The sequence below is a fragment of the Polynucleobacter sp. MWH-Braz-FAM2G genome (assembly GCF_018687635.1).
Taxonomy (GTDB): Bacteria; Pseudomonadota; Gammaproteobacteria; order Burkholderiales; family Burkholderiaceae; genus Polynucleobacter.
Map to the genome: position 1 here is coordinate 1261424 of NZ_CP061300.1, position 57671 is coordinate 1319094.

Annotated in this window: 40 protein-coding genes, 2 tRNA genes and 1 pseudogene (1 of these 43 cut by a window edge); 17 read left to right on the forward strand and 26 right to left on the reverse strand. The window is 44.5% G+C overall.

The window, feature by feature from the left end:
* The 8 genes and pseudogenes from FD973_RS06545 to FD973_RS06580 form a co-directional block, all read right to left on the reverse strand.
* A pseudogene (locus FD973_RS06545) lies at positions 1-1606 on the reverse strand (hypothetical protein); the annotation flags it as partial.
* Positions 1607-1768: 162 nt separating this feature from the next.
* Complete coding sequence (locus FD973_RS06550; RefSeq protein WP_215322533.1) at positions 1769-3538, reverse strand: FecR domain-containing protein; 1770 nt, start codon at positions 3536-3538, stop codon at positions 1769-1771.
* On the reverse strand, positions 3538-4776 hold the full coding sequence (locus FD973_RS06555; protein ID WP_215322534.1) for a tetratricopeptide repeat protein: 1239 nt from the start codon (positions 4774-4776) through the stop codon (positions 3538-3540). Before FD973_RS06555 ends, FD973_RS06550 begins: the two co-directional genes overlap by 1 nt.
* Before the next feature lie 145 nt (positions 4777-4921).
* The gene (locus FD973_RS06560) at positions 4922-5836 is read right to left on the reverse strand and encodes a hypothetical protein (RefSeq protein ID WP_215322535.1); all 915 of its coding nucleotides are present in this window, start codon (positions 5834-5836) and stop codon (positions 4922-4924) included.
* 11 nt (positions 5837-5847) lie between these two features.
* Positions 5848-7566: a helix-turn-helix transcriptional regulator gene (locus tag FD973_RS06565; protein WP_215322536.1), complete on the reverse strand. Its 1719-nt coding sequence runs from the start codon at positions 7564-7566 to the stop codon at positions 5848-5850.
* 48 nt (positions 7567-7614) lie between these two features.
* Entirely contained in the window at positions 7615-8820 is a 1206-nt protein-coding gene (locus FD973_RS06570) for an HlyD family efflux transporter periplasmic adaptor subunit (protein WP_215322537.1), read from the reverse strand.
* A gap of 38 nt (positions 8821-8858) precedes the next feature.
* Complete coding sequence (locus FD973_RS06575; protein ID WP_215322538.1) at positions 8859-13163, reverse strand: peptidase domain-containing ABC transporter; 4305 nt, start codon at positions 13161-13163, stop codon at positions 8859-8861.
* Positions 13164-13190: 27 nt separating this feature from the next.
* A complete protein-coding gene (locus FD973_RS06580; protein WP_215322539.1) occupies positions 13191-14954 on the reverse strand; it encodes a TolC family protein in 1764 nt (587 codons plus the stop codon).
* 341 nt (positions 14955-15295) lie between these two features.
* On the opposite strand from FD973_RS06580, the gene FD973_RS06585 reads away from it, so the two are divergent.
* Positions 15296-16924, forward strand: a complete 1629-nt coding sequence (locus tag FD973_RS06585; protein WP_215322540.1) for an HD domain-containing phosphohydrolase — start codon at positions 15296-15298, stop codon at positions 16922-16924.
* Between the two features lie 55 nt (positions 16925-16979).
* On the opposite strand, the gene FD973_RS06590 is transcribed toward FD973_RS06585, so the two are convergent.
* Together FD973_RS06590 and FD973_RS06595 are read right to left on the reverse strand one after the other, a co-directional pair.
* Complete coding sequence (locus FD973_RS06590) at positions 16980-18572, reverse strand: adenylate/guanylate cyclase domain-containing protein (protein WP_215322541.1); 1593 nt, start codon at positions 18570-18572, stop codon at positions 16980-16982.
* Between the two features lie 155 nt (positions 18573-18727).
* Complete coding sequence (locus FD973_RS06595) at positions 18728-21706, reverse strand: GGDEF domain-containing phosphodiesterase (protein WP_215322542.1); 2979 nt, start codon at positions 21704-21706, stop codon at positions 18728-18730.
* A 153-nt stretch (positions 21707-21859) separates the two neighbouring features.
* Between FD973_RS06595 and nadA the strand changes: the two genes are divergently transcribed.
* Together nadA and nadC are read left to right on the forward strand one after the other, a co-directional pair.
* Positions 21860-22987, forward strand: coding sequence for a quinolinate synthase NadA (gene nadA / locus FD973_RS06600; protein ID WP_215322543.1), 1128 nt, complete (start codon positions 21860-21862; stop codon positions 22985-22987).
* A 28-nt stretch (positions 22988-23015) separates the two neighbouring features.
* Positions 23016-23873 carry a carboxylating nicotinate-nucleotide diphosphorylase gene (nadC, locus tag FD973_RS06605; protein ID WP_215322544.1) on the forward strand — a complete coding sequence of 286 codons (858 nt, stop codon included), beginning with the start codon at positions 23016-23018 and terminating at the stop codon, positions 23871-23873.
* Positions 23874-23893: 20 nt separating this feature from the next.
* Here the strand turns inward: nadC and nadB are convergent, their stop codons facing one another.
* The 5 genes from nadB to FD973_RS06630 all read right to left on the reverse strand — a co-directional run bounded on the left by nadB (position 23894) and on the right by FD973_RS06630 (position 33022).
* Positions 23894-25549, reverse strand: a complete 1656-nt coding sequence (gene nadB, locus FD973_RS06610) for an L-aspartate oxidase (RefSeq protein WP_215322545.1) — start codon at positions 25547-25549, stop codon at positions 23894-23896.
* Positions 25550-25651: 102 nt separating this feature from the next.
* Entirely contained in the window at positions 25652-28546 is a 2895-nt protein-coding gene (fdhF, locus tag FD973_RS06615) for a formate dehydrogenase subunit alpha (protein ID WP_215322546.1), read from the reverse strand.
* Between the two features lie 33 nt (positions 28547-28579).
* A complete protein-coding gene (locus FD973_RS06620; protein WP_215322547.1) occupies positions 28580-30382 on the reverse strand; it encodes an NAD(P)H-dependent oxidoreductase subunit E in 1803 nt (600 codons plus the stop codon).
* Between the two features lie 153 nt (positions 30383-30535).
* Positions 30536-30760 carry a hypothetical protein gene (locus tag FD973_RS06625; protein ID WP_215322548.1) on the reverse strand — a complete coding sequence of 75 codons (225 nt, stop codon included), beginning with the start codon at positions 30758-30760 and terminating at the stop codon, positions 30536-30538.
* Positions 30761-30769: 9 nt separating this feature from the next.
* The gene (locus FD973_RS06630; RefSeq protein ID WP_251368734.1) at positions 30770-33022 is read right to left on the reverse strand and encodes a DUF748 domain-containing protein; all 2253 of its coding nucleotides are present in this window, start codon (positions 33020-33022) and stop codon (positions 30770-30772) included.
* A 339-nt stretch (positions 33023-33361) separates the two neighbouring features.
* Here FD973_RS06630 and FD973_RS06635 point away from each other — a divergent pair, with 339 nt between their 5' ends.
* Positions 33362-33568 (forward strand): hypothetical protein, encoded by a 207-nt coding sequence (locus FD973_RS06635; protein ID WP_215322550.1) that lies wholly within the window; start codon positions 33362-33364, stop codon positions 33566-33568.
* 41 nt (positions 33569-33609) lie between these two features.
* The gene (locus tag FD973_RS06640) at positions 33610-34350 is read left to right on the forward strand and encodes a M23 family metallopeptidase (protein ID WP_215322551.1); all 741 of its coding nucleotides are present in this window, start codon (positions 33610-33612) and stop codon (positions 34348-34350) included.
* A 13-nt stretch (positions 34351-34363) separates the two neighbouring features.
* Here FD973_RS06640 and FD973_RS06645 read toward each other — a convergent pair whose 3' ends face one another.
* On the reverse strand, positions 34364-35914 hold the full coding sequence (locus tag FD973_RS06645) for an MORN repeat-containing protein (protein ID WP_215322552.1): 1551 nt from the start codon (positions 35912-35914) through the stop codon (positions 34364-34366).
* A 261-nt stretch (positions 35915-36175) separates the two neighbouring features.
* Here FD973_RS06645 and FD973_RS06650 point away from each other — a divergent pair, with 261 nt between their 5' ends.
* Entirely contained in the window at positions 36176-37120 is a 945-nt protein-coding gene (locus tag FD973_RS06650) for a glycosyltransferase family 2 protein (protein ID WP_215322553.1), read from the forward strand.
* A 2-nt stretch (positions 37121-37122) separates the two neighbouring features.
* Positions 37123-37836: a bifunctional 2-polyprenyl-6-hydroxyphenol methylase/3-demethylubiquinol 3-O-methyltransferase UbiG gene (locus FD973_RS06655; RefSeq protein ID WP_215322554.1), complete on the forward strand. Its 714-nt coding sequence runs from the start codon at positions 37123-37125 to the stop codon at positions 37834-37836.
* Positions 37837-37959: 123 nt separating this feature from the next.
* On the opposite strand, the gene FD973_RS06660 is transcribed toward FD973_RS06655, so the two are convergent.
* The gene (locus FD973_RS06660) at positions 37960-38325 is read right to left on the reverse strand and encodes a hypothetical protein (RefSeq protein WP_215322555.1); all 366 of its coding nucleotides are present in this window, start codon (positions 38323-38325) and stop codon (positions 37960-37962) included.
* Between the two features lie 23 nt (positions 38326-38348).
* Here FD973_RS06660 and FD973_RS06665 point away from each other — a divergent pair, with 23 nt between their 5' ends.
* Complete coding sequence (locus FD973_RS06665; protein WP_215322556.1) at positions 38349-38945, forward strand: hypothetical protein; 597 nt, start codon at positions 38349-38351, stop codon at positions 38943-38945.
* A gap of 62 nt (positions 38946-39007) precedes the next feature.
* On the opposite strand, the gene FD973_RS06670 is transcribed toward FD973_RS06665, so the two are convergent.
* The 4 genes from FD973_RS06670 to acs form a co-directional block, all read right to left on the reverse strand.
* Positions 39008-39310 carry a YciI family protein gene (locus FD973_RS06670; RefSeq protein ID WP_215322557.1) on the reverse strand — a complete coding sequence of 101 codons (303 nt, stop codon included), beginning with the start codon at positions 39308-39310 and terminating at the stop codon, positions 39008-39010.
* Between the two features lie 91 nt (positions 39311-39401).
* Positions 39402-42002 (reverse strand): EAL domain-containing protein, encoded by a 2601-nt coding sequence (locus tag FD973_RS06675; RefSeq protein ID WP_215322558.1) that lies wholly within the window; start codon positions 42000-42002, stop codon positions 39402-39404.
* A gap of 180 nt (positions 42003-42182) precedes the next feature.
* Positions 42183-42273 (reverse strand) — tRNA-Ser (locus FD973_RS06680).
* A 57-nt stretch (positions 42274-42330) separates the two neighbouring features.
* Positions 42331-44304, reverse strand: a complete 1974-nt coding sequence (gene acs / locus FD973_RS06685; RefSeq protein ID WP_215322559.1) for an acetate--CoA ligase — start codon at positions 44302-44304, stop codon at positions 42331-42333.
* A 187-nt stretch (positions 44305-44491) separates the two neighbouring features.
* Between acs and FD973_RS06690 the strand changes: the two genes are divergently transcribed.
* The 5 genes from FD973_RS06690 to FD973_RS06710 are packed head-to-tail and all read left to right on the forward strand — an operon-like array spanning position 44492 to position 48643.
* Complete coding sequence (locus tag FD973_RS06690; protein WP_215322560.1) at positions 44492-46015, forward strand: fumarate hydratase; 1524 nt, start codon at positions 44492-44494, stop codon at positions 46013-46015.
* A 25-nt stretch (positions 46016-46040) separates the two neighbouring features.
* Entirely contained in the window at positions 46041-46847 is an 807-nt protein-coding gene (gene murI, locus FD973_RS06695; RefSeq protein WP_215322561.1) for a glutamate racemase, read from the forward strand.
* Positions 46844-47530: an energy transducer TonB gene (locus FD973_RS06700; protein ID WP_215322562.1), complete on the forward strand. Its 687-nt coding sequence runs from the start codon at positions 46844-46846 to the stop codon at positions 47528-47530. The genes murI and FD973_RS06700 overlap by 4 nt, the downstream gene beginning before the upstream one ends.
* A 5-nt stretch (positions 47531-47535) precedes the next feature.
* The gene (locus tag FD973_RS06705) at positions 47536-48228 is read left to right on the forward strand and encodes a MotA/TolQ/ExbB proton channel family protein (RefSeq protein WP_215322563.1); all 693 of its coding nucleotides are present in this window, start codon (positions 47536-47538) and stop codon (positions 48226-48228) included.
* 1 nt (position 48229) lies between these two features.
* Entirely contained in the window at positions 48230-48643 is a 414-nt protein-coding gene (locus FD973_RS06710) for a biopolymer transporter ExbD (protein WP_215322564.1), read from the forward strand.
* Between the two features lie 16 nt (positions 48644-48659).
* Here FD973_RS06710 and FD973_RS06715 read toward each other — a convergent pair whose 3' ends face one another.
* The 4 genes from FD973_RS06715 to FD973_RS06730 form a co-directional block, all read right to left on the reverse strand.
* Entirely contained in the window at positions 48660-49133 is a 474-nt protein-coding gene (locus tag FD973_RS06715) for a hypothetical protein (protein WP_251368735.1), read from the reverse strand.
* Between the two features lie 12 nt (positions 49134-49145).
* Positions 49146-51380: a bifunctional diguanylate cyclase/phosphodiesterase gene (locus FD973_RS06720; protein ID WP_215322565.1), complete on the reverse strand. Its 2235-nt coding sequence runs from the start codon at positions 51378-51380 to the stop codon at positions 49146-49148.
* Positions 51381-51393: 13 nt separating this feature from the next.
* The gene (locus FD973_RS06725) at positions 51394-52506 is read right to left on the reverse strand and encodes an FIST signal transduction protein (protein ID WP_215322566.1); all 1113 of its coding nucleotides are present in this window, start codon (positions 52504-52506) and stop codon (positions 51394-51396) included.
* A gap of 99 nt (positions 52507-52605) precedes the next feature.
* Positions 52606-52694, reverse strand: a tRNA-Leu gene (locus FD973_RS06730).
* A 135-nt stretch (positions 52695-52829) separates the two neighbouring features.
* On the opposite strand from FD973_RS06730, the gene FD973_RS06735 reads away from it, so the two are divergent.
* The 4 genes from FD973_RS06735 (at position 52830) to purU (ending at position 57077) form a co-directional block, all read left to right on the forward strand.
* Entirely contained in the window at positions 52830-55289 is a 2460-nt protein-coding gene (locus FD973_RS06735) for a penicillin acylase family protein (RefSeq protein ID WP_215322567.1), read from the forward strand.
* Between the two features lie 91 nt (positions 55290-55380).
* The gene (locus FD973_RS06740; protein ID WP_215322568.1) at positions 55381-55785 is read left to right on the forward strand and encodes a surface-adhesin E family protein; all 405 of its coding nucleotides are present in this window, start codon (positions 55381-55383) and stop codon (positions 55783-55785) included.
* On the forward strand, positions 55763-56146 hold the full coding sequence (locus tag FD973_RS06745) for a hypothetical protein (protein ID WP_215322569.1): 384 nt from the start codon (positions 55763-55765) through the stop codon (positions 56144-56146). Before FD973_RS06740 ends, FD973_RS06745 begins: the two co-directional genes overlap by 23 nt.
* Before the next feature lie 76 nt (positions 56147-56222).
* Positions 56223-57077, forward strand: a complete 855-nt coding sequence (gene purU, locus FD973_RS06750) for a formyltetrahydrofolate deformylase (protein WP_215322570.1) — start codon at positions 56223-56225, stop codon at positions 57075-57077.
* Positions 57078-57095: 18 nt separating this feature from the next.
* Here purU and soxA read toward each other — a convergent pair whose 3' ends face one another.
* Positions 57096-57671, reverse strand: partial view of a sulfur oxidation c-type cytochrome SoxA gene (gene soxA, locus FD973_RS06755; RefSeq protein WP_215322571.1) — the 3' portion only. It continues 93 nt past the right edge of the window; only the last 576 of its 669 coding nucleotides appear in the window; its start codon lies beyond the right edge, outside the window; the stop codon is at positions 57096-57098.

Consider the following 57671-nt stretch of genomic DNA (forward strand, 5'->3'; position numbering starts at 1 on the left):
CCACGCGTGCGTCAACGTGCAAGGTATAAGTGAGACTACCCTCATCATCTACCTTACCGCTGCCAGTGTGCAAGCTATCACTAGAGATGCTCACAAACACACGGTCATCTTCTACGGTGAAGGTGTCACTAATTGCGCCACCACCATTACCGATGCCGATAGTGTAATCCGCACCAACTTCAGTGCCAGGATGGCCAGCAATCAATGAGGCAAAGCTCGTACCATTGCTGTCGGTAGCTGTACCAATATCTTCAACAGTGATGATAAATTTCTTGCCATGGGCTTCATCGGCAGAGACAGTAAAGCTTGGTGACTCGCTATTTAATGCGACATACTTAAAGGTGTCAGTGCTTGCATCAGTACCATCAATATGCACACGAACTTTGGCGTATTCATTTGAACCAATCGTTGCGTCCACGCGTGCGTCAACGTGCAAGGTATAAGTGAGACTACCCTCATCATCTACCTTACCGCTGCCAGTGTGCAAGCTATCACTAGAGATGCTCACAAACACACGGTCATCTTCTACGGTGAAGGTGTCAGGGTTGCTTGTAGTGTTACCGCCAAATAAATGGTTTAGTTGTGGGCCAGTACCAGTGTAATTGTCTGGATTATCGAGTCCTGATGGAGGTGTTCCAGCATTCAGTGTATACAGCTGTGTGCTATCAACATACACAGAGAATTGATGTCCATGCAACTCATCTGTTGGAATGGTAATTGTTGTACTTGGATTTGTTACCTGAACAAATTGATAGGTAGTTGTGTTTGTAGTCTGATCAACAATCACAACACGCGCATATGAATTTGGCTCTAGTAAAGTTCCGCCAGTATCAATTTTTAATGTGTAAGTTAAATTTGCTTCATCATCAACTTTGCCGCCTTGATGACCATTTACTACGCCATCTGGATTCAATGTGACGGTGATGCTATGTAACTCTGGAATACCGGATGTAATTTCATTGGGATTAACAGGTGAACCAGGAGGCACATCTGGGTTGGTAGGATCAGTTGGATCTAGTGGCACCTTAGTATTATTTGGCGCAGGATTTGTGCCAGCAGGAGGGGTTGGCGAACCACCCTCACCGCCATTACCTTGACCTCCATTTGCACCTTGAGCACCTTCGCCGCCTTGAACACCAGGTTGACCACCATTAGGACCACCAGGTCTAGTTGCTCCCGTTTGACCACCAGTATTGCCACCTCTATTTCCGCCACCAGGGGGAGGATTCACAGCATCGGCAGATTGTTGTGTAGCAGTTTCTGCGCCGCCATTAGCACCATTGTTACTTCCACCGTCGTTTCTAATGGTGCCATTGATATTGGAATTGGAGCCAGGACCCGCACCATTGACACCAGCGCCATCAAGACCTGAGTCTTGCCCTGCGCTGGTGTAATTGGGGCGAGCGTCATTCGTTCCTGTTCCCGCGTTATACAAACTTGGACCATCAGGAGCTGGCGTACTTTGTGGCGTGACGTTGGAATTTGAACCGGCAGTTTGCGGGCCAACGCCTTCAGACCCTTGCGGCTGTTGCTGCAAGGAGGTCATATTATCTAGATGCTGAGCATCCTCAGCATGTTGTTGTACGTTGGTATTTGCGTCAGCCATGGCGGTCTCTCTCTTAATCAAGAATGGGGTACAAAACCCCTGTTTACGCCACTACTCTATGCTCTACTCAATTTACCTACAATTGGAAAATAGGTTATATAACCTTAGTTATAAGTATAGCAATTTTATATAGCTTAGATGCAGTTTCAGGCTTGGATGTGACTATCGCTTGAAGACTGCTACACCCTGCACTACATTACCGCTAGAGCTGAAGTTATAAGAAAGCCCCGCAGCCTGGGCCACAGGTGAATTTCCATAGAAAACCACTTGGCCGGTACCGTTACAAGCTGAGGTACATACTGGGTTAGAACCGCTAGTCTTAATAGCAGTTACGTTAACGTTATTGCTAGCAGCAGAAGCACTCAAACCACCCGAAATGCCCATATTTAGGAAGGCATAACCAGAGGGCTGATTGGTATAGAGATTCATATTGCCGGTAATTTGATTGCTCGCAAAATTAGCCGTTAAATTGCCACCCGTAACCGCCCAAACAGCACCCGGTACCGAAGAAACATAAGTTGGAGTGGTTGCACCAACCAATGAGAAGTTCAGAGTTACTGGACCCAAGTTTTGCAATAAGTTAGGATTGGTCCGTTCACCCACGATGAAATGAAATCCATTATCAGCAGGCATCGCAATTAAATTGCCACTGTTGTAGTCAGCAACGATCACATTGCCGTTTGCCCAACGACCCCAAGAAACAACTCCAGCTAGATTTCCTCCATCCAATTGCTGGGCTGTTCCAATTGAAAAAAGCACCGGTACCGAGGTACCGACCACTGTATAGCCTGGCGGTAAATTAATTTGAGTGACATAAGTATTAATGCCGCTACCAGCCACGTTAATTTGATTCAATCCCGTAGCAGGCAAGGTAGTAGGCGGATTGGAATCAGTAGAAACATTATGCGGCGGCAAGCCATCAATTGTCTGAATGGGTCCAGTAGGCCAAGTTTCAGCCTTCTGCAAATAGTATGAATAAGTTGCAGGAATTGGCGCCTTACCATCCCCTTCGGGTTTGTTATAGAGCTGGGATTCATATGGAGCAAAAGGCGATATTCCAGTTGCTAGGTACGGAGATGGATTCACAACCACACCCATCATCATTGGCAAGGGTGAACTGGGTGTGGAAACTTGCTCATCCGCTCCTTTGGCTGGCGGACTTACTGCTACTGCCAAAGCTGGGATATCGGTTGCATTACCTCTGCCTTTAGGCTTGGCGCTCTTTTGTCCAGCTAAGGGGTCAGGCAAGAAGTTGGGTGGTTGGGATAAACGCTTCGCTTGAGAATTATCATCCGCCACATAAGCGTATTGATCCACCCCCAAAGACTCAGTACCCGCTTTGTTCTTGATGGTAATTTGACCTTCAAACACGCCAGCATACAAACCATCTTTTACTGGAGTCTTGTCTAAATTTAAGCAATTACCATCACAATAATTGAGGTTGTATCCAGTACCACGAATACCCACCGTTGCCACAACTGCGTTGACTTGGAGGTTATCTTTATTCTCACGACCAATAGAACCAGTCACCGCACGCACACCGCCTTTTACTAGGCTGAGATTGGCTTTTTCTGATCCGTCAGACTTGCCGTTGAATTTGTATTCATTGATCTTAAATTCAGTTTGTGCGCGCAAGGCAATCACTGCTGCATCACTCATCCGAATTTGCGCATTACTGGCGACACCGGTAATCACAGAATCGCCCGCTTGCACTGCCGTACCTTTTGGCGCAGGAATCATCTGTCCGCCACGATTAATCTTGACATCACCAATCGACATCAAGAGCCTTCCCGCTTCGGCATTCGCTTGAGCGTAAGCCTCAGGTGAAATTGAGGTCAACAATAAAGTGATTGCTACTGCAATCACTTTTACAGTGGTAGAGAAGCGAGAGAAGAATGGGTGCATAAACGATTGACCCCGTAGATACCGCATCAGTTCGAACTCCAATCGTAGCGTAGTTTTAACGCGCCTGTCCATTGCTGATATGAATATAGGGGTAAATTAGAGCTATTGTTGTAATAAGTGGCTTCTAAACGTGCGCTCAACTCTTTAGTAAGCTTATATTGCAGAACGCCATTACCCGAGAGAAGGTTATCGCTGCGACCTTGTTGATAAACAATATCCGGCGCCTGGTAGTTACTACGCGCATAACCAACACCTAGCGTCACGCCCCATTTATCTGTTGGCACCACACTCAACTGTAAAGTTCCCCCACCGATATGACGTGCAAGGTCGGGTCGATTAGAGGTATTAATTTGACTTGCATAGTTGGCACCAACATCGACCACTGGTTTCCAACGTGTTGTTGGAAACGCTTTGCGGTAACCGACCGTTCCTACATTGAGTGTCGAGTCATAAGCACTATATTGACTAGAGTAATTCATGCGCGTACTGCCGCCACCCAACATAATGGATTGCGTTTCAGTTAATTGACGCACGTATTCAGCACCGCCACCGCCAGTATTTGGTACAGGAACTTGGTCCAACTTTGCCAAACTTCCAAAAGCAACAACCTTATACAAGTTTGGGCCATCAGCATACTTCACACCAGTTGTCGCATTAGTGACATCTAAGTTATATCCGCTAATTTGAGAATAGCGTTGCTGACTAGAATTGACGCTAACAAAAGCGCTCACATTGGTATACAGAGGAACCACTGCATTAGCACCAACGCTGCCATATGAGAATACTGAGTGTTGAGGTAGTGCCGTAGGAGACAGGAACACGGGACCCCAATACGGCAAAATAATGTTGTTAATTGCTGCGGCGGTATTGACGTTGCTGTTATAACCAGCACCCAGCTCTATATAAGCACCATACACTGGCTTATAACGTCCTTCTTTTTCTTTGATGGCATCTAGGTAAGTATTGACAGTTGCAACTACACCAGCAGGTGGCTGACGTTTTTTAACTTCTTCAAATTCTTCTTTTGCTCGTTGATATTCACCGAGAGCAAAGTAGGCACGAGCAAGCTCTAGACGCACTAGATCATTATTAGGGTCAACTAACAATACACGCTCTAGCGAAAGCACACCAAGAGAGATTCTGCCAGAATCGACAGCAGCAACTCCATAGTAATAATCAAATAAGGTATCGCCCATTAATTCTGGATGCTGATTACCCAGCTCATAGGCCTCTTTTGCTTTTCCCTTTTCAATTAATACCTTCATCTCATCTGGTATGGCTGCCAGAGATAAATTCGCTCCTACTGAAAATAATACGCAGCAGCTTATCTGCAATATGTTGCGCAGATTCTGACTACGAGATCTTTTCTGAAGAAGGTGAAAAATGTTTAGCACGAGATGAGAAAGTGAATTAATTTAAATAAGGATCTTTTAATACTTTTTTATAACATTGTATAAATTCGGTGTGTCGCTGATCAAACTCGGCACAACGGGATGCTACCTTTAAAGTGCGACGATGTAATTCATCTTTATCCATATGATATGGGCCTTTGATGTCTTCATATAATTGAGCGCGTTTCGTCAAATAATTGGAATCAAATCCACTTAAGCCATATAAAACAATTTCTTGACTACTCAAACGGTAAACACCCTTGTATTGATGCGCTTGCATTGCCTGAAATAAATCTGGAGGCATGCCCATCTCGGCAAAATAAGCCGCTAAAGAACTTTCAAAGTTTTCCAAGAGACGTTTAGCCGATGGATTGGAGTTCACATCCACTTCTTTGAGTATCTTGGCATTATTGTCGCTTACAGTAATGCGACCACGATGAATACCAATCGTATAAGCAGGTGCAGCACGCACTACCCCACTAGCCAATACTAAGATGCAAGCACTGGCACACTGTCCAGTAACAAAAGTATGGGCATTGGCTTTACGTAATAAACGCCCCATCTCCATGGCAGCCATACCATCGCCACCAGCAGAATCTAATAAAACTATCAATCCTGCTGGAATAGGATCGCCCTTCACCTTGGGTAATGCTTGCTTTAGAGAGGCTAAGGTGTTTTTAGAGATAGGGCCCTGAATACCAATCACTACAGCCCGATCGCCATTGTCATCTACTAAAGGTGCAGATTGATTAACGGATTCTGCTTTAGTTGCATCAACAGAAGACTTGTTATTTTCAGCATCTAATACGATTGCATAGGGGAAAGTATCGCTTTCTCCTAATGGTAGATGTTTTGCATTTGCGTTGAAATTACAAAATAAGACCAAGCAAGCAGTCACTGCCAAATATGTAGCAAATTGATTGGAGTGTTTCATGAAAGACGCACTCATGCTTTAGCAACCTCTAAAGGCATTGCTTCTAAATGACGAATAGCATCAATAGTGGAAACATCTCTAAAGTCAAATCCACCATTAACACCAGGAACTATCAAACCAAAACTCGTTAGCTCATGAATTGCAGATTGAGCTTTGTGATGGGAGTCGCATTCCTGCGTAATAGATTCCGCAAGAGAGATCTCAGGATTATTGACAGCCTTTGTCAAAATATTTCGCGCAGAATCTGAAAGACTGTCCAACATAACTTGAAAGTCGAGCTGAATACCTTCAGGAAATACCGCACTCTCTGGTTGCGTCATCGTAAATGTACGAGAGAAAGGTTGTTCCGTTGGTCGTGAACCCAATAGACGCGCACAGGTTTGACGATTTCCGGTCTGCGGTAAATTTGCGGCGACGATAATAATCGGCCTAGCAGCAAGTAAATCAATGCCAGCATCGCCTAGAAGCATTTTGAAGGAATCTAAAGTTTTGAGTCCATAGAGCTCAACCATCAAGGGCGCTGTTTGGGCGATTTGACTCAATAAGCCAGCGATTCTCTCACCCGCGGTGTTATAGATCTTTTTCTCTTCTAAACCAAGCGCATCAAAAAAGACTTCAATTTGCGTAGAGTAACTAGCCAGCAGACGATCGCGACGATGATTATTTGGCGCTCTTAAACGCAGTAGCTGTATACCTCTTGCATGCGCAAAGTTCCCCATTGCGTCCATCAAGGAACTAGCTGCTAATGGAGGCCATGACTCCACGGACAACCATTGCGCAACGCCTTCTTGAACGCTATCGCAAATTCTGCTCATGAATGGCAAGCCACCCCATTGCAAACTGCTATCCACTAAGGCCGCTTTACTCGGACCAATCGCACAAATCTCACCCACATTACGCAGCTCAATGGTTTTGCCACCATCACGGGTACGAATGTCTAGCCAAGGTAAAGAATGAGGAGAAAGCTTTTTCGTCAAGAAATCAGAAAGAGGGCGGCGCAAAATCTTGGAGTGCTGAGCTAGCAGCATCGCTTTGCGATAAGCATCGGCAGCATAGAGATTTTCTATACCCTCTTCTACCAATTCAGGATGAGAGGCCACTCCAATACCTAAATCAACTTTGCCTGAAAGTGAAGCAAGATTTTTCGCTACATAACGTGCCATCCACTCTGACATGTATTGAGCAAAATAAGCCGCTCTATCACTATCATCTAAATGGGCTCTAGGATGACCAAACCAAGCAACCAAACTTCCATCGGGAGAGATGGAAAGTCGACCATCCAAGCTATCGAGCAAACTCTCTGCTTGCTTTTGTAAATCCACTAAAAAATGATTTCTGACAGCAATCGAGTCAAAACTACTGGCGGAAGCGACAAAGTCTGGCAACGCCAAACTCACGGCGGAGATTAGCCGCCACTGATATCGTTCTGCTTTTTTGGCGCTGGACCCGCCCTTGGTTGTAGGACTTTTATGCGAGACATGATCCGCATGTCGACTATTGCCATTGCTAGTCTTCAGCAACTGTTCTGCAACCACCGCTGCTTTTGCACGACTCACAACACCCAGTTTTTTAAACAAAACAAATAAGTGTTGTTTTACTGTCCCCTGTTCTATAGAAAGATCAGCGGCAATCTCCTTATTACTCTTACCCTCCGCCAACAGCCCCAATATTTGCTGTTGTCGATCTGATAAAGAAAGGCTTTTATCAGGGCTAGTTTTTAGTGTGGCCATGATCAATCTACAGAGTAGTCATCAGGAGATGAAAACTTCTGCATCGTTCTAGCGTTCCCGCATACCTTGTTTGAACGCAACGAAGATTGGGCGCAACAAGTATCTCAATACAGATTGATGATCTGTCACGATATCAGCCTGAACTGTCATACCAGGCTCAATTGTCTTATCTTCGCTATTACCTACAAAGGTTTGAGGCAGACTGATGATGACTTTGAAGTATGGCTGTTGCTTTTCATCTAAAGTGCTATATGAAGACACCATCGACACAGTGCCGTTAATCGTGCCATAGCGCATAAAGTCAAAAGTACCGATCTTGAGTCTAGCAGCTTGACCCTTCTTCACGAAACCAATATCAGTAGGTGCAACCCTCACCTCAGCATGCATCTTGCCATCCAAAGGCACTACATTCATTAAGGTAGCGCCTGGAGGAACTACGCCACCAACTGTACGGAATTTCAGATCTTGTACAACGCCATCGACTGGAGATAAGACATCTACACGGTCTAAACGATCGCGTAATTTAGTCAACTGTTCTTCGGTTTGCGCTAATTCTGATGTGGAATTATTTAAATCATCCATATTGGTACGACGGTAGCGCAATAGTTCTGCCTGAGCTTGAGTTAAGCTACGTTGAGCGTCTAAAGCAGCCACACGGGTTGCCAACTTTTCTTTTGCCAAATCGCTACGAATCGCACTCACTTCACCCAATATCTTAATTTCATTTTGCAACTGGGTGATTTGATCTTTAGAGGTCTTTAAGGTGAACTCCTGCTCTTTCACCATATCACCATACTCTTCTGGGATTTTTGAAAAATCTGCTGGGCGATCGCTTAATAGAGCGCGCAAACGCTCTACCCTTGCATATAAACTCCAATACTTAGCCGCTAAGGTTTGGTATTCAGCGCCAGCTTCTGTCGAGTTGAGGCGCATCAATACCTGACCTTCGGTAACTGTCTGGCCATCCACCACATCAATGGTGGCAATTCTTCCGCCATCCACATGCTGAATAATCTTCACCGCCTGAATCGGCATGATCTGACCAGGCGCTACCGCAACGACATCTAAAGTGGCAAACAACGACCATAGAAAGAAAATGCCAATTGCGTAGCAAACCAATTTCACTGTGGTGCGCATGTAAGCAGGAGGAGCGGCCTCCTCGAGCAATATTGCTTTCGCAACATAGTTGTCAGTGCGCCCGCCCAAAGTTAACTTTGCTTTGTCTTCAGGATTGGTATCTGGTTGCGTACTCATAAGATTAACTCTTTTGTTAATAATTAATTAAGACTGCATTAAGCAGCGGTTGGCTGTTTCAACAGAACATCAGGAGGTCCTGCTGCTCTGAGGTAGCCTTTATCTAAAACCAATAAGGTATCGGCCAAACGAATATGACTTGGACGATGACTAATAAACAGAACAGTTGCTTTACCCTTGAGCGCTTGTAAAGCTTCCATAAATTTCTGATCGCCGTAATCATCAAGACCTGCGCCAGGCTCATCGAACAACATGATCGGGGCACGAGTCAAATACGCGCGCGCCAATGAAAGTTTTTGTTTCAAGCTAGAAGGCAGTTCATTGGTGTTATCGCCAACTCGGTATTCAATGCCTTTTGGCAATGCTAAGATTTGATCGATGGCGCCAGCCATTTCTAAAGCTTGATAAACCTCATCATCCGTAGCATCTGGTCTCGCCAATCGAAGGTTTTGAGCAATTGTTGCGCGGAACAATTGAGTATCCTGCGGAGCATAACCAACAATACGGCGCAACTCTAACGGGTCAAGCTGACGAATATCGACGTTATCAATCAAGATAGAACCAGCTTGTGGCTGATACATGCCTAAGATGAGCTTAAGCAAAGTAGATTTACCACCGCCATTCGGTCCACTAATAGCCACCAAATCGCCAGGATTAATGCGGAACTCCACACCAATTAATGCTGGATCGACATTCATGGAATAACGGAAAGATACGCGTGCAAAGTCAATGCGCCCTTCGAGGCCGCGTGAAACTAAAGAAGTATTGGTTTCTTGACGCTCGCCCTGAATCTTCATCAGACTATCGATTTGACGTGTGGCATTGCGTACACGCTCAATACGAGTCATATTGGTGAAGATGGTTTGAATTGGATTCAACACTCTCCACATTAAGAGCATAGAGGCAATCAAGGCACCGGATGAAACAACCTGCATGATGACTGCTGGAACTGTCGCTGAAATAATTAGCAATGCAGAAGCCATCATCACGAAGTAAGAAATCGCCACAAGAAGCGAAGATAACTGCTCAGCCTTGTACGAGGCCATGGTTGCGTTGGCAGAGATTTCACGGAAACGCTCAAGCCACAAACCTTGTGCGCCACACTCATGAATGATGCGCATCTTGCCAATCATCTCCACCATGAATTCGTTACGCTTGGTAATAGCTCGGCCTACTGCAGCTACGCGATCATGGGTTTGACCAGCAAAAATCCAGTACAAGAGTGCGTACACCGCCAACATCACTACAAAAATAATCAATGAAATTGGATTAATGATGGACAACACTATCAACAGCACGAGAGTTGCTGGTGACTCCAAGAGCGTAGAAGCCAATGGTCCAGTAAACATATCGCGAATAGCTTCAAAACTTTGTAAGCGCGCTGTTTGCGAACCTACGGACGCGCGCTCGGTATATGCAGGTGACATCTTGAGTACTTGCTGCAAGATAGTGGCACCGAACAAATACTCAATACGGCCTGCAATATAAGCCAAGATATTGGCGCGATGCTTCATAAAGTAGTAGCCAGCACCCAAAGCAATTGCAGCACCGATCGCTAGGTAAAGCAGCGTAGCCTTAGCGCCAGCTGGAATAACATGGGTATACACAATTGACAGGAATATTGGTCCTGACATCATGACCAAACCAGACACCAATGCAGAGAGTGTCGCCTGACCAATCAATGGCATAAAACGTCTTAAGACACGACCTACCCAAGAACGCTGATCAGCGAGGTCAATTTCAGCCAAGTCATAGAAATAGGCTTTACCACGCATATCGAGTCTTGGCTCAAGCTTACCTTCGCTATCTTGAGTTACGCCTACACGCATTTGATTACCGATTCTTCCCATTACTACAAAAGCAGGAATGTCTTCATCTGGCACAAATAAGCATGGCAATGAACGTGGCTCCAATGAACCCAAGTCGCATTCCACTTCTTTGGTGACGTATCCCAACTGAGAGAATGCGTTATGAAAACCTGTTAAATCCAAACTGTCTGCGTAGTAAGGCAATGCTTCTGCAACCTCGCGCGATGTACCACGCGCATTCATCAATCTCAACAATAAAGAAAGGCAACCTGATAAATCAGTCTGCACTTTGAAATTACTTGCAACGGTTTCGTTTGTCTTTTTCCAGCGGTCTTTATCCAGATAACTTGATTTGTAAGGAGACGTGAAGTACTCCTCTTTAGATACTGGGTGATAGCTTGCTGGCAAGGCTTGGGAAGAGGTCATTCCCGCAACCGGTGTTGGAGCGGAGCTTGCTTCACGAATCGAACTAACCTTACCAGGCTCAACATCTAATAAATTGCCTTCGTGCAAGAACATCGTCCGATTTGCCAAGCGCAGGAAAGAAGGCCTTTGGGACACTATCACCAATGTAACCTTGCCTCGAATAGCCTCTAAGAACTTTAAGAAGACTGCATCACCCTCTGAGTCCATAACAGAGGTTGCATCGTCAAACAAAATAATATTTGGTTGATTAGACAGAGCTCGCACAATCGCAATACGCTGGCGATAACCAGGAGGCAGTGAATCAGCAGCCATATCACCTACTATCGAATCCCAGCCACGTGGCATCTTCGATACAAAGTCACCAAGGCCTAATGTTTTTGCAGTGCTTAATGCCCGCTCCACTCTCGCTGGATCAAATACGCTAACGTTATCTAACAAAGAGCCTTCGAACATCACTGCTTTTTGCGGCAGATAAGCTACCTTTTCAGTAATGTCATTGACGTCGATGTCCATAATCGATTGAGCATCAATTGATACAACGCCAGATGTCGGCGTCAGAATGCCTGCCATCAACTGCAATAAGGTACTGCGCCCAGAACCACTTTCACCTTTAATAGCGAGGCATTCGCCTGGCGCTACCTCGAATGAGAGATCTGTGAATAAATTCGTTTTGAGTCCAGGAAAACGATAGGACACATTCTCAAACTTGAGGCTAGCAGGTTGAAGCGGGCGATCAACGACAGTTGGCACTAAATCATATGAGCGTGGTTGTACTTCTAAACCAGGCTGCTTCAGAATATCCGCAAGGTTATCTCTTAGAACTTCGTCCTGCTGATACTTCGCCCACATTCCACCAAGTCTTTGTAATGGTGCGAGAGAACGCATCCCAAGCAAAATACAAGCCGCTAGTTCACCATTGGTGAGATGTCCTGTGATAACCAACCAGGCACCAAGCGCCACCACCAACATATTCATGAGTGGTGAAAAAATATTACCGATGCCAGATGACATGTCCAGGGCATAAGTCACCTTTGACATGATGCGCGCGCACCCTTCTTGTAAACGCTCATAGCGACGCAACATCAATGACTCCATCGTCATCGATTTCAGTGTATGGACATTACCAAGCGTCTCACTTAAGAAGTTAGCGCGACGAAGATCTGCCTGTTTTTGCTCTTTAATCAACTCAGGATCTTGGCGACCATTTCTCCAAGTGATAAAAATAAATACGCTGTAGCCCGCCAACAATAAAAGACCAACCCAAGGGCTTAAGATGAAAACAATTAGCACATACAGCAAGGTGAATGGTAGATCCATTAACTGCTGAAAGGTTTGTCCAGAGTAGTGGTACTTCAAAGTAGAAACGGATTTAAAGCCGTCCATTACCGTACCGGTACCTTTGCGCTCAAATTCATTTATAGGCTCTGCCAGAGTTCTTTCAGCAACAGCCATTAATGCGCGATGTTCAAAGCGAGCAGAAATCCAAGCGGTCGTGAATGAGCGTAGCGCACGAACAATGGATTCGAGTGCAACGGCAAGACCAACTGCAACGGCAACAATTCCTAGAGTATCCAGAGATTGATGGGGCAAGATTCGGTCATACAACTGCAACATCAACAACGGGAATGCCAAAGCTAATAAATTGATCACAATGCTGGCTGCAATAACAGTTGTGCGCTCACCATCAAAAGGTGAAAGCAGTCCAACCGAACGCTGGGCATCAGACGGATTGCGAATTTGCTTCAAGCGATCAATCAGATTGCGTATATCTTCTGAAAAAGCACTCCACTCTTTTTCGGAAACGCTCTTTAAATGCTTGTACTGTGAAACTATCAATGGCACCCAGTACTGAGGCTTTAATCTTGATAACCAAATTTTGGACTGCTCTTTAGCAATCCCCACAGCATCAGTTGAATGCCCTTTAATTTCAGCCCTTGATCCCCATACTTTGCCGTGCAAATGGAGAAGGTCATTTTTAACTACTTGGTAAAGTGCATTTCCTGCACGCAAAAGCAGCTCGTACACATAACCTAATGCAAACAATAGTTGGCCAAAGATCTGACCAATCTTTTGATATCCATTTTTTAGGGATTGAATCAATTTATTCATAACTCAAGAAGCCTTTTCAATTCCGCTCTAGGGTTTTTGTTGCATGATTGGTAAAGGCATCGCCTGCGGCGCATTTGGTGCAGTGTCGCCAGAATTCGCAGCCGGCACTTTTGGAAGCGGTCTTAAATCAAAATCCACCTCAGGTGATTGCAATGGCTTTTGATTGAGTGATGGTCCAACTCCACCTTTAGCACCCTTCTTCTCATAAGCAGGCTGACCAGCAGCGTTTACACCCACGGCCGTTTTTGTGTTAAATGCAGAATCTGCTTTTTCCTGTACCTCAGCCCAACGAGCATCAGCCTTAGGCAAACGTCCGCCACCCAAGCAAGGATCATTATCAAGAGCAGTACCACCACCAATTGCCTTAAATAGATCTACAGAGGCGCGCAATTGATCGTTACGAGAAGCAATTGCAGAATCTTCGGCCGCTAGAACAGTACGTTGAATTTCATAGAGTTGAACATAATCCATGCCGCCTCGCTCAACCACTTTGGCACTCATCTCAGCAAGACGTTGAGCGCGTACTCGCGAATCATTTAATGCTTCATATTGCTTAGCAGTTAAATTAACTCCAGACAGACTGTCTTCCACATCACGCAAAGATGAGAGCACTGCATTGGCATATGCTTCAAGTAACTCCACGTTCTTTGCACTAGCCACCTGAATCTCGGCACGTCTTCTACCACCATCAAACACGTTTTGTAACAAGTTTGCAGTGATGTTGTAGAACAAACTTTGTGGCATCGTCAGTTGAGATAACAAGAACGAACCATAACCAGCACCACCTGTCAGAGCAAAGGTTGGCAATAAATTGGCTCGTGCCGCATATAGATCAGCCTTAGCAGCCTCCAAGGCGGCCTCTGCCCTTCTTACATCGGGACGACGGCAGAGTAAATCAGACGGTAGGCCAGGAGAAACTACTGGCACCTTAATTTTCTCGACAGAGCGAGTTTGCAATTTCAAGGTGGAAGGCGTTCTACCAACCAATGCTGCCAAACGATTGAAGGCCCGCTCCCTTTGTAACTTCAGAGCTGTAACAGCCGCATCTGTATTGGTTTGCAAGATCAACTGCTGGGATAAATCAATAATCGTGGCATCACCACGATCAACACGTTTTTGCAAACCTTTGCCAACGGTTCTAATGGCTTCTAAGTTACGCTCACCGACAGCAATACGTTCATCCAAAGAAACTACTAGGAAATAAGTGGTGGCTGTGTCACCGACCAAACTGAGCGCAACCGCTTGACGGTTGTATTCGCTTGCAAGCGCTTGCGAGAAAGCAGACTGGGTATTAAATCCTTTTTTACCCCACAGATCGACTTCGTAATTTGCTAAAAATCCCACTTGCCATACTGGCTGGCTACTCCACTGAGAGGTAGATGCTGCATATCCAGGCCCGAGACCAGGCGCCTGAATTCGGTATGAGGGTCCAAAATCAATTGTTGGTGATTCGGCCGCTTTAACGACATCAGCCTGTGCTCGAGTTTGAGCAACCCGCGCAACCGCAACGCGCAAGTCATAGTTATTTGTAAGAGCAGTGTCAATTAAGCCATTGAGCTCTTCGCTTTCAAAATCTTGCCACCAGAGTTCTTTAGGGCGTGGTAACTGCTGTTCAACGGGGGCACGGAACGCGTCCGGCATCCAGCGAACATATTCGGGACCGTCAGGCGCATCTCCCTCCTTAATAATCGGAGTGGTACACCCTGCAAAAACCAAAGCAGCACAGGCTACTGCGAGAGGTAAACGGGCAAAACGCAAACGAGGCAAAACACGGCAGCTAGGTCGAGTCACAGCTTAACTTTGGTTATATATAAAAAAATGTAAAAAATAAGATTAAATTTTGTAAATAAAATCAATATGCATTATGAATCAAGGCTCTAGCTTATTAGCTGTGAAACCTGATAAATACGTTTCATATTATGAAATATGTTGCTTTTTTGCACTAAATTTAGCGTTTTTCCCAATGAAACAGGGTCTTTTTACTAAGACATAAATGAAATGATCCAACTTCATGAAATTAAGCAAAATTTTTACACTTGTTCATAATGAGTAAGAAATCAAAATATTAATATTTACTAAGCTGAAAATACCTGTAATTCAAACTCTGACTGTTGCAAAAAACTATTAAAAACATGACTGAACATATTGATAAAAAACTGATGTCGCATCTGCTGCAAATTGGCGCCTCCCTCAGCAGCGAGAAAGATATTGATCAGCTTTTAGAAAATATTTTGCAATCCGCAATGGATATCACTCACGCTGACGGCGGTTCGGTTTATAGCGTGACAGAAGAAAAAACACTGAAGTTTGAAATTTTGCACACAAAAAGTAAAGGCGCTCATCTTGGCGGCAAAAGTGCGATACCAGCAAACCTCCCTCCTCTAGCGCTATTTAAAGAAGATGGTAGCCCTGAGTTATCTCGTGTAGTTTGCTCCGCAGTTCACAAAGACCGCACGATTAATATTGCTGACGCCTACGACTCAACTGAGTTTGATTTTTCAGGAACTAAAAAGTTTGACAGCGCCAATCAGTACCGCTCGCAATCTTTCCTCACCATTCCCATGAAAAATCATGAGTCAGAAATCATTGGTGTAATGCAACTCATTAATGCCACCGATCCTCAGACTGGCAAGATCATTCCTTTTTCTGAAACCAATCAAGAAATCGTTGAAGCCTTAGCCTCGCAAGCCGCAGTAGCGCTCACCAATCGACTCTTGATGAACCGACTAGAAGAATTATTCGAGTCATTCATAAGCCTAATTAACCACGCAATTGACGATAAATCTCCATACACCAGCGGTCACTGTAATCGCGTTCCTGAGCTAACCATGATGCTGGCGGATGCGGTAAATCGTTGCAAAGCTGGACCTCTCGCAGACTTTAATATGACCGAAGCGGATCGCAAGGAACTCAAAATTGCTGGTCTATTGCACGACTGCGGAAAAATTACTACACCGGTTCACGTAGTAGATAAAGCAACCAAGCTTGAAAAAATATTTGACCGTATTGCCCTCGTTAAAACTAGGGCAGGTCAAGTTCTTCAAAACTTTGATCTTGAAGCGGCCAAAGGCAATCTCTCTACTGAACAAGCTACCGAGAAAAAAGCGCAATTGCTGGATGACTTTGCATTTTTAGAACGTTGTAATGTTGGTGGCGAATTCATGAAAGACGGCGATATTGAAAGAGTCAAAAATATTGCAGCACTTTATCAATGGCGTGATTTAGAGGGAAATGTCTTGCCCCTCCTAAATGAGGAAGAGATTAAAAACTTAACGATTCGCGCTGGCACCTTAAATGACGAAGAACGGCAAATCATTAATCACCATATTGATTTGACCATTAGCATGTTGGAGCAGTTGCCATGGCCAAAACACTTGAAGAATGTGACTGAATATGCCGGTGGTCACCATGAAAAAATGGATGGCAAAGGATATCCAAAGGGACTTACTAGAGAACAAATGTCGGTACCCGCGAGATGTATGGGTATTGCCGACATCTTTGAAGCTCTCACTGCGCATGATCGCCCATACAAAAAAGGCAAGACACTGAGCGAATCTCTAGAAATTTTGGGCAAAATGAAACTGGGTGCCCACGTAGATCCAGACCTCTTTGACGTGTTTATCTGGGAAAAGGTCTATGAAGAATATGCGAATAAATTTTTAGATCCCAAGCAAGTCGATGAAGTGGATGTGAGCAAAATTCCAGGTTACAACCCGCCACCTGAAAACTATCAGCAAGCCAAGAAATTAAATTCTTTATAAATGCCTTGCTGAAGTGCTCGCTTGAGTGCTTGCTTGAGAGCGTATTTGAAATTGATTAATACTGTCTGCTAGCGGTCACTCTACGAATCTCTGTCACCGCCAATTGCGCGATATCGCGCAATTTATCGAGCTTCCCGTCGTTGAGATCCACTAAAGATTCAACTTGGGCATAAGAAGATAGTACAAAGCGATCGCCATTCTCAACACTATGGTGCATGACACCAAACTCGATGCGACTGCGTTCATCACTCGTTAGGCGTGAAACTAAATTTTTAGTCGCCCAAATGCTGCCATGGCGCGCAAAATCACTTAATCTTGAAGCGCGATTGATTGTGTCACCCAATACGGCAAATTCCACATGGTTTGCAGACTGGAAGCTGCCAAGCCACTCCTGACCTTCATGCAGGCCAATGTTCAGTTGCAATTCAGTTAACCAATTTTTACGTAATTGCCAATCGGCACTAATTTTTCGCATCGCCTGTCGAAGTTCATCAGCACAAGCGATTGCATTAAATAAATAGTTGGATTCGGGCTGAGGGAAGAAGTAGTAAACCACTCCATCACCAGCGTGCTTTCCATGAGTGCCCGTGTACTTACGCAGTATCGGACTCATGGTCGACCAAATCTGGTTAATCAACTCAAAATATTCATCAGGTGGCAATTCGGAGCAAATACGTACCGAGTTTTGTAGATCCGCAACGAGAACAGCTAATGGCGTCATCACTGGCAGACGCTTGCTGAGCAGACCTTGAATCACTTGATCACGTTTGCCCAAGAAAGCGAGCAGATCATCTTCTCGATGATCGGATGCCGTATGAATAACTAGAATCCCCTCGCGGAAATACACTGCGTACACTCTGTACAGCATTGGCAGGCCGTTTGGCCCAGTACGAATGAGATCCAACTCAGTAATAGCAGATGAAGGTTGCTGCTCCTGCGCCTTTGTCTGAAACTTCAAATCTACAAACAAGTCCAACAAATCAGGATCTGCCGCCATCACCACTTTGGTGAGCGATTCTTTCCCCATCCTTGCGCTTGCTAAATGCAAATGCAAATTCGCTAACGCACGCTGATCATTGAGACTCAGTTTAGATTCGGGGCGTGAAAACAATTCAAAGAGATTTCTCTCTGAACTTTGCGCAGGAGGCGTTGTAAAACAAAATAATTCAGTGCGCGCAGCTTCATTCAACCAGGTAAGCTCAAGGTTGTAATTAAGCATGTAAGCTGGCTGCTCTAAGCGATCCAAAGAAAGCATCATTCCTTGGCTAGACTGCATCGCATGTTTCTTTGGAGATACAGAAGTAGCTTTACGAGATTCAGGCGCTTTCGCCGAGGCAAATTGAACCGATTCAAGCTCATGAGCCAGCTCCGAGTCATAACTCATATCACTCACGCCTAAGAGCGCATCGGTAGAAGCTAGCTCTTGGGCAATTAAATTCATGGAGAGGCCTTTGGCCTTTAACGCTTGGACAGTCTGAATGCGATCAACCGCATCATCAGGAAAGTACCCCAATAAACGAGCCGCCCCTGCTGTATCACCAGCATGAGACTGAACATTTGGCTTAGGCAGTATGCCAAGCTGTATGTAGTTATTGAGGGTTGCTCTGGAGATGCCGGTTTGTTCCAGCAACTCCTTACTTGAAATCATTTAGTCAGGTGTCCAATCGTTTTTCAATTCCCAAACCAAAAAAACAGAGGCCGGGGGATCATTTATACAGCTATACAAATGATTTAGACACGTAAATCTACAAAAACAATCTGATTTGTTGCAATTGGACAACAATTTAGACAGCTGTTTAGGACTTAACTACTAGAAATCTCCAACAGCTTCATAAAGTCTTCCTCAGGAACTGGACGGCTAAACAAATATCCCTGCCCTAAGATGCATCCAACATTCAACAATGCTTGACGCTGCTCTTCAGTTTCAACACCCTCAGCAATGGTGTGCAAGCCAAGACCAGAACCCATGGTGACCATAGCCCGTACCAAGGCTTCATCGGACTTGCTGTGTGTAATTTGCCGAGTAAAGGAGAAATCGATCTTCAAATAATTGAAATTGAAGTTTCTCAATGCTGAGAGCGAGGAATAACCTGTTCCAAAGTCATCAATAGCGAACTTAAAGCCCGCCTTATGCAACAGGGCAATCTTCTGAGCCACACGAGCGTTCTGATTCATCATCGTATGCTCAGTCACTTCAAGAATAATCTGACTGCTAGATAAACCTCGCTCTTGCAGGTAATCAATCCAATCGAGCGCGGAATGTTTATTCGAGTTGAATTGACTGCCAGAAACGTTAATGCCAATACTGATGTCCTTGCTATTACTTGGCAAGTCCTGCAAAAATTGACAGACCTGTTTAAATACCCAATCACCAATCTCAATAATTAGACCCGAGTCTTCTGCAACTTCTATAAAGTTCACAGGCAAACTCAATTGACCGTTTTCTTTCTTCCAACGCAATAACGCCTCGGCGTGCAAAATTTTTCCTGAGGCTAAATCTACGATCGGTTGGTAATGCAAGTAGAACTGATTATTTTTGAGAGCATTTCTAAGCTCAGAAATCACTCGCATTTTTTGATCGGCAACTTCTTGCAAGGATTGAGTGAAGTAATGAAACCCATTTCTTCCCTGCGTCTTCACGGCATACATGGCCTGGTCAGCCTTCATTAACAGGCCTTTAGTGCTCGTTGCATCTTGCGGATAGAAGGCAATGCCTAGAGAAGCAGTGATGTGGAAAACCTTACCATCTATTTCAATGGGTTCAGCCAGTCGATCAGTAATACCCATAAGGACTTTATCTAAGTTCCTAGGATGCTCAAGATCATTCAAAATAATGGTGAACTCATCTCCACCAATACGTGCCACAGTATCCGATTCTCTTAATTCCGCTTTAAAGCGTTCTGATACCTTTCTTAAAATTTCGTCTCCAACATCGTGACCTGAGGTGTCATTAATATCTTTAAACCGATCAAGATCAACGAAGAGTAAGGCAAAATTATTTTTACTGCGATCTGCACGCTTAATAGACTCATCTACTCGGTCTAAAAATAAACGTCGGTTTGGAAGTCCCGTAAGAGCATCGTAATTGGCTTGACGCGTAATGATTTCGCGATATTTTTTCTGATCCGACACTTGAGAAATAAGGCCAACTCGTTGGCGAATATTTCCCCTGTCATCCAATGCAGAAAATAGCGATAAGAAGCCTAAGTAATTCGTACCATCACTACATTTAATGCCGACCTGCCCCTCCCAATGACCCACAGAGTCTAATGCGGGTAATAAATCAGAATAGGTGCTGGCATTATCAGCCTTTACAAGTAAGGACTGTAAATTAAGGCCGGCTATTTGATTTTTACTATAGCCAGTTAAACCTGTAAAAACGTCATTCACAAGCACTATTTCATTCTGGGGATTGGTGATGAAAACCGCCTCTCCAATGGCCTGATAAACAGAAGAAGTAATTTTTAATAGGTCTTCGTTTTTCTTTCTATCGGTTAAATCAATTCCGTAAATTGCAAACTTATCCCCTGCACTTACTGAGCCCCAGCTAATATATTTTTTTTCTCCATTTTTGCAAACAATCCAGGATTCAACAGGAACCATGGGAGTGTGCAAATGCCTTGCCTCATGAACGCGCTCGTCCCATATGCGCTCAATTTCTTGTCGATATGCCACATTGGGATAAGCGAGACTCCACCAATCATCACTTTTCTGTAAATCACTAGCGGTATAGCCGGTTAAATGCGTATATGCATCATTAACTAAACCCATTGATCGCTTATCCACATCCAAAATTGCCATGGATACTGGAATGCGCTCAACAATTTCTTTAAATCGTCCTTCAGCCTTTACTAAATCTAGATTTTTAGCCTGATTATTTTCAATCAGCAAACTAATCATTAGACTTAAAAAGCCTATCAAACTCAAAAATACCCAAATGCTGATTGGGGCTGGGTCATTCATCATGCTGTGATTGAAAAAGCCATGACCATCATAAGCGCCTAAGATGGACTGAATGACTGTCAAGGCCAATACCAACATGGCTCCATGACGTCCATATCGCAAAGCAGCAATCAACAATATGGGGAGAATTAAATACCCTCGATTTTCAAAGTTCAAAGCTTCAAATTGAGTATTTAGCCAACCAAAAAGAACGCCCTGCCCAAACAAAAACACCAAACCAAAGAACGTGATGACTTCATATAGCTTTGGCGTCTTAAGCCAATCTTTTGGAAACCTTCTCCATACCAAAAGAACGGGGGTAAAAAATGCAGCCCCAAAAAAATCACCTATAAACCAGGTGTAAAAGACGGTTTGAAACTGTCCAGGCTCAGCGCGCCCTGATTGATAAATAATGGTCGCATCAATTAAACCGCTCGACAAACCCAAGATGGTGGAAACCAATACTAGAGACGCAATATCTAACAAAGAGGATAAATTGCGATTAAATGGGAATACCTTCGAGAGTAAATAGGCGGAAAGAATACAACTTACGGTACTCCCCAACGCCAACATCAGGGCGGTAAACAAACCAAAACCGCCAAGCATTTCCCCCGCCACTGCGGCGATAAAAATATAAGGCCAATAAGAAATACCAAAATTCAGAAGCAACGCTAGACCAATACCAGCAGGAACCCAAATCAGACTTGCACCAGATTCACCAGCAAAATTTCGGAGAATATAGCCTGCAATATAGGCATATAAAACTGACCAAATTAGAACTTGCAATGTTCTTAAAGATTTGAAATCAGGGGATTGAAAGAGTGTTTTGAGGAAATTCATCTGTAACTAAATCTGCATTCCAAGTTTGTGCTTACAGTACTCTAACACCCCCTAGGGCATTTTTTAGGCATTTCCTAAAATACCCTACTTTGTCTTAAAAGCACCAAAACCAAGCCCAAAACCTCAGGGTCCCTTATCGGGTTAAGATTTAGCATGATCGAAACGTCCTCTACCCCTATTCAATTTGATTACCCTCAGCAAGACTCGACTGGTCTGACATGCACGGCTCAAGCTTGGGCTAAAACTCCGCAGCCACTCTCAGCCCTTGAGAGACCTCAAGTCATAGAGAAAATCAAAACCCTTTTACGTGAAAAAGATGCCGCATTAGTCGCGCACTACTATGTAGATGCGGATATTCAAGACCTAGCACTAGAAACTGGCGGTTGCGTTGCCGATTCTCTAGAAATGGCCCGCTTTGGGAAAAACCATCCTGCAAAAAACCTCATTGTTGCTGGCGTCCGTTTTATGGGCGAGACAGCAAAGATACTCAGCCCTGAAAAACGGGTGTTTATGCCTGACTTGGATGCAACTTGTTCTTTGGACTTAGGCTGCAATGCTACAGACTTTGCTACTTTTCGAGCCGCGCATCCTGATCGAGTGGTAGTTGTCTATGCCAACACCAGTGCAGCCGTAAAAGCACAAGCGGATTGGATGGTAACCAGCTCCTGTGCTTTAGCAATTGTTCACCAGCTCAAATTAGAAAATAAGAAAATCTTATGGGCCCCTGATCGCCACTTAGGGCGTTACATACAGGAACAAACTGGCGCCGATATGTTGCTTTGGAATGGGGCATGTATTGTCCATGACGAATTCAAGGCAATAGAGCTAGAGATGTTAAAGGCGCAGCATCCAAATGCCATGATCTTGGTCCATCCTGAGTCACCACAAGCTGTTGTCGACCTTGCTGATGTAGTTGGCTCTACTTCCGCCATGATTAAGGCTGTAGTTGATGGTAATGCCACTGAATATATTGTGGCAACTGATAACGGCATTCTGCATCGCATGCGCCAACTTGCCCCAAATAAAAAATTAATTGAAGCCCCGACCGCAGGCAATAGTGCGACTTGCAAAAGTTGTGCTCATTGCCCTTGGATGGCCATGAATGGTCTCGTCGGCATTGTCAATTGCCTAGAGAATCATGTTGGCGAAGTCTTTGTTGAAGAACCTATCCGCTCACAAGCATTGGTCTGTATTGACCGCATGTTGGACTTTACAAAAAACCACCCTGACCTGCTTGCTAAAGCACAGCATGGCTTTGTCAAAAATATTGGCTCAGCCTAAACCAAAATAAGTAAATAAAAATAATCTCATGTTTGAATTCAACGAAACCTTAGAACAAGCTCGTCAACGCAATATTCACGACGCACTATTAGAAGATATTGGCACTGGTGATTGGACTGCTATGCTGGTGCCTAAACGAAACGTAAAGGCGCAACTCATTATTCGTCAAGCAGCGGTCTTATGCGGGGTTGACTGGTTCGAAGGCACCCTTAAAAAACTAGATCCTCAAGCGAAGATAAGCTGGTACTACATGGAGGGCGATTTCATGAAACCCGATACCACCGTCTGTGATATTCAGGCTGACTCCCAGGCTCTTCTATCAGCAGAACGCACTTGCATTAATTTTTTACAAACACTCTCTTGGACAGCCACGATTACCCGTCAATATGTAGATGCCATAGCGGGTGCCAGCCCAAATGCTAATGGATGCGCTGTATTAGATACCCGCAAGACACTCCCAGGTTTGAGACAAGCCCAGAAATATGCCGTGCGAGTAGGATCCGGCCAAAATCAACGCTTAGCTCTATGGCATGGAATCCTGATTAAGGAAAATCACATCGCTGCAGCAGGAAGTGTATCGGCCGCGTTAAAAAATGCCGAGGCTTTAAACGCTGGGGTTGATATTCAGATCGAAGTAGAAAATTTCGCCGAATTAGAAGAAGCTTTAGCGGCAGGCGCCAAAAGCGTTCTGATTGATAACTTCACTACCGAACAAATGAAGCAAGCTGTAGCATTTACAGCAGGTCGCGCTCTATTGGAAGCGTCTGGAGGCATCAATCTAGATCAAATGCGTGCCATTGCCGCGACCGGAGTAGATCGAATTTCGCTCGGTAAATTAACTAAAGATGTGAACGCCGTAGATTTCTCAATGAGAGTTCTGGGATAAACCAATCAATCTCAAGCTCGCTAAGCTTCTTGAGGGCTGTCTACGCCTTCTGCTTGTGGCGTCAAAATAGTCGGATAGGAAACAGCCCAGGTACCGGGATAGTCACGGCTGTAATGCAGTCCCCTACTCTCTCGACGCATTAATGCTGAGCGCACAATAAGTTCCGCGCACTCCAAGAGATTTCTTAATTCAATCAGATCCCGGGTCACCTTAAAATTCGCGTAATACTCTTGAACTTCGTAGCGCAGTAGTTTAATTCGGTGCAATGCACGTTCCAGTCTACGATTGGTTCGCACGATACCAACATAGTTCCACATCAATGAGCGCAACTCATCCCAGTTGTGTGCAATGACAACTTGCTCATCCGCATCCTCAACCTGACTTTCATCCCATAAAGGTAGTGGCGGAATCGCAGGAGATTTGAGCGAGGATATATCTTCAGCCGCCGCTTTTCCAATCACCACACACTCTAACAATGAGTTACTGGCCAATCGATTAGCGCCGTGCAAGCCTGTATATGTAGCCTCTCCCACTGCGTAGAGACCAGGCAAATCAGTGCGTCCCTTCAAGTCGGTTACCACTCCACCACAGCTGTAATGCGCAGCTGGGACCACTGGAATAGCCTTCTTCGTTATATCCAATCCCAAACTAAGGCAGCGAGCATAGATCATGGGAAAGTGCTCTTTAATAAATGCCTCACCAAGGTGAGTGGCATCTAAGTGAACATAATCTAAACCATGTTTTTTCATCTCAAAGTCGATTGCTCGGGCGACAATATCGCGCGGCGCTAATTCATTGCGATCATCATGCTCTGGCATAAAGCGTGTGCCATCAGGCAACTTTAATAGCCCACCCTCTCCTCGCATTGCTTCTGTGATTAAGAAAGTACGATCACTGGGGTGATACAAACAGGTCGGATGAAACTGAATAAATTCCATATTGCCAACGCGACATCCTGCACGCCAAGCCATGGCAATACCATCTCCAGTAGCGGTATCAGGATTGCTAGTGTAGCGATAGACTTTACCCACGCCACCAGTTGCCAATACAACTGACTTCGCCTGGATAGTTTCAACCTTATTCTTTTTAATATCTAAGGCATACACACCATAGCAACGATTAGGCTTGCCACGTTGCACCTTAGCATCCAAATGACGATTAGTGATGAGATCAAGCGCAATCCAATGTTCTAAGATTTGAATATTCTTGTGCGATCTCGCTTTGTCTAGCAATACTTCATGAATTGCTTTGCCAGTAGCATCTGCGGCATGCGCAATACGGCGATGACTATGGCCACCTTCACGAGTAAGGTGCAAACCCATCGGACCAGATTCATCCTCGGTAAAAGGGACTCCCTGCTCCACTAACCAACGGATTGCTTCCGCACTTTCCTCTGCTATGTAGCGGGCAGTCGACTCAACTACAAGACCAGCGCCAGCCTCCAAGGTATCGGTAACATGAGAGTCGATACTGTCGCGTTCTTTATCCACAACACCGACAATGCCACCCTGAGCCCAAGCAGTAGCAGCTTCAGCTAAACCGCGCTTGGCCATCAAGATCACAGGCTGAGTCTCAGCCATATGCAAAGCGACCGTTAAGCCCGCTAAGCCAGCCCCAATAATGAGAACGGGCAAATCCGCTTTTGCTTGTGCTGATGTAGGTATTGAGCTAGCCATGAAGGAGTCATTCTAAAGGGCAAATGAAAATGATGAAATCTATGCAAAAAGACCCCTTTTAGGGGCCTTTTTTATTAACTACCTACACACAAAGAACGGCACCTAGTTATTGGCCATCACTTTTGGTCCATTCGGGGCATTAGTACCATAACCTATTACCGCTGCGGCCTGACCACCTTTGGATAACTTTACCGCGCAATACTTAAATTCCGGAATCTTGCCAAATGGATCTAAAGCAGGATTGGTAATGAGATTGGCAGCAGCTTCATAGTAGGCGAATGGAATAAAGATCACACCCTTTGGAGTGCCATCATCTCGGCGCACATGAATACCGACCTCACCTCGACGTGACTGGACGGTAATCACATCACCAGCAGAAACGCCTAACTGGGTCATATCTTCGCCATTCATAGAAACGGTTGCCATGGGCTCAATTGCATCAAGCACAGTTGCTCTCCGAGTCATACTGCCTGTATGCCAATGTTCTAACTGACGACCAGTAATAAGCACAAATGGGTACTCAGAATCTGGACGCTCATTTGCGGGGATGATATCAGCAGGTACGAGCTTTACTTTTCCATCGGGAGTAGCAAACTGATCATCAAAGACAATTGGACGACCAGGATCTTCCAGTGATAGGCATGGGTATGTCACGCTAGATTCTTTTTCAAGGCGCTCCCAAGTAATTCCTTTAATCGCACCATGCATAGCTTGACGCATCTCATCGTAAACCTCTGCAACACCAGCATCTGGACCCTGATAGTTCCAGTTCAGACCCATGCGTTTAGCAATCTCTTGAATGATCCACAAGTCTGCTTTTGCATCGCCTGGAGGCTCAATCGCCTTCTTGCCCAATTGCACCATACGATCGGTATTGCTTGCTGTTCCCACTTTCTCTGGCCAAGCGCTGGCTGGCAAAACCACATCTGCAAGTAAAGCAGTTTCAGTCATGAAGATGTCCTGAACTACCAAATGCTCCAAAGAAGCTAAAGCGTGACGAGCATGATTCAAATCAGGATCGCTCATTGCTGGATTTTCACCCTCAACATACATGCCGCGGATCTTGTCAGGATCACTATCTGGAGCAGTGATCTTGTGCATGATCTCAACTACGGTATATCCAGGTTTTTTATCTAGCAGTGTATCCCAGAATTTTTCAAACCAAGCATGGGCTTCAGGATTATCAACACGTTGGTAATTTGGGAACATCATTGGAATCAAACCGGCATCACTCGCGCCCTGCACGTTATTTTGACCGCGCAAAGGATGCAATCCTGAACCAGGTTTGCCAATTTGTCCGGTAATGCTGACTAAGGCAATGAGGCAACGCGCATTATCAGTTCCATGGACATGCTGACTCACACCCATGCCCCACAAAATCATAGCCGACTTAGTGGTAGCAAATTCGCGAGCTACTTCACGCAATGTTTCTGCAGGTATGCCACAAATAGGCGCCATTGCTTCAGGGCTATACCCCTTAATATTTTCTTTTAAAGCTTCAAAGTTATTGGCACGATTCTGAATAAAATCTTTATCGGCCAAACCTTCTTCAATGATGGTGTAAATCATGGCATTAAGCATTGCCACGTCTGTGTCAGGCTTAAATTGCATTGTGCGCCATGCATGTTTACTAATTTCCGTTTTGCGAGGATCACATAAAACAATCTTCGCGCCACGCTTGGCGGCATTCTTAAACCAAGTAGCGGCTACAGGATGGTTTGCAGTCGGGTTTGATCCAATCAACATGATCAAACTAGAATGCTCAACATCATTCACTTGATTACTCACAGCACCAGAGCCTACCCCCTCCAATAATGCGGCAACAGAAGATGCGTGACAAAGACGAGTGCAGTGGTCTACGTTATTGCTACCAAAGCCAGTGCGCACCAGCTTTTGAAATAAATAAGCCTCTTCATTGCTGCCTTTTGCAGAACCAAAACCTGCTAATACCTTTAAGCCGTATTGGTCTTTTAATTTCTTGAGTCCGCCACCAGCGAGATCCAAGGCCTCTTCCCAAGTTGCCTCACGGAAAATATGAGACCAGTCTTGCTTGCCTTCAAGCATGGATTCATCTTTTGGTACGCCAGGTTTACGGATCAGCGGTTTAGTGAGGCGTTGAGGGTTATGGATGTAATCCATACCAAAGCGCCCCTTAACGCACAGACGATTGTGATTTGCTGGGCCATCACGCCCCTCAACACTCACAATCTTCTCGTCTTTAACGTTGTAAGTTATCTGACAGCCAACACCACAGAACGGACAAACTGAATCCACTTTACGATCAACCGTTTGCGATCCAATTAAACCCTTAGGCATCAGAGCGCCTGTTGGGCACGCTTGTACGCATTCGCCACATGCGACGCAAGTGCTATCTCCCATAGGATCATTTAAATCAAAAACGATTTCGCTATGAGCTCCGCGCATAGCGTAGCCAATGACATCATTCACCTGCTCTTCGCGGCAAGCGCGAACACAACGATTGCACTGAATACAAGCGTCTAAATTGACAGCCATGGCTGGATGAGAAATATCACTAGATACCGATTCTCTACGCAAGGCTTTGAGCTCAGGACGCACAGTAACATCCATGCGGCTAGCCCAAGTGCTGAGTTCGCCATGCTGATTCTTCTGCTCTTCTTCTTTGCTATCGCCAACCCACTTAAAACCTTCATCCGGCATATCTGAAAGTAACATCTCAAGCACAAGCTTTTGACTCTTGAGAGCACGCTCGCTATTTGCTTTTACTTCCATTCCAGCTGTAGCACTTCTGCAGCAACTAGGCGCCAAAGTACGCTCACCATTAATTTCTACTACACATGCTCGGCAGTTTCCATCGGGGCGATAGCCATCTTTAAAACAGAGGTGCGGAATATCAATACCATGGCGTTTTGCAGCCTTGAGAATCGTTTCACCTTCATAGGAAATAATCGTTTTGCCATCAAGCTTGAACTCGACGGTTTGTAGCTCAAGTTCTTTTGGATTGGTTGGTGCGTTCATATAGTCTCGTTCTTCCCAGATCTGATCTAAGTATTAAGCAACTTCTTGTGGGAAATATTTATGAATACAGCGAATTGGGTTTGGTGCGGCCTGACCTAAGCCACAAATCGAAGCGTCGACCATGACAGTAGCCAAATCTTCCAATGTGGCTTGATCCCATGACTTTGCCTGCATGAGTTTGGCAGCCTTTCCGGTACCCACACGACAAGGCGTGCACTGACCGCAACTCTCATGTTCAAAGAAATGCATGACATTCAAAGCCATATCGCGCGCTTTATCTTGATCACTAAATACCATCACTGCCGCTGAACCAATAAAACAACCATAAGGTTGCAAGGTGTCAAAGTCGAGTGGTATGTCATTCATGGTGGCTGGCAAGATTCCGCCCGATGCACCGCCAGGTAGATAGCCATAAAACTGATGGCCATCTTGCATGCCTCCACAATACTCATCAATCAATTCTTGGATGGTGATACCAGCGGGCGCTAATTTCACACCTGGTTTTTTTACGCGCCCACTGACACTAAAGCTTCGCAAGCCTTTGCGATCATGACGACCATATGAACTAAACCACTCTGGTCCACGTTGAACGATGTCACGCACCCAGTAGAGTGTCTCAAAGTTATGCTCTAAGGTAGGTCTACCGAATAATCCAACTTGCGCAATGTAAGGAGGACGCATTCGCGGTTCTCCGCGCTTGCCTTCAATACTTTCAATCATGGCAGATTCTTCTCCGCAGATATAAGCACCTGCGCCACGACGTAATTCAATTTTAGGAATCGAAAATGGTGGATTTGCTTGGAGCTTTGCTAGTTCTTTTTCTAGCAGCTCACGACAGCCATGGTATTCATCCCGTAGATAGATATAGCAGGCATCGATACCTACGACATTGGCGGCAATTAATAGCCCCTCTAGGAAACGATGTGGATCACGCTCCAAATAAGTACGATCCTTAAATGTTCCCGGTTCTCCCTCGTCAATGTTCACTGCCATCAATTTCGGAGCAGCTTGATCTTTTACGATGCGCCACTTGCGACCCGCTGGGAAGCCAGCACCCCCCAAGCCTCGAAGTCCAGAGCTTTCCATCGCCTTAATGATGCTTTCGGAATCTTTACTGCCATCATGAATTTCTTTAGCCAAGGCATAACCACCTTGTGCACGGTAAGCTTCATAGCCAACATAGTCTGGTGAAACGACTTGATTTTCACCTTGTGGAGATACGCCCTGCTCCGCCAATGATGCAGGATCAAATTTGGCATCGTCCTTAGCTAGCGGTTGCGTAGTGAGCTTGTTATTAACGGCCGCCTGAACTTTATCAGCTGTAGCGAAAAGCACAGGGTATTGATGCACTACTGCAACAGGCGCTTGCTCGCAACGCCCCACACAAGGAGCGGCAACCACTTTAATATTTTCATTACCCAATAGAGCCGGGAGTTTTGATAATAAATTTTGAGCCCCAGCTAATTCGCAAGCGATACCATCACACACCCTGATCGTAATATCCGCTACAGGATCATTGCCACGAACTACTTCAAAGTGATGATAGAACGTTGCAACCTCATACACTTCGGCCATTGGCAAATTCATTTCTTTTGCCAACGCAACTAAATGACGATCATGCAATGCACGATACTCATCGTTAAGCTTATGCAGGTTTTCGATCAATAAATCACGACGATGTGGCGCACTTCCAATTAAATGGCGCACCTCTGCCACAGAAGCATCATCTGCTTGTCGACCTTTTAACTTACTTTTACGTCGAATAGTCTCCCTGAGATCATCTGCAGTAGCAATCGCAACTGCTTTGACTTCTCCAGAAGGTTTTGGGTGATTCATAGTCATTAGTCTCTAATTTTTTGTAGTTTTAAATACTCGAGGCAGCACATCCCTTTTTGTGACGGATGGGCAAAAACACATCTGATTTTGGTTTATTTCAACCCCCAAGTCCTTGACGGCGCTCAAGGGATTAAAACTAGGGTAAACCCTAGTTTAGAGCAATGAGGGCGATGGCCGATCGCCTGGAGGGAGTGAGTAATCCAATTTACGCTCGTAAAGACGAGCCTTATAACAGTCTTGGTAACCCTTACTACCTATTTGCCAGCCTATTGAGGTGCAATCATCTTGCGCTGCAGATTCGATCGAGCCGCAAGCCGAAAGACCAACAGTCATCACTAAGGCGGAAATGAGGGCAAAGGGAATTTTTGTTAACTTCATAAGCGCAGTCTACTTGATTTTGATTTCAACATCGAGAGGAACCCCCTCCTTGCCAGCATTCACTGTTTTTACATCTCCTAGCAAAATACGATCCTTCAAGCTCTGATCGCCTTTCACCATCATGTCATAGGCAAGTTTGGCGCGGTTCTTAGCCAACTCTTTTAGCTCAGTTTCACTAACCTCAATGGCTGCAATTAATTCATTGTGCAATTGTTCGTTACGAGCCTCCCCTTCGGGAAGCATTACTAAGCGTTGACCCAATTTAATCCGACCAACATATTGCGCATAAGCACTTCTCAGGCCCGACTGAACCCTTGGATCAGACAGACTTGGGGCTGGCACTGGTTCACCTGCATTTAACTTAAATCCGGCATCCTTCAATATGGCGGAGTCAGCTCTTACCCGAGCCAATTCTTGTTTATCTTGAACAGGATCATAGGTTCCGTTGATTTGGAGATTTGCATTGGGGCGTTTCTCAAGATAAGCGCCAAACTTCTCTAGATTATCTTGATCTTGGGATAAGAAAACAGCCTCCCCTAAAACAGCATTTACACCGTCATTGCCACTGATACCAACCAATGCAGCCAAAGCTCTAAATGGAGCAGTAGCAATATTCGTTAATACATTACTAATAGCCTGCCAAACCAAGCCACTTGCACTAAATTCAGGTGAGTCAACATTTCCAGCAATACGTATCGTCACATCTATCGTATCGTCAGAATCTTCCAGGAGAGCAATCGCTAAGCCCAAGGGTAATTTTTTACCCTTAAAGTCAGGGACCTCATCACCCAATTTCACTTGCTTGATGATGATTTGATTGCTGCCATTAAGGTCGCCATCCTTTGAACGGTAATTTAAGTTCAGACTTAAGCGACCACCCACGATTTGATATCCAGCAAATGTCATGACGGCCGGATTAAAAGCGGTCAATGGTAGATTGCGGAAATTAACGGTAATGTCATGATTACGCCGAGGATCATCAAATGATGCTCGTCCTTTTGCTTTTAAACTTCCAGCGCCCGCCACAACACCATCAGCCGCCAAAGTCGCTGATCGATCAGGCATATTGCTGACACCTAGTAAGGTGGCATTAAATTTTTTAATGTCGACTTTCAGGTTAGGCTTCATCGCCAGGTCACTAAAAAACACTTCGCCATTTTTTAAATTGATCGAGCGTATATCTAGAGCAAATGGTGCCTTCGGTTTCGTTGGACTTACTGGCGCTGAATTTGATCCATCAGCATTAGCGGGAGAAGAAAATAATCTCCTGAAATTGGAGAATCCCTCTTCGTTGATTTCAAACTGTAGATTAGGCTGATCAACAATGCACTCATCTATAGTCAAACTACTTCCCTTTGCCGAATCTGCCTTAGCCATTTGAAATTCAAACTGACGGAAGTCAGCCGATTTCCAGGCAATCAGTGGCGACTTTTTGCCACCCTCTGCTATGACCAAGTCCATCCATTGCGCACTTCCAGAAACCACATCCCCTTCACTGCCAACCTTTACCAATAAATTGGCATTGATGTATCCACTCATACCCATTAACTCTTTATTTGCAGGTAGCAAGGGGATAAAGGGTGCTGTTGCAAGCTGATTAATTTCCAGCTTGCCCTCCATAATCTGAGAGGCTGTTTTAAACGTCCAATGCGAAACAATATTGCCTTCGTCAAGCTTTAGATTGATCTGCGCCCCTAAAACCCCTGGCTCAGGATTATCCAAACTACCCGATAAAGCCACATGCTGAAATGCAAGTGTCTTTTTAATTCCTGGAATGAGTACTTCTAGACCGCCTAAATTAAAGTCGTATTGACCACGGACTCCAGTAACAACTCCATTCTTGTCGTAGTTGGCGACATCGATCAACTCAATTGAGAAAGGTTTTAATTCCTCTTTTAATTGATTGTTAGGATCAATCAGGTGCGCCGTTGCTCCATGAACCTTGAGTTCATCAACAGAAACTTTAATGGGGGACTTTGTTGAGTTGGGATCAGATGGAGGAAGATTGCTTTTTACTGCATGAATAAATTCTTCCCAATTCCAAGAAAACTGTTGTTGGCCTTTAGAGCCATGTGAAATTTTTTCTAAAGTAATGCTTGGTTTTTCAAGCAAAATTTCATCGAAACCCACTTCGCCTAATGCAAGCTTAGTCCACTTCAAATTAATCATTAATTTGTCAAAGCTTAATAAGTCCTTGCTACCCTTCTTAGCCAAGCGCAATCCATCCAACTCAAAACTTAAACGCAACGGTGAAACACTCAATTGTTCATAATGAATCTGATAACCAATTTTTTCCCCATAGCTCAAAACCGTCTTTTGTAGATATTGAGGTAATAAAAGATGAGACCCAGCCCAAAGGAGTGAAATTAGGATGACGCATAAGGCGACTATGCTGATGAGAAAAGTCTTTAATTTTGGCAATTTGGATAAAAGCATCTACAGCCTCAGATCTACTCAGAAAGTATTAATAGAAACTATCATAATTCAATCAAAAATCGACCATTCCATGGGTCTCATTTAGCGGTAAAATGCAAACTTGCTTACCCATTTGGGGGTTATATGAATAAGACCACAATCAGATGCTTGATCTTAGGAGTCGCCTTGTCTAGCCTCCCGTTCAGCGTTGCTCAAGCAGCCCAATGCAAGCAAGTAAAACTATTAAACGCACCGGCAGTCAATAATCATCCCGTTATCTATCGATATGCACGTCCCATCCGCTTTCATACCGCATACTACTGCCCTGATAATGGCATGTATTATCCTCAGACGCTCGGATGCATGGGCAACTGGGTTGTAGTGCAGCGTTAATATTCTTTGAATCATTTAGACCTTAAGGTCTTTCCACTTTGATGTCCTTATTTAGTAAACGCAATTGCCAATTATTAGCTTTCTTTAGTGGGTCTCTAGGCGCCCTTCTTTCGTCCAATGTTCTAGCGGTTGAAAACACTACATCGCAAAGTGTTAGCGCAAGCAGCAAACCCACAGCAACTACCAGCACCTTAAAAGATATCGCATTTCCCCTTTCACAAAAATCGAGCATATCTAGTGGTTTTGGAATGCGGGCCGACCCATTTACTGGTCAGTATCAAAATCACGCTGGCATTGATTTGCCAGCTCACTTTGGGAGCGCCATATTAGCTGCTAGTAATGGTCGCGTGAAATTTACCGGTTACTTGCCACGCTACGGTAACCTAGTCGAGATCGATCATGGTCAAGGCTATATCACCCGCTACGGACATGCTGATCGAATTTTGGTGAATGTCGGCGACACAGTTATGGCTTCACAGATGATTGCCACGGTTGGAACAACTGGCCGCACCACAGGACCCCACTTGCATTTTGAAGTTAGCCACAATCAAAACACAATGGATCCTAGAGCGTTTCTAAGCGGTGAAGGTGTTGGTTTCTTAAACCTGCCTACCCTCACCCCAGTTGCCTCGATCAACAGGCCCATGCGCTACCAGATACCGCAGTACACCACGTACCACGTTCCTAAGTCGAACGTTACTCCAACAGCTTATGCAAACAAAAAAGCAGTATCCGTATCGGATGAAATCAAACCACGCATTATTTATGTCAGCAAGAGATAGGTGTTTTAAGCACTTACTTAGTTAACAACAGCATGCATTTGCCGAACTCTTCGGTGCCACTCTTAAACCCAATATCGCGACAACGTTTGCGATAGTCCTCATAATTTAAGGTCAGATCGTCAGGCGGAGGCTTGCTTGCTGTCACAGGTGGCAATCTATCGTCCTTTATAGGCAATGGCATGCCGTTATCCCAAAATGCATCCTTAGTTCGGCCATCTGCATAGGTATAGACGCCGCGGCCATTACGCTTGCTACCACGCCATTCACCGGTGTATTTATCACCGTTGGCATAAATCATGCTGCCTTGACCGCTAAAGAAATCATTTTTGAAATTGCCTTCATACTGGTTGCCATTGGCAGACACATAACTTCCAATACCATTACGCTTGCCATCAACCCAATCACCAAGATAACGATCGCCATTCGCATAGTTCATAGTGCCACGTCCGTTTTGCTTGCCGTCCTTAAACTCTCCGCTGTAGCGATCGCCATTCGAAAGGGTCATGCTACCAATGCCGTTTAGCTTGTCATCGCGCCAATCACCTTCGTAGATATTGCCATTCGCTGTTCTGTAAGCACCCTTACCATCACGCTTGTCATCCGAGAATTGACCTTGATACTGATCACCCTTGTAAGCATTTTTTGCAAGGTAGTAAAAAGTACCTGAGCCATTTCGTTTGCCATTGCGCCATTCACCAACATACTTGTCGCCATTGGGATAAACCATGGTGCCCTGGCCATTGAAGGTGTCATCCTTAAGCGAGCCCTCGTAGCGATGCCCGCTGGGCATAATCACAACAGCGACACCGTTCATATTCTCTTCTATCCACTCACCCTCATAACGAGTACCTGAAGAGCTTGTATATGATCCCTTGCCATTACGTTTGCCAAGCTTCCATTCACCAGAGTATTTGTCACCATTTGGAAATACCATGGTTCCCTGACCATTGAAAATATCGTCTAACCAATCGCCGTCGTATTTAGATCCACCATGCGAATAGTAAGTGCCGCGTCCGGAACGTTTTCCATTCCTATACTCGCCATCGTACTTATCACCTTTTGCAGAGTTATTAGCGAGATATAAATACACACCGAAGCCGTGGCGCGCACCAGAACGCCACTCACCTTCATATTTGTCGCCATTAGCAAAAGTCATCGTGCCAAGACCATCAAAAAGATCGTCTTTGAAGTCACCTTCATACTTAACACCATTAGCACCAATAAATGTGCCTTTGCCGTTGCGCATACCATCACGCCAATCGCCTACATATTTATCGCCATTTACTTGAGTAAAAGTGCCCTTACCACTTTGGCGACCATTCTTAAACTTGCCAACGTATTTATCGCCATTTACGAATGTAAAGGTGCCGTAGCCATCAAATTTTCCATCTAGAAATTCGCCATCATATTTATTACCACTAGCCAATGTTTGCGTGCCAGAGCAAGCGGTCCAAGAGCCTGCATCCGCACCAATACATGCGGGTAAGTTAGCACCGTAGCAAACTGAAGAGATTGGCCATATAAGAACCAAAAGAAATCTCAACCCCATTAACTTTCTGTACATGCAAAACCCTTAGCCAAGCATCATTAAAATATGAATTATTTAAATCAAATAATAGAGGAAGCAATTACTCATTCTGATAGCAGACAGTGGTAATTAAGTATTTAATCCCATTACCGCCGGCAATTTGACCCCATATTAGCAATAAATATCGGTCTAATTGTATAGGTTTAGGCCCTATTAAGATGAATTACCAGACCCCGATTGACCCTTGCGACCCAGTATATTGACTGGCAAAATGCCCCCTTAGCCTAAACTTCCTCAATGACCGATAAATCCACCCTTTCTTTGGTAGTTCCCGTTTTTAACGAGGCTGACTCCATTTCGCCATTTATTAACAAGATTAATGGGGTATTTTCTGGTCGGTCAGATATTCATTTGGAAATTGTTTTTATCAATGATGGCAGCTCAGACAGCACTTTAGAGAATCTAATCCAGACCCAGTCTGATTATCCCAATATCAAAATTATTGATCTCAGTAGAAATTTTGGCAAAGAGGCAGCTATCACCGCAGGATTAGAGCAATCTCGCGGGGATGCTGTGGTGGTGATTGATGTAGATCTTCAGGATCCACCAGAACTCATACCGTCAATGATAGAAAAATGGCAGGAAGGCTACGAGGTTGTCCTAGCCTGTCGAACGAATCGTGATTCTGATAGCTGGCTTAAGAGAGCTTCAGCCAATAGTTTTTATTGGATCCACAATCAACTCTCCAATCCGAAAATTCCTGCCAATGTTGGGGATTTTCGTTTAATGGATCGTGTGGTAGTGGAAGCATTGAAGCAACTTCCTGAAACACATCGATTCATGAAGGGTCTATTTTCATGGGTGGGCTTTAAGAGCACCGTGATTAATTATTCTCGACCTAAAAGAGAAACGGGGGTTTCAAAATTCAATGGCTGGAAGCTATGGAATTTTGCCCTTGAGGGGCTCACTAGTTTTAGCACAGAACCGTTACGAATTTGGACCTATATCGGCTTAGCCGTTTCCATCCCCTCATTTTTGTTTGCGGTATTCATCGCGATTCGAGTATTGATTTCGGGTGTAGATGTTCCAGGTTACGCCTCTATCATGGTCGCAGTAACCTTTTTAGGCGGCCTGCAGCTTATTGGTATTGGCGTCTTAGGTGAATACATGGGGCGCACTTATATGGAAAGCAAACGCAGACCGAACTACATCATTCGAAAAATTTTTGAAGTAGAAAATTAAGCATGGATTTAAAAGAAACTGAAATACTAGGAGATAGTATTTCAGAACATTGGTACTATAGTTCGAAAGCAAAAATGCTGGAGAAGGTTATAGGATCAATTTCAAAGTCCAAGATTCTGGATATTGGCGCAGGCTCAGCATTCTTTTCTAAATATTTACTTCAAAATACCCCGGCACAAGAATGTATGTGTCTAGATATTAGCTATCCCAGCAACAGTCAATCAACCATTGACGGCAAGCCTATTTATTTTTGCAAAGAGAGTGAGCCCTATAAAGCAGACCTAGTTCTGTTAATGGATGTATTGGAGCACATAGAAGATGATGCTTCTTTTTTAAAAACATTTGTCGAGCAACTTCCCGTAGGCACTCATTTTCTGATTACCGTTCCCGCCTTTCAGTTTCTCTGGAGTGGCCACGATGTGTTTCTCGAACATCAACGTCGATATACCCTAGAAGGACTCATTAACGTAGTTAAGGAATGTGGCTTAACCCCTCAAAAGCAGTTTTATTTTTATGGTTTAGTCTTTCCGTTAGCTCTCGTTACTAGACTGGCTGATAGACTTGGTCGCAACAATCAAGAACCTGAATCCAAGCTTGTTAAACACCACCCACTCGTTAACTGGCTACTCAAAAAAATCTGCGCCATTGAACTGCATTTCATGACCTTTAATCGACTCGCAGGTCTGAGTGTCGTATGTCTTGCTAAAAAGGCTTGATGAATTAAAAATGAAGCGTCTATTTAATTTTCACAGACGGGCGGATCGCGCAGAATTCTGGAGAGTGAAGGTCAGAACTAAGACCCACCCACCGAGTGAACTACGCACTTAAAAGTACGGAAATTAAGCTATTGAATTCGATCCAGCTTTAACAAGCGCGTCGGAAAGATTTTGGTAGAACATCAACGCCAAATTGGTAGGCACTAAATGCTTCTTGCGTGAATCATCATCATCAGCAACCAAATCAATAAAACCTTTGGCAATCAAGCTTTTGATACGTGCATGCAAGGTTGCCTGGGAAGCGATGGTTTTTAAGGCCGTTAAGTCGCCCATCAAGGGAAACTCATTGTTGTAATAGGCGGTAATTAACCTGTCGAGCAACTCTCTCTCAACATGGTCCAATTTGGACGAGAGATTCATTTGGTCGAAAGATTCGGCCAATTGCACAAAACGCAAATAAGCGGGCAAGAATTTAGTAGATAATGACATGACACAATGTTCATATATCAGCCATGCCAGAACAAGGTAGTAATCTACTATTTAGTACAGGAGTTAAGGACCAAGTCCAGGCCTTCCTCTACGAAACCCTCCTTTCTGGAGCCACTTTTGCCCTCTTTTACCTCCTAAATCTCTACCTCACCACCTCGATAACCCCTTTATACGGGGCCCACTGGATTTTTCTCCCTGCTGGGATCAGACTGCTTCTTACCCTCGTTTTTCCCATTAGCGGGCCGCTAGGCATCGGATTAGCAGCTTTTTTAATCGCCTACTTTATACGCCTACCAGGTCAATTCGTTACAGCCCTCGGAATCGGCGTGACCGTAGGTCTAGCCCCCTATTTTTCCAGAATCATCGTAATTAAACGATTCAAGATTCTTCCCGATCTCAGTAACATCAGCATTACGAAGATTTTTTATTGCACTCTGGTTTTTTCTTCACTAAGCGCTTTGTTTCACCACTCTTGGTTTGTTTATCGAGACTTAAGATCACCGGGCTTCAATGGCTTTTGGATTGAATTTACTGGCAATACGGTCGGGACGTTCTTAGTGCTATCCCTCTTTAAGATCATCGCCTCCAAGTTTGTTCCAGAAAACCCACCCTCACGCTAAGCACCCCCTTTCTACACCTAGAATGTAGAAAGGAATCTGCCCTATGATCTTCAGTTACTCTTTTATGCCGGTGGAAATCCAGCCTTTTGCGGCCACATATTATTGAAGACATGAATGATCGGCTTTTCATAGACGCCGGCAATCGTAAATGGCTCATTCTTTAGCCAATCCTCAACTTCACCACGATTAGCAAACTCCATTACTAACAAACTACCCAAAGTTGTCTGCCCATCGTCGGATGTCAATGGACCCGCAAATGCCATTCGATCAGCTTGTTTGGCCAAATAAGCGCGATGCTCAGGACGAATTTGCACTCGCAAATCTGCAGTGCCTGGTCGATCCATTAAGAAAATGGTGAAGATCATTTTTTTCCTTTTATTACAGAAACATTTGTTGAAAGCTGCAAATAGATGGTCTTGCAAAGGTAATGCTACCGTAGCTTAAGGCATTTTTGGATTATGTGTTTTGCTTAGCCAATATTTTGTAAAACTCGTTAATTGATACGGGCTTGAAATAGTAATAGCCTTGCACGTAATCACAACCTAGACGCCTCAACCAATTTACTTGTTCGAGAGTCTCCACGCCTTCAGCAATTACTTTGACGCGCAATTTATGAGCCAGCGAAATAATACTCTCGCAAAAAGCGCTGTCTTTCGAGGAAAAGTCATTCAAATTAGACACAAAAGATTGGTCGATTTTTAAAAAGGCTACCGGGAATCTCCTGAGATATGACATTGATGAATAGCCAGTTCCAAAGTCATCCAGGGCAAAGCTCACCCCAGCCTGATAAAGTTTTTGAATATTTTCAACGGTCGCAAGGCTTTCATCCATCAAAACGCCTTCAGTAATCTCCAAAACAATTCGCTCAAGCGGGACATCAAATTTTGCAAGTTTTTCGATGTAGTCTTTACTATGCCTAAACTCCCTGGCGGAACGATTGACGCTAATCTGAAATTGCTCATCAACAACATCATTTAAAGTTGCCAAGTCCATGCAGACCTTTTTGAGCATCCATGCGTCAATTTCTTCTATAAGCCCAACCTCTTCTGCCAAAGGAATAAATTCTCCAGGCTGCATATTCCCTCGAGTTGGATGATTCCATCGAACCAAAGCCTCTGCCTTGCAAACCTTGCCCGTTTCCAATTCAACTATTGGCTGATAATGAATTTCCCATTGCTCCTCCTTTAGAGCGATGTGCATTTCATTAATTAACTTCATTCTTCTGGCAGCGTCCTCTTGCATGGAGGCGGAGAAAAATGTATATCGATTGCGTCCAGTTTCTTTTGACACATACATTGCCTGATCCGCATACCGAATAAGCTCTTCAATATCCTGTGTGTCATCAGGATAAATCGCTATACCCAAACTAGCGCTCACGTAAACCTCTTCAGCCTGCAGCAGATATGGGGATGACAGCTGTTCAAGCACCTTTCTGGCCACCACTTCAACATCAAAGATTTGAACCAGGCCACTTAGAATGAGAGTAAATTCATCCCCACCCATTCTGGCTACGGTATCTACTTGACGAATAGCTTGGCTAAGACGAGATCCAACAATACTCAACAACTCATCGCCTGCTGTATGCCCTAATGAGTCATTAATATCTTTGAAGTGGTCTAAATCCAAAAATATGAGTGCAAATTTTGCATCGCCACGCTGAGATCGAATAGCCTCTTGATTAAGTTTCTCTAAAAATAAGCGGCGGTTTGGCAAGCCTGTCAGCCCATCAAAATTGGCCTGCTGCAATATTAATTCTTGATTATTTTTATCTCGAGTGACATCGTGAAACAACGCCACTCTAAAACACTCATCAGAATCTTTGGTGAAAATAGTATCTACTACCAACTGTTCAATATAAATCTCACCATTTTTTCTTCGATTGTAGACTTCGCCCTTCCATGAACCTTTGGAATTAAGTTCGCTCCAAAAATTTCGCCAAAAATCTTTATCTTGAATATCCGAATTTAATATATGCGGAGTCTTCCCAACCACTTCATCTAAATCGTATCCAGTGAGCTCAGTGAATGCTGAATTGACTGTCAAAATGATGCCATGCTTATCGGTAATGAGCATTGCTTCACTACTATTTTTATAGACCATAGAGGCTATATTTAGTGCTCTTTCACTGCGTTGCTTTTCTTCACCACGCCGCCAGATCAAAAACGCAGCGAAAGCAATTAAGAAGGAAATTGCAACTACATAAGCAATAATAAGGTTGCGGTATTCATTTGCTGGGAGACCAGCCACTTCGGTTGATTCGCCAGCCAAAATCGTCAGGCCATTTGCAGGAAGACGATAAAAACCGTAAAGACGGCTGATCCCATCATGCGCAGATTGCCGTTGAAACACCCCCGAAAAAGGAGCATTTGAGCCCATAAAAGGTAAATCTGTCAGCTTTTGACCATAACTTGACTCGTCAATTGGATAGCGGGCCATGCGCTCACCGGTATCCCGAATGATAGATATCACATCGCCGTTATCAATCTTTAGTGTTTGAGCAAATAAGCCAAAGTGTTTAGGATCAACTGACGCCACAATCACGCCTGCAAATTTCCCATCTTTAAAAATTGGCCTAGAAAATTGAATAGACCATTTTTTTGAAACCTTACCAATTAATGGTTTGCTAATAAATAACTGGTCTTCGGTAGGATGATCTTGATGAACCTTGAAGTGCTCTCTTTGGGATAAGTCTGTTCTATCAGTGGCTGGCGCTAGGTTAGAAAACAATAGCCGTCCATCTTTATCAATCACCGCAATTTGAAAAGCAATGTCTGAGATATTTTCATGCTTTGATTGAATATATTTAGAAAATACAGACCAGTCGCCAGTCCAAAATTGCCTTGAATCAAGCAATATCTCATCCAAGCGCTTAATGGTGGAGGCTACATACTCACCAAATATTCTTGATCTAGAAATTACACGCTGCTCACTCTGATAATGCTCTTGCTCATTGTTATGTTGAATTTCTAGAAAAGCAGTCGCCCACACCAATACTAGGCATAAAGTCGCAATAAGGCCAACTTTGAATGGCCATGTATATTTTCTTTCTAAATCCATCGGACTTTGCTAAAAATAAATCAATCGCACAAGAAATACCTCCCCAATCATTAAAGGAGTGAACACTTTCATATGCTCTCATTTTGCGTATGATTTTTTTTGATCTACATCATATTGATATACGATTTATGCGTTGCATGCGGACAAAGAAAAACCACCCGAAGGTGGTTCCAAGCTACTTGGCGGAAGGGGCGGGATTCGAACCCGCGGTAGGCTATTAACCTACGCACGCTTTCCAGGCGTGTGACTTAAACCGCTCATCCACCCTTCCGGAACCTGTGATTATACGATTGCCGAAAGGGTTTGCCCCAAAAGCTAGTCAGAATGCTTATAAAGACTCTTTGAGCTGCTCCAAGATATGTGGATTTTCCAAAGTGGAAGTGTCTTGAGTCACTTCTTCACCTTTAGCAATTACACGCAACAAACGACGCATGATCTTGCCAGAACGGGTCTTCGGTAGGTTATCACCAAAGCGAACATCCTTAGGCTTAGCGATTGGGCCAATTTCCTTACCAACCCAGTTACGCAGTTCAGTAGCAACTTTCTTAGCTTCTTCACCTGTTGGACGACCGCCTTTGAGAACCACGAAAACGCAAATCGCTTCACCAGTCAGATCATCAGGACGACCTACTACTGCTGCCTCTGCAACCAATGGATTCGCAACTAAGCAAGATTCAATCTCCATGGTACCCATACGGTGACCAGAAACGTTCAATACGTCATCGATACGACCAGTAATGGTGAAGTAGCCAGTATCTTTGTTACGGATTGCACCATCACCCGCTAGATATAAGTTGCCGCCCAACTCCTCTGGGAAGTAAGACTTTACAAAACGATCGGGGTCATTCCAAATAGTACGAATCATGGATGGCCATGGACGCTTAACAACCAAGATACCGCCTTGGCCGTTTGGAACGTCTGCACCAGCTTCATCCACAATCGCCGCCTGAATACCAGGCAATGGCAATGTGCATGAACCAGGAATCATTGGCGTTGCACCTGGCAATGGTGAAATCATATGACCACCAGTTTCAGTCTGCCAGAAAGTATCTGCGATTGGGCAACGTGAGCCGCCAACATTTTCGTAGTACCACATCCATGCTTCTGGGTTAATTGGCTCACCTACAGAACCCAAGAGACGCAATGAAGATAAGTCAAAGCTCTTTGGATGTACCGCTTGATCGTTGCTAGATGCTTTGATCAATGAACGAATCGCTGTTGGCGCAGTGTAGAAAATAGTTGCTTTGTGCTTTTGGATCATTTCCCAGAAGCGACCAGCATTCGGATAAGTTGGAACACCTTCAAACACAATCTCAGTAGCACCAACCGCGAGTGGACCGTATGTAATGTATGAGTGACCTGTTACCCAACCAATGTCCGCCGTACACCAGAACACATCGCTTGGCTTGATATCAAAAGTCCACTTCATTGTGAGAATCGCCCACAAGAGGTAACCACCAGTAGAGTGTTGTACGCCTTTTGGCTTACCAGTTGAACCAGATGTGTACAAAATGAACAATGGGTGCTCAGCACTTACCCACTCTGGCTCACATGTTGTGGCTTCGTTAGCTACGATTTCTTGCATCCAGACATCACGCCCTGCTTGCATGTTGATGTCTGTGCCAGTGCGCTTGCTCACGATCACATGCTTCACCTTAGGACACTCACCAGTAGAAAGCGCTTCATCGCAAATGGCTTTTAATGGCAATGCTTTACCGCCACGGAATTGGCCATCAGCAGTAATTACCGCTACTGCGCCAACGTCCATAATGCGATCACGCAAAGCTTGTGCGGAGAAGCCACCAAACACGACTGAGTGAATCGCACCAATACGGGCACAGGCTTGCATAGCCACAATGCCTTCAATAGTCATCGCCATATAAATGATGACGCTATCGCCAGACTTGATACCCATTTTGCGAAGTGCGTTTGCCATTTTGCAAACACGCTCAAGCATCTCTTTATAAGTTACTTTAGTAACGGTGCCATCATCCGCTTCAAAAATGATGGCAGTCTTATCGCCTAGACCAGCTTCAACTTGACGGTCTAAACAGTTGTAAGAAGCATTCGTTGTGCCATCCTCGAACCACTTATAGAAAGGGGCCTTAGATTCATCTAAAACTTTAGTAAATGGCTTCTTCCAGTAGATATTTTCTTTAGCAAGACGACCCCAAAACCCGTCATAGTCTTTCTCAGCTTCAGCACAAAGCTTGTTGTAGGCGTCCATGCCTGGAATTGCCGCACCCTTTACAAAATCAGCGGGTGGGTTAAAAACGCGGTTTTCTTGCTTTAATGGTTCCATGCTTCAAAGCCCTCTATCAAATAATCAATAATCTAAAATCAACAACAAATGCGAGAAAATGTCGCAAAATGACAGGTTTACACCCTCAAGACCTTAGAAGATAAGTGAAAACACTTGGGATTTGCTCTATGGCAAACCCTTAAAATAGGGCAAACCTTACTAATAATGTGGAAATAACCGTAAAACCATGACCAATATCAAACAAAACGACCTCATTCAAAGCGTTGCAGATGCCTTTCAATTCATCTCCTACTACCACCCGAAGGACTTCATTCAAGCCATGGGCAAGGCATATGAGCTAGAACAGGGTCATGGCGCCAAAGATGCTATTGCTCAAATTTTGACCAATAGCCGGATGTGCGCAGAAGGCCATCGCCCCCTTTGCCAAGATACGGGCATTGCAGTGGTGTTTCTCAAAATTGGTATGAACGTGCAGTGGCCTGATGCCACCATGAGCGTAACGGAGATGGTCAACGAAGGCGTACGCCGCGCTTACCTTAATCCCGACAATATGTTACGGGCTTCAGTTTTGGCCGATCCAGCAGGCAAACGCAAAAATACTGGCGACAACACCCCTGCTGTAATTCATTACGAGATTGTTCCTGGCGATGATGTCGAAGTGATTTGCGCAGCCAAAGGTGGTGGCTCCGAAAACAAAGCCAAGATGGTCATGCTGAACCCTTCCGACTCAATCGTAGACTGGGTTCTTAAAACAGTGCCAACCATGGGTGCTGGGTGGTGCCCTCCCGGCATTCTAGGCATCGGCATTGGCGGCACTCCAGAAAAAGCCATGCTGATGGCAAAAGAAGCTTTGATGGGTCCAGTAGATATTCAAGAGCTCATTGCTCGTGGACCAAAGACGCGCGCTGAAGAACTACGCCTAGAAATCTACGACAAGGTAAACAAGCTTGGCATTGGCGCTCAAGGTCTTGGTGGTCTGGCTACTGTTCTTGATATCAAGATCATGGAATACCCAACTCACGCCGCTTCATTGCCAGTTGCGATGATCCCAAACTGTGCTGCAACACGTCACGTGCACTTCCATTTACATGGCGACGGTCCTGCAAAACTAGAAGCCCCTTCTCTTGCTGATTGGCCTGCTGTTACCTGGACACCAGATGTTCAGAAATCAAAACGGGTGAACTTAGATACCCTCACTGCTGAAGAAGTGGCAAGCTGGAAACCAGGCGAGACACTCTTATTGAACGGCAAGATTTTGACTGGTCGTGATGCCGCTCATAAACGCATTCAGGATATGCTCGCTAAAGGCGAAGAGTTGCCAGTCAGCTTTAAGAACCGAGTGATTTATTACGTTGGCCCAGTGGATCCAGTACGCGATGAAGTCGTCGGTCCTGCAGGTCCAACAACATCCACTCGGATGGATAAGTTCACCGAAATGATGTTATCGAAAACTGGTCTGATTTCCATGATTGGTAAAGCCGAACGTGGGCCAGAGGCAATTGAGGCAATCAAGAAACATAAATCAGCTTACTTAATGGCAGTTGGTGGCGCCGCTTACTTAGTTTCTAAGGCCATTCAGACTTCTAAAGTCGTTGGCTTTGCAGATTTAGGTATGGAAGCCATTTATGAGTTTGATGTAAAAGATATGCCAGTAACTGTTGCCGTAAATTCGGAAGGCATCTCTATGCATCATGAAGGGCCACGCGATTGGCAAGCTAAGATTGCTGGGATCCCAGTCAAAATTGCTTAATTCGTTAGTATTTACCGAGTAAGCTTTGGCGCTCATTGGGGTATTTGATTCTGGCGTTGGAGGCTTATCCATTTTGGATGAGGCTCTGCGTCAGCTTCCCCAGCATAGCTACATCTATCTTGCCGATTCAGCAAATGCTCCTTATGGAGAAAAATCGAGCGATTGGATTGCTGCCCGCAGTCTCACTTTATGCAAGCATTTAGCAGGTAAAGGATGTGATGCAATCGTAGTGGCTTGCAATACCGCTACAGCCCAAGCTATTCAACAAATACGTAGTGCACTTGATATTCCGATCATTGGCGTTGAACCTGGTATCAAGCCAGCTTCAATGCAGTCACAAAATAATATTGTGGGCGTTCTCGCCACCGAGGCAACCCTGAAGAGCGATAAGTTCAATGCTCTATTAGCAACGTTACCTAAAGGCTGCCAGTTCGTTAAGCAAGCTGGCGCGGGACTTGTTCCTTTAATTGAATCTGGTAAAGCCGATAGCGAAGAAACCCTAGAGCTTTTGGCAAATCATCTTGAACCCATTCAAATTGCCGGGGCAGATACCTTGGTACTGGGGTGCACCCACTTCCCATTCTTAAGAAAAGCAATCCGTAAGCTGCTTGGTGAATCCATTACTCTGATCGATACCAGCGATGCAGTGGTAAGACAACTCAAAAGACAACTTGAAACCATTGAGCAAACACATCCTAGTAAAGAATGCGGGGAAGTCTTATTAATCAGCAGCAAAAATGCGGACTCCCTTTTATCAATAGCCCAAGAGTTAATGTCTACCGATTTGGGTTTACATTCGGTAGCAGCACGCATGTTGAGTGAGGCCCAATGAGCGCTCTTCTCAAAAAATTAGACGCCCATCTTCCGTTCAATAAAGCGGAACGAATCATCATCTGTATTGTTGTGTTGCTGCATGCACTTCCTGCCTTAGAGTTTTTACACTTTAGCTCTAAGCCAGCCCCCTTGGATGAGGAGCGTGTGCCAGTAAATTTTGTCAATCCACAATCGGTTAGCAAGCCTGAGCAACCCCCCGCTACCACTCCACCTAAACCAAAGGAAGAGAAAAAGACAGTCAAGGAAAAAGCTGCTGAGAAACCAACTCCAACACAAACACAGCAGGCACAACAAACCCCAACACAAAGCCAGACGCAAAATAAATCAGAATCTCAACCACAAAACGCCTCAGTAGCCCCTGCAACTAGTGGTGGTGCTAGCGGCACACCAATTCAGACTGACATTGGTAAACTCGTAGTTGTCTATCAACCAGATGCTGATGCCTATTACCCCTCATTTTCAAAACGCTCTGGGGAGCAAGGTGCGGTTGTGGTGCGATTAATTATTGATGAAACGGGTAGCGTAGAAGATGTGGCCATCTTGCAGTCAAGCACCTTCCCGCGACTTGATCGTGCTGCCACTGAAATCGGCAAACGTTATCGCTTTAAACCTTTTTTAGTAAACGGTTCACCCCAAAGAATTTCAACCAATCTTTTAATCAAATTTAATCTCAAGAATTAATCATTATGAATACTCCATTTGGCATAGCAAATCTCTGGCTTGAGGGCGACCTGATTACTCGATTTGTCGCGATTGCCCTATTGCTCTGCTCCATCATCACTTGGGTGATTTTGCTTACCCGTCTCTGGGACTTGCGCAATCTTCGCAAGCTTAAACCTGAGCTTGAGCAATTTTGGCGCGCCACTTCATTTGATCAGGGTCTACAGGCATTTAGTAATCACGCCACCAATCCCTATTACCAAATTGCTAAATCAGCAACAAAGGCTTCAGCCCATCATCAAAACCAATCTACCAATCATCGTGAGCTACTTCAAACTTTGAACTACTCAGAGTGGATGGCTAGAAGTGTGAAAAACAGCATTGATGGTATTGCTGCTGGATTACAAAAGGGCCTGACTTTCTTGGGATCTACAGGCGCCACCTCACCATTTATCGGCCTCTTTGGAACTGTTTGGGGCATCTACCACGCCCTAATCTCTATCAGCAGCTCGGGTAGCGCTCAAATTGATCAGGTTGCCGGCCCTATCGGCGAGGCTCTCATCATGACTGCACTCGGTTTGGCTGTCGCCATTCCAGCCGTTCTTGGATTCAATACCATTAATCGTGCAAATAAACTTTTTGTCGCTGATCTCAATCGTTTTGGGAATGACCTACTCGCCTATTTTGTCACTGGTGCCCGCGTGAATTCTGGGGAATAAGATGTCTTTTCATATTCAAGACGATCAAAACGACGATAGCATCATGGCGGAAATTAACATGACGCCGATGGTGGACGTCATGTTAGTGCTGTTGATTATTTTTATCATCACCCTACCAGTTATTCAGCAGGCAGTGAAAGTTGAATTGCCAAAAGCCAATAGCGTTCGCAATGAAGTAAAGCCAGAATCAATCCAACTCTCCATCGATGCTAAAGGTCAAATCTTTTGGAATAGTACTGCTATCGATTTAAAAACCTTTGATGGCTATGCAGAGAAAGCGGCACAGAAGGATCCACAGCCAGAAATTAATTTGCGCGCAGATAAATCCGTAAAGTATGAGTATGTTGCTCAAGTTCTTGCTGCATCTCGTCGCGCAGGTTTAACCAAACTAGGCTTTGTGACCGAACCCAATTAATGCTTATTGTCTATTCTTAATGCGCTTTATTAGGCAGACACGTTTCTTCGCTAATACGAGTTCCATCACCGAGATTGCTTCCCAAGATTCCACCCCGAATAGTCTCTACCTTTTTTAATTTCCCAGTAGACTGATTTAGGGTGAGTAGAGTCGATACCGTTCCTGCAGAATACGAAACCCCATTCAGTGATTCTGGCTCAAACCGAGTATCTATCAAAATGACAATTTGAGGTGGAACAAACTGGATACTTTTAACAACCTGAGTTCCATTGCTATCTGACCGATCTAAATCCCTACCATCTAAAAAGATCTTTGCCTTCGATGATTTACTAGCAGGAACCAGTTTCATCTCATACTCTTCAGTAAAGTCTTTTTCAGTCCGCTTACATTCAAATACTAGCTCCTCTGCTGCTGAAGCAGTCTGATGCAAAAAAGCAATGGCAATCAATACCAGTAAATGCAGTCTCATACTTGAGCGATTAAAACTCATGGGACGCAGCTTCTACTGCAAAGTGCTTAGCAAAGATTGGAAGCTTTCCTCGCTTAAAGGTTTTCCATAGAGATAGCCCTGATAAAAACAGCAACCCTCTGCTAATAGGTAGTCGCGCTGTTCAATAGTCTCGACACCTTCAGCAACCACCCTTAACTTCAGAGTCTGGGCCAAAGAGAGAATGGAGCGAATGATGGCGCGGTCACCCTCGTCCCAAGCAATATCGAGCACGAAACTCTTATCAATCTTTAGCTCATCAAGCGGCAAGCGCTTTAGATAACTCAAGGATGAGTAGCCAGTGCCAAAGTCGTCCATTGAAAACTTAACGCCAAAATTTCTTAAGGCATTCATGGTGGAAATCACCGCATCCACGTTGTCTAGCAAAAGACTCTCTGTCAGCTCTAATTTTAATAAGCCGGGATTGATACCAGCACTATTAACAGCTGCTTGCACCATATTGGCAAAATTTTCAGCCCTAAATTGCTTGGCACTAATGTTGACTGACAATGCTAATTTCGAAGTACTTTCATTTTGTGACCAACGCTTCAACTGATCGCAAGCTCCGTTGAGAGCCCATTCACCAATCGAGGTAATCAACCCCGCCTCTTCTGCAACAGGAATAAACACATCGGGCGGAATGACATCATTATCCAAAGGACTCCAACGTAATAATGCCTCTGCACCAACAACATGTCCGTTTTTATCTACCTGTGGTTGGAACATCAAACTCAATTCACCCTTATCCATAGCCCGTTTCAGACTGGCTTCCATGGTCATTTTTTCGGTAAATCGAATGTGCATGGCGTCATTAAAGAACTGGATGGTATTTCTTCCTGCTGCTTTGGCTTGATATAGAGCCAAATCCGCTTCTTTTAACAACTCATTAGTGCCTTGAGTCTTGTCTGAAAACAAGGCGATGCCAATGCTAGAAGTTGTGGTGTGAATAATGCCATTCAAATTAACGGGTTCAGATATGCTTTTATGCAATTTGTCTGCCACCAACTTCAACGAGTACATCGCATTTTCCGCGTTAGGACCTAAATCCGGAATGAGCACAACAAATTCGTCACCACCCAGCCTAGCCGCAGTATCCATTTCACGCAAGTTACTGCGCAAGCTCTGAGCGACAGCCATTAATACCTGATCCCCCATATCATGACCGCGCGTATCATTAATTGACTTAAAGCGATCAATATCAATGATCAGAATTGCTCCATACACATGATTGCGTGTGGCGGCAAGTCGAGCCTGATTTAATCGATCTAATAGCAAACGTCGATTAGGCAAGTTCGTTAATGGGTCATAGTAGGCAAGCTCCAAAATTTTGCGCTCAGCCTCTCGTGGATCACTTGTATTGGAATAAATCCCAATATAGTGCGTATGAGTCCCATCCAGCCCCCTTACCGCAGAAATGGATAGCCACACCGGAATCGTCCGCCCTTCTTTGTTTCGATTCCAGACGCTTCCTTCCCACTTTCCCTCTGTTGATACCGCCTCCCATAAATTACGATAAAAGGCGTCATCATGGTATTCAGGAGATTTAAAAATGGATGTCTTTTTCCCAACCAATTCATCGGCAACATAACCCGAGATTTTTTCAAACGCTGAATTCACACGCAATATATTGCCCTGATGATCAGTAACAATCATGCCATCGCTCGACTGGAATGCAACTGATGCAATTCGCAACTCTTCTTCGGCGCTTTTTCTGGCTGTAATGTCTTCAGAGAAGATGATTAAGCCACCAACATCTCCATCTGCGCCCAGCCAAGGCTTCACTTCCCAACGAATCCAACCATATGTGCCATCTGAGTAAATAATCCGATCTTCATTGCACGAGGCAGACTCACCCAATAAACACTTTTGCAACATACGTTTTTTATCTTCGGAAATATTAGGCGAAAGCTCGTAATGACTCTTCCCGATAATATCGATACCTAATAATTTACGATCTTCGAGCCAACGACGACTAGCATATAGATAGCGTAATTGACTATCTAGCATCACAATTCCAGTCGGAGCATTTTCAATAAATAGTTGCAATTGCTTATTAACGCCCGTTAACTCTTGGGCAGTTACTTCGATGGCGTTTTCGAGCAAGCGGCGTTCGCGATCAACCTGATGATAGGTTTCATTCACTACATTAAGCAAAGCCAGACATTGCTCTGAATTGAGATCAGGTATGTCAGGAAAATTCCGGAGTTGTCGCTTTAAGAGTCGATGTTGGTTATTAATCTCAAAGCTCATACAAATACTTCATTTATTCCGAAAACAGCGTAAGCGTCGTGGTTTGATTATGCAATGCACAGACTGCTGGATCAAAAGGTGCAACTTCACCATACGAATAAAATCCAAAGACAGTTGTGCGAGGACCTAATATCGACTGAATAGCCTCAATCTCCTCGCCCGCTATTTGATCCATCACTAAACGCCTGCCAACACAACTTACCACAAGGCAAAGTGAATCCTGTTTGCTGGCATCTAAATGCAAGTCGTTGGTTAAATTTACCGATGCATCGATTAATGAGTCGATCTCTGTCTTCATCAATTTACATAGACTACCTTGGGGAACATCTCCAGCAAAATTCAGACTCATCTCTTCCCAGTTGACCCCCAACAATGTCCGAACATAGGAGCGGCCAGAGCTTGAGTCAGTAACAGACAGTGGAAAACGCAATCCACTACCCGGTAGCTCCTTTGCCAGTTCACCCAAGTACTTTGTATACACCTCTAGTGCGGGCCTGTGATCGATCTCATAAACAATGTTTCTCACAGAACGAGTAACCCTGCGCTCTGGTCCAAACTCGCGCCATCCTGTAGAAAATCCGTAAGCAATTTTCAAATCACCGTAAAAACCAATTAGCGCAATTTGATGTCGCTTGGCAGGACCATTGACCATCACCCATGAGGTATTAAAACGATCGGAATCTCCAGCCAAACCACCAGTTACGGGAACACCCAATGTATTCAGTGTTTTGGTGAAGTCGGAGCCACTAATAGACAAACCATCAGACAAGGCAAAGACGTGCTTTGGCTTTGACTCAGAAAACTCCCGCACCAAGTCGCTCACGATTCTCTCTACTTCGTCATCATTCTCAATTAGTGTACTTTTTACTGAAATCTTTGTGGTGGAGAAGGAAATAGCTGAGAGAACAATGTCTTGGTCGGAGATAAGATCCCCACAAATATTTCCAGATGATGAACAGCCCACTATCTCAGCGGCAGGAAAAAAGGCTCGAATCTCTTCATAGCATCGAGCCTCTTTGAAATAAGGATGCTCAGCACAGACTAAGACCAAGTTGATATCCGGATTTGGAGATAAGCGAATATCCCAACCCTCAGATTCAGTCCAACGGTAAGTATCTATATGCATTTGTCCATTTTATACATGGAAAAACAGCCGTGGAACACCTCAGTTCAAAGAAAAATGAATAATTCCTCTCCGAACGGAGGGAAGCAGGAAAGATTTGAATGGTGCCCGAGGCCGGAATCGAACCGGCACGACTTTTTTGAGTCGGCAGATTTTAAATCTGCTGTGTCTACCGATTTCACCACTCGGGCTCGCACAAACCATAAAGCCGTGCTAAATAAATCAAGACAAGCGAAATTTTAGCATGTGAGCACCCAATATACCCCCGAAGACCTAGCCACCCCGTTGCCCAAGGCTAGTCGCCCTAAAGCAACTAAAATATCCCAATGACAACGCCAAGAAATCATTCAGGATTTAGCAAGCTATTGAGGGCCAGCTTTTGGGTATTTTTACTTAGTCTTTTGGTCGCGATTGTGCTCGCACTCACCTATATGTATTTTGCTCAATCCAATATCTCTGGAAAAAGAACAATTAAAAGTTTAGGTGAATCAGTCGTCATTACATTTGATGAAGCCGACATTCCACATATCCAAGCAAAAAGTCAGGCAGATGCATACTTTGCTTTAGGTTATCTGCACGCCACTGAGCGTTCTTGGCAAATGGAAATGAACCGCCGTATTGCTAGCGGAAGACTTTCAGAAATCTTGGGCAATGACACTGTCAAAATCGATCGCTTTGTACGCACCCTAGGCATCAAGCGCGCCGCTGAACGTCAATTTGATCGCTACCCCGTTTCAGCCAAACGGCTACTCCAAGCCTATGCTGATGGAGTCAATGCTGGTAATACGCAATTAGGTTGGGCATTGCCAATAGAGTATTTTTTAACTGGCTCCAAACCAGGTCACTGGTCTCCGACTGATAGCATCGCATGGATGCTCATGATGGCTTATGACCTTGGGGGAAACTGGCAAAGAGAATTGCAAAGACTGGAGCTTTCTAAGTATCTGACAACCAAGCAGGTATGGGAGGTCTACCCACCTTATGACGCAGATGAGCCAGTCAGCAATGTGGATTTTGCAAAAATGTATCGGGAGATGGGTGTTTTTCCTCCTTCACCCAAACCAGTTGAGAGCAAACCACAAAACTTGCCAGCTACTGAATTAGGCAAGCTGGAACACATGGGTGGAAATGATGGCATTGGCTCAAATAATTGGGCTCTCAGTGGCAAGCTATCAACCACCGGCAAACCCCTGTTAGCAAATGACCCCCACTTGGGATTATCAGTACCAGCAATCTGGTACTTTGCCCATCTCGAGGCACCTGATTTAAATGTCATTGGAGGAACGCTTCCCGGAATCCCGGCCGTAGTACTAGGTAGAACAGATAAATTTGCTTGGAGCTTTACCAATACAGGACCCGACGTTCAGGATTTGTATATCGAGCAAATTGATCCAAAAAATCCTGGTATGTATAGAGGTCCAGACGGGCTTCTGCCCTTTAAAGTTCGTCAGGAAATTATTGACATCAAAGGGTCACCTTCATTTACTTTTCTTGTAAAGGAAACGCGACACGGTCCAGTGATTTCAGATTCTTATGCGAAAGCCAAGCGTGCAATTGATACTGATCGCTATGCACTAGCGTTACGCTGGACCGCACTTGACATTGAGAATCAATCGGTTGTGGGCTTATTGGATATCAACCGCTCCACGGATCTTGAGGAATTTAAACAGGCGGTTCGAAAAAATTATGCGCCAATGCAAAACATTGTGATGGCGGATACTGAAGGCAACATTGCTTTTCAAGCTGCTGGGGTTGCGCCTAAAAGAATTTTGCATCAAGGGTTATATGGCGTTGCACCTGCGCCTGGCTGGGACAAGCAATACGACTGGAATGGCTATGTACCCTTTGATCAATTACCTGCTAGCAATAATCCTGAGCAGGGTTGGCTTGCAACCGCTAACCAAAAGATCATTGCGGCAAATGATCCGAACCCTTTAACGGGCGACTGGGACCTACCCGCTCGTTATGACCGTATCGTAGATCTCATCAAGGCAAAAAATATTCACACTGTCGACGATATGAAAACAATGCAAGGTGATACCTTATCACTTGCCTCAACACCTCTATTAGAACTATTCAAATCTAGTCAATCGACTCATCCATTGGCATCTCAGGCTATGGAAGCGATGAAAAACTTTGATGGTGACATGAAAGCATCAAGCGCTGGGGCTCTCATTTTTAATGCATGGGCGGATCAATTAACCCGCCATTTATTCTCAAGGCTAGGATATTTATTCTCTGAAAATTACGGCGCCCGAAATTATCGGTCCCCACTACTACATCAGATAAAAAATCCCAATAGTCCTTGGTGCGATGATCCGAAAACACAATTAGTGGAATCTTGCCAGGATGCATCTAACAAAGCCCTTGATAAAGCTTTGGACTATTTGAGCAATGAATATGGAAACGACCCAAAAAATTGGGTGTGGGGTAAAGCACATATCGCCATTTCAGAGCACCGCCCCTTTAGTAAAGTTCCCTTAATTGGAGGGCTATTTAATATCAAGACTCCATTTCCAGGCGATAGCTTTTCCATCAATGTAGGCAGACTAGAACTATTGCAATCCAAGAATCCTTACGAAACACTGCAAGCTCCGAGCTTGCGAACCGTATACGATTTATCTGATCTAGAAAATTCTTTCTTCATTTACCAAACAGGTCAATCTGGCTGGGTACAAAGTAAGTTTTATCGCAATTTGAATGCGCTTTGGGCCAATAACGAATATCTTCCCTTAAAAATGAAGCCTGAAAAGGTTAATCGTCAACTTGAATTAAGCAATAAGTAAGCAATAGATAATTGATAAAAATTTCATTCTATTGCTGGTACTTGGTAAAATATGTTGGTGTTTTAAACCGCAATCTCCAAAGGCTATTCGTATGAAAAAAATTTCTCTTTTCTTGGCATTAAGCGCAACTTTACTGGGCTCAAATAATGCGTTCGCAGAATGGCAAGAGATTGGTCAAAACGATCAATCTACTGTTTTTGTAGATACTGCCACTCTTCAAACACAAGGCAATCTAGCGCAAATCATGTCTATGCTCAACTTTAAAAAGCCTGGCCAAGACCCACAAAGCAAAGAGAATGTAAATTCTATTATTGGTCTAAATGAATACGATTGCAGCACTGGCAAATACCGCCCGATAGAATTTAAAGTATTTAGCGGCAATAAAGGTAAAGGCAAAGTAGTTGTTGATCAAAAAACTCCAGACAGTATTTTTGAATCCATCCCAAATGGCGCTTGGGCCGCGGGAGTATTCAATGTTGCGTGTCGCACTAAGTAATAGAAGTTTTCCATGGTTGAAAATATATTGTTATTCAGCCATCTTCATTTGCCTCAGTACACTCACTGGATGTGCAGCGCCATTAGCGGCATTAAGTAGCTCAAGTACAGCCGCTGCAAGTAGTGTAGGCGCTGTTGCTGTAGCCAACCCCGCTACATCCATTAGCTTAGCCTCTAGCGCCACAACAGGAAAATCCCCTTTGGAGCATGCTGCCTCAGCAGCCACTAAAAAAGAATGTAGCTTCTTCAATATGGTGAACTCTCAGCCATTTTGTATTGAAGTTGTACTACCGCCAATTACCGATAAAAGTGAGCCGCTATTGGGGCCTGCAGATATAGAGGCCAAGCCTGCCAAGCAATAGGCGCTACAGAGCTCGCATGCTGTTTCGCCTATAACAGTCTAAAATCTATACTTATACGCAATATTTGGTGATTTCTATGACCGCAGAAAATTATTATCTAACCCTCACCTGCCCTAACAAACCGGGCATTGTTGCAGCCGTTTCCACCTACATCTATGAATCTGGTGGCGATATAGAAGAGGCACAACAGTTTGATGACAAAGCCTCGAAACGTTTTTTTATGCGCGTTAGTTTTAGCTGCCCAACCCAAGCTGATGCCTTAAGAAGTGGTTTTCTGGAAATTGCTAAACGCTTTGAACTTACTTGGGAGTTGCGCGCTGTTAAAGATCTCAAACGAGTATTAATCATGGCCTCTAAATTAGATCATTGCTTAGTTGATCTTCTTTATCGTTGGCGAATTGGCGAGCTACCCATGATTATTTGCGGGATTGTCTCCAATCATCCACGCGATGTTTACGCCAGCATTGATTTTGCAGATATCCCCTTCTATCACTTACCCGTTACACCAGAAACTAAGCCTGCTCAAGAAGCCAAGCTCTTAGAGATCATCGCAGAATCCAAGGTGGATATGGTGATCTTGGCGCGCTATATGCAAATTCTATCGGATGACTTATCGTCCAAACTTTCTGGTCGCTGCATCAACGTACATCACTCATTCTTACCAAGCTTTAAAGGCGCAAAACCATATCATCAAGCACATGCACGTGGCATCAAACTCATTGGAGCGACAGCCCACTTTGTGACTAGCGATTTAGATGAGGGTCCGATTATCGAACAAGACGTTACCCGCGTAACTCATGGTGACACACCAGAAGATTTGGTCCGCAAAGGTCGCGACCTTGAGAGAACCGTACTTTCCAGAGCCTTACGTTATTACCTGCATGATCGCGTGCTCATCAACGGAGCAACATCGGTAGTCTTTTCGGATTAACTGATCAATTCTATTATGTTAAGGCCTAACCCCTGGAGATTCTATGGGTAGGCCTCTAGCACGCCACATCAGAAATAACTCCAATTGAGCCATCTCAGGCGAACCATATTCGTATTGCTGCGCTCTAACTCCGCTCATACAATTTCGTAGTCGTCTTTGTAGCGAACCAAGAGTCTGCCACTCCAATCGGTAAATAGGATAGGCGTTGGGATGTCCTTGGGGGATTAGACTTCCCCCCAACTTTAAACCCGCTCTATCTTCATGACATTGTGCACAAGACAAGTTTAGTTGCCCCATACGCTCATTAAATATATTTTTCCCTTTTTGTATATAAGATTTATTCACTGAGCTTTCTCTGATAGCAATCGGCATGCCTTTTGACTGAAAGGCGATGAATGCCGCTAGCGCTAAAAGTTCCTTGCTCTCATAGGCTAATGCTGGAACAGATAAAGCATTGGTGCGACATTGATTAATTTGACCCTCCAGGGTCTGTAACTTGCCGTTTACAACTTTTGGAAATTGAGTCGCCACACCACGCATTGATTTTTTGGCATCCGCATGGCAAGAGTTACACGATTTATTTTGGGGCCCTAG

Coding starts and splice junctions, on each gene's coding strand:
- FD973_RS06550 (WP_215322533.1), bottom strand. CDS start 3,538: ATGCGGTATCTACGGGGTCAATCGTTTATGCACCCATTCTTCTCTCGC.
- FD973_RS06555 (WP_215322534.1), bottom strand. CDS start 4,776: ATGAAGGTATTAATTGAAAAGGGAAAAGCAAAAGAGGCCTATGAGCTG.
- FD973_RS06560 (WP_215322535.1), bottom strand. CDS start 5,836: ATGAAACACTCCAATCAATTTGCTACATATTTGGCAGTGACTGCTTGC.
- FD973_RS06565 (WP_215322536.1), bottom strand. CDS start 7,566: ATGGCCACACTAAAAACTAGCCCTGATAAAAGCCTTTCTTTATCAGAT.
- FD973_RS06570 (WP_215322537.1), bottom strand. CDS start 8,820: ATGAGTACGCAACCAGATACCAATCCTGAAGACAAAGCAAAGTTAACT.
- FD973_RS06575 (WP_215322538.1), bottom strand. CDS start 13,163: ATGAATAAATTGATTCAATCCCTAAAAAATGGATATCAAAAGATTGGT.
- FD973_RS06585 (WP_215322540.1), top strand. CDS start 15,296: ATGACTGAACATATTGATAAAAAACTGATGTCGCATCTGCTGCAAATT.
- FD973_RS06590 (WP_215322541.1), bottom strand. CDS start 18,572: ATGATTTCAAGTAAGGAGTTGCTGGAACAAACCGGCATCTCCAGAGCA.
- FD973_RS06595 (WP_215322542.1), bottom strand. CDS start 21,706: ATGAATTTCCTCAAAACACTCTTTCAATCCCCTGATTTCAAATCTTTA.
- nadA (WP_215322543.1), top strand. CDS start 21,860: ATGATCGAAACGTCCTCTACCCCTATTCAATTTGATTACCCTCAGCAA.
- nadC (WP_215322544.1), top strand. CDS start 23,016: ATGTTTGAATTCAACGAAACCTTAGAACAAGCTCGTCAACGCAATATT.
- nadB (WP_215322545.1), bottom strand. CDS start 25,549: ATGGCTAGCTCAATACCTACATCAGCACAAGCAAAAGCGGATTTGCCC.
- fdhF (WP_215322546.1), bottom strand. CDS start 28,546: ATGAACGCACCAACCAATCCAAAAGAACTTGAGCTACAAACCGTCGAG.
- FD973_RS06620 (WP_215322547.1), bottom strand. CDS start 30,382: ATGAATCACCCAAAACCTTCTGGAGAAGTCAAAGCAGTTGCGATTGCT.
- FD973_RS06625 (WP_215322548.1), bottom strand. CDS start 30,760: ATGAAGTTAACAAAAATTCCCTTTGCCCTCATTTCCGCCTTAGTGATG.
- FD973_RS06640 (WP_215322551.1), top strand. CDS start 33,610: ATGTCCTTATTTAGTAAACGCAATTGCCAATTATTAGCTTTCTTTAGT.
- FD973_RS06645 (WP_215322552.1), bottom strand. CDS start 35,914: ATGTACAGAAAGTTAATGGGGTTGAGATTTCTTTTGGTTCTTATATGG.
- FD973_RS06650 (WP_215322553.1), top strand. CDS start 36,176: ATGACCGATAAATCCACCCTTTCTTTGGTAGTTCCCGTTTTTAACGAG.
- FD973_RS06655 (WP_215322554.1), top strand. CDS start 37,123: ATGGATTTAAAAGAAACTGAAATACTAGGAGATAGTATTTCAGAACAT.
- FD973_RS06660 (WP_215322555.1), bottom strand. CDS start 38,325: ATGTCATTATCTACTAAATTCTTGCCCGCTTATTTGCGTTTTGTGCAA.
- FD973_RS06665 (WP_215322556.1), top strand. CDS start 38,349: ATGCCAGAACAAGGTAGTAATCTACTATTTAGTACAGGAGTTAAGGAC.
- FD973_RS06670 (WP_215322557.1), bottom strand. CDS start 39,310: ATGATCTTCACCATTTTCTTAATGGATCGACCAGGCACTGCAGATTTG.
- FD973_RS06675 (WP_215322558.1), bottom strand. CDS start 42,002: ATGGATTTAGAAAGAAAATATACATGGCCATTCAAAGTTGGCCTTATT.
- acs (WP_215322559.1), bottom strand. CDS start 44,304: ATGGAACCATTAAAGCAAGAAAACCGCGTTTTTAACCCACCCGCTGAT.
- FD973_RS06690 (WP_215322560.1), top strand. CDS start 44,492: ATGACCAATATCAAACAAAACGACCTCATTCAAAGCGTTGCAGATGCC.
- FD973_RS06700 (WP_215322562.1), top strand. CDS start 46,844: ATGAGCGCTCTTCTCAAAAAATTAGACGCCCATCTTCCGTTCAATAAA.
- FD973_RS06705 (WP_215322563.1), top strand. CDS start 47,536: ATGAATACTCCATTTGGCATAGCAAATCTCTGGCTTGAGGGCGACCTG.
- FD973_RS06710 (WP_215322564.1), top strand. CDS start 48,230: ATGTCTTTTCATATTCAAGACGATCAAAACGACGATAGCATCATGGCG.
- FD973_RS06715 (WP_251368735.1), bottom strand. CDS start 49,133: ATGAGTTTTAATCGCTCAAGTATGAGACTGCATTTACTGGTATTGATT.
- FD973_RS06720 (WP_215322565.1), bottom strand. CDS start 51,380: ATGAGCTTTGAGATTAATAACCAACATCGACTCTTAAAGCGACAACTC.
- FD973_RS06725 (WP_215322566.1), bottom strand. CDS start 52,506: ATGCATATAGATACTTACCGTTGGACTGAATCTGAGGGTTGGGATATT.
- FD973_RS06735 (WP_215322567.1), top strand. CDS start 52,830: ATGACAACGCCAAGAAATCATTCAGGATTTAGCAAGCTATTGAGGGCC.
- FD973_RS06740 (WP_215322568.1), top strand. CDS start 55,381: ATGAAAAAAATTTCTCTTTTCTTGGCATTAAGCGCAACTTTACTGGGC.
- FD973_RS06745 (WP_215322569.1), top strand. CDS start 55,763: ATGTTGCGTGTCGCACTAAGTAATAGAAGTTTTCCATGGTTGAAAATA.
- purU (WP_215322570.1), top strand. CDS start 56,223: ATGACCGCAGAAAATTATTATCTAACCCTCACCTGCCCTAACAAACCG.